The sequence below is a fragment of the Frateuria sp. GZRe12 genome, assembly GCF_051900535.1.
GTDB lineage: Bacteria > Pseudomonadota > Gammaproteobacteria > Xanthomonadales > Rhodanobacteraceae > Frateuria_A.
Window position 1 is genome coordinate 1 of sequence record NZ_JBHZGI010000007.1, and the last position, 57,671, is coordinate 57,671.

The following is a 57,671-nucleotide window of genomic DNA, read 5'->3' on the forward strand; positions in this document are numbered from 1 at the left end:
CGCGCCGCATCTTGTAGCAGCGGTAGGCCGTAGAAGTACGTAGCGATGCATGCACCAAGAAGAACCGTCACCACCAGGATCGTAAAGATGATGGGATTCTTCAGAGGCATGCCTGCGGCCTAACGCTTGAGTTAAGCGGCGCGCGCTTTCGCGCGTCCGCTTGAATGAGTAGTTAGGCGACAGGCTCAAGGTCATCTGGGAAGGCGCCAGCCTGTTGCCACTCTTGGCTAGTGAAGTCTTCCGGGACGTCCCGCCGGCGCCACGCCCGGTTGAGGTGAGCATAGATGTGGCCCAGGTTGAGGCGAAACTCTACTTCTGAGTACTCGGGGTTAGCCTGGATCTCTGCGAGCAAGTTGCCCAAGTGTTCGTGCGCGTCCGCTAAGTCGTCTAGCAGGAAAGACCATCCGAGCGGGTTGGAATCGCGGTTGATCATGCTCTCTGCCTAACGCTGGATTTAAGCGGCGGCGAAGCCGTCCGCCTTGAATGAATTGTTAGGCAACGATTCACGTCATTGTGGGCCAAAAAACGCTCTTTCGAATCTCCGTTTCGATTAGCTGGAGCTCCCGCTGGTACTTGGGCTCTTGTTCTTGCCCCGAGAGCAAGGTGTACGAAAAATTAGCGACGCGTACATTGTCAGGAGGTATTACTTGCGCCAAGGACCAGTAAGTAAGGTGCAACTTTTGTCCGCCTTCGAAGGAACGTTGGCTATAACGAGCAAAGGCGTACCCGCTTGCGAGGACCTCAATCGGCCCATCTTCAATGCAGCCTGACAACGTTGATAGCACCTCGGAGGCTTGTGCGGTTGTAATAGGAGAAGGCGCCTGTGCCGAGATTGTAGCCAGCCGAAGTGTCCCTGACCCGTTGGCCTCTTCGTAGAAACAGGCCCCACCGTCTTGCCCATACTCTTCGACCCAAGCGGCCGGTACACGAAAGGTGATCAAGCCACCTCGGTAAGAAATCCTTTTCAGTGTGGGTCCATCAATTTGCATGAGATCGCCTAACGCTGGAATTAAGCGGCGGCGAAGCCGTCCGCTTGAATGAGTGGTTAGAGCTGCGCCCGCTCAACCTTACGCTTGTTGAAGCGACGCACCGCTCTTGTGGTGGTGTATGCGATGAAACTTGGAGTTATTGTCACGCCCCCAAAGAACCACGCAAGGAACTGTTGGGACGAATCCGAGTGCGCAAAGTGCAAGCAAGCTCCCCCGAAAGCCACGAGCCAGGCGACGGCTACCGCCGTAGCCCACCACAACATTTTTTTGAAAAATGCTCGACCATTTGGGGCGCTGAGTTTGGTAGCTAGACTGGTCTTGTGAGTGACGTCATGAACGGCGTAAGACAAGCGAGTGAGGAACGACCAGCCCAACAACCCGATGGAGGCTCCGAGGAACAACGCGAAGAAGTTCATAGGCTCTAACGCTTGAGTTAAGCGGCGGCGAAGCCGTCCGCCTTGAACGAGTTGTTAGACGCCAACATGGTGGCATGCCGCTTTCGCTGCTTGCCAAGCCATAGACGCCTCCTGAAAAGCGGGATCGCTGAGCCACAAGCTACCCCAAAGCTTTTCATGCTGCTGCAAGCGAGTGGAGAGGCCTTGGCCTGTCTCGCGGCTGAGCGCCACCGCGAGAAGCGGGGCCGCATGCGCCAGTAGCGCTGTGTAGCTGGAGCGGTCTTCGGCGCGTGCAGTGGTGCCGGCCGCATGCTCCAGCGCCAACACATAGTGAGCTATTGCTCTTGCCGCATCCATGACTGCCACCGTCTAACGCTGGAGTTAAGCGGCGCGCGTCAGCGCGTCCGCCTTGAACGAGTTGTTAGGCCGCATTTGGGCCGGAAAGGAAGGACAGCCCAAGAAACAAGATCATGTAGATTGCGAAGAACACAAGCATGGCATCGGACAGCTTGGATAGGTAAGGGTCGTTGAGAGCCCGATGCTCGCGTGCGAACAAGAACTTCATGGTTGCCCAGCCGGTAGCAATGTTGTTGCGCAGAAAGAGCGACGGTTTGCCCATTGCCTCGTATTTTTGAGGATGAGCTGCCTCCAGACGATTGAAGAGCAGCTTTATAAGCACGAACCACACGATGACCATGCCGAAGAGCACGAAGAAAAGGACGGTCGAGGGTGCCTGAGGGTACATAAGATTACCGGCTTGGCCTAACGCTGGAGTTAAGCGGCGGCGTAGCCGTCCGCCTTGAACGAATTGTTAGACGCCGCCGCTACCTTGGCAGAGCTCGTGGAACCACTCCGGCCACGCGTCGTGCTCGGCGTAGTGGAGCACGACTGCAGAGCGTTGAGCGCTATTCATAACAGCGCTCCGCTCGCCAAGGACCTCATCTTTGATGAGGTGAACTTCTAGAAAGTACTCGTAGCCAGCTGCCTTGACATGGCTTGGAAGGCCGCCATGGTCGTCGAGACGGACGAGCATTGCGTCTGAGCTCTCGCGCCATGGACGGCGCGCAACGATGCAAAGGTCGTCTGCTGCCGAATCTAGGTGAGCGAAAATTTGGCCGAGGGTCATAGACGTCTAACGCTAGAATTGAGCGGCGGCGCAGCCGTCCGCCTCGAATGCTTGGTTAGCTGCTTTGTTCGAAGGCTAGCAGCATAGAGGAGAGCGTCGCTTGCTCGTCTTGGCCGAGTGACTCAGCGCATGAGTCACGGATGCCTTTGACGAGATAGAACTCGGTGTCGTTGCGGATAATGCCGCGCTTCACGACTGCTTTGTACTGCCTTGAATACCGTCGGCGCATCTCGGCGAGCGTGACCGAACCTGCCTGATGCAACTTTGCATCTAGGGCCGCGAGCTGCTGCTGCGTATAGCTTTGAAGTGACTCAATTGCATCATTGGCAGCTTGCCGCGCACCAATGAGCGCTTGGGCCTTTCCCCGTGTGGTAGCAATGTGCCTGGCGACGTTTGAGGGGTGGACAGGATTGGCCGGATCGATGTTCCAAGCGTGAGTGGCAAAGATGCTCACGAACGAAAGAAGCTCCGAGTATTCACGTTCTTTGTCCGCCGACATTTGCAGCCTCGTGGAAGCTAACGCTGGAGTTAAGCGGCGGCGAAGCCGTCCGCCTTGAACGAAATGTTAGGGTGCGCTCCGCGCCTGTGCCACACATTTTTCTCTGACACTCGGCACGGTGTCATATGCCTTTTTTGTGTCGGGGGTAAGTTTGGCATAACCGTTAGCTTCCTTGCTCTTCGTAACTATGGCGATGTAATCAGCGAAGGAAAATGCGACAGGCAGGTTGCTTGAAAGACAGCCACAAAAGGCACTGTTGCCGAAAGCCTTGAGGCACTCATATTTCATGGCATGAGCCTGCTCATCGACTTGAGCCTGCAACTGATTCAGTAGGTCGATGGCTTTGTCTGCGTGCGCGCGCTGATCAAGTTGTTCTAGGGACTGAGGGTGGCTGCCAAAAGTAAGGCACGACAGGAACAAGCCGATCGCGAGCTGCATTTTCACGTAAACCTCCTTGTGCGGCCTAACGCTGGAGTTAAGCGGCGGCGAAGCCGTCCGCCTTGAACGAGTTGTTAGGCATGGGCGCCGAGAGTGTTGTTGTAGACGGCAATAAGCGACCAAGCCAAGACGAGTACAAGGAGACCAGCGAGCGAAATTTGGTTGGTGTGGCGCTGAACGTCAAGGCCACGCGGATACTGCCCAAGGGTTACTAGAAGCAATGACGCGCGACCGAGGTTGAACAGAATGAGCGACCAGATGACGTAGTACGCGATGAACTTGGCGACGGCAACGAAGCCCCTGGCGATTTCTTCTTGCATGGGATGCGATGCCTAACGCTGGAGTTAAGCGGCGGCGTAGCCGTCCGCCTTGAACGAGTTGTTAGCGGCCACCCGAAAGCAACGCCACTTTGACCCAAGGATGATCTTGATCTTGCCTCTCGGCAACGTAGCCATCTTGCATGTCTGCACAGGCATTGATTGAAGGATCGCGACTGGTCAAATGCCCAACACCGACATTATGGAAATCCTCGGCTCCAACGTGGTCGTGCTGCCCACAGGAAAAATTCCAGTAACCCTCTTCGTGCGCCACGAGCAAGATTGGCCTCGACTTGTCAAAGACGTGGCAGCAGACGATGACCCCTAGGTTCGATGGTGAAAAGTTCATGACCGCTAACGCTTAGTAGACCCCGAATCGGGGCATATGCACCGGATGGTGGGTCGCGGTCTGGGCCAGGTCAAGCGGCGGAAATTCCTTGCAGTTCAGTGCGGCTAGTTCGCACACGCGAGCTTCCGCACCCGCCTGCGGCGAGGTGCATATCGCGCGAAACGGGGTGCTAACGGTTATTGGTGCGGAAGCGGGGGAATAAGCCGTATGGTCCGCGCGCCGATCTTGCGACGCGCGGGTTCGCGCCTGGGTTCAGAGCAAGCGCAGCAGTTCCTTCATCAGCGGCAGGCGCCGCACGCGGACGGCGGTGGCGCGGAAGACCGCGTTGGCGAGGGCGGGGGCGGCGGTGGGCATGGCCAGGAAGCTGGCGCCGGTGGGGGCGCGGTCGTTGGGGACCAGGATGACTTCGACGTCGTTGGGCAACTGGGCCATGCTGGCCAGTGGGTAGTCCTTGAAGTTCTGCTGCTGGACCTGGCCATTCCTGAAGGTGATGGCCGGGTTGAGCGCGTTGGACAAGGCGTCGAGAGTCGCGCCGGCGATCTGGCCTTGCAGGCCCAGCGGATTGATCACGCGGCCGACGTCCGCGGCGCAGATCGCACGCACGATCTCGAGCTTCTCGCCGTGCATCGCCACTTCGATGGCGTGGGCGACGTATGCCCCTTCGACGTGCCAGCAGGCCACGCCCATGCCGTTGACGTTGTGCAGCCAGTTCTTCCAGTCGATGCGGTCGGTCACCAGCTTGAGCACGTTGAGCAGGCGGCCAACGTCGAGCATGCCGCCGCCGGCCAGCGGCACCTGCCGCGCGTCGCCGAGCAGGCGCAGGCGGGTATCGAGCGGGTTCTCGCGCAAGGTGTGGGCGATCTCGTCGATGAAGCTCTCGACCGCGAAGGCATTGGTGACGTGCGGCTCGCCGCGGAACGGGCCGCGCGGCATCGCCGAGGCGAGGCTGTACCAGTCGTTGCGGTAGGCGGGCACCAGGCCGGCGGGCAGTTGGTCGGCGGCGACCTCGGACGTCCACAGCCGGTCGGCGGCGACGCCGCGGCCTGCGAGCGCGGACGCGCTGGCCATGCGCTGGTCCCAGGCGATGAGCTTGCGCTTGCGGCCGATGATCGCCTTGATCTTGTGCACGGTGCCGGAGCGGTAGTAGTCGTGCGTCAGGCCCTGCTCGCGGGTCCACATCAGGCGCACGGGCTTGTCGACGGCCTTGGCGAGCATCACCGCCTCGGCGACGTAGTCGTGGTCGAGCCGGCGACCGTAGCCGCCACCCACGCGCGGAACTTCGATGGCGATCTTGTCCGGCGCAAGGCCGGTGAGGCGCTGCACCACGGACCAGGCCTGCTTCGGCGACTGGGTGGGCACGACCAGCGTGGCCTGGTCCTTGTCCAGGCGCACCAGGCAGTTCATCGGTTCGGGCGTGGCGTGGGCCAGCCACGGTTGCATGTAGGTGGCCTCGACGCGGCGCGCGGCCTTGCGGCTGGCGGCCTTGAGGTCGCCCTCGTCGCGCAGGCGGGTGGTCGGTGCGCTATCGGTGTCGAGCAGGGCGAGGGCCTGCGCTTCGAGCTTGCTGCTGTCCTGCTCGGCGCTGTGGGCGCCGGGCTTCCATTCGATCTTGAGCTCGGCCAGGCCACGCAGCGCCGCCCAGGTGTTTTCGGCCAGCACGGCGACGGCCGGGGCGATCGCGGTCTCACCCGGCGCCACGCCGGACTCGGGGTTGATCGGCATCACCTTGACCACGCCCTTGATCGCCAGCGCCGGGGCGGTCTCGATGCTGGCCAGGCTGCCGTCGGGCCAGGGGCACTGGGCGAGCACCGCGACCAATGCGTCGGCGTAATGCGTGTCGAGCGCGTAGCGGGTCTGGCCGGTGACGATGCGCCGTGCGTCGACGTCGCCGGCGGGCTGGCCGACCAGCGTGTAGCGCTGCGGCGGTTTCAGCGGGAGCGGTGCGTTGGGCGGATCGATCTTGCTCGCCGCCTCGACCAGGGTGCCGTAGGGGAAGCGCCGACCGTCCGGCGTGACCACCATTCCGGCTTCGCAGCGCAGCCGATCGGCGGCGATCCCCAGGCGTCGCGCCCCGGCCTGGGTGATCAGCCAGCGCGCCAGCGCGCCGGCCTGGCGCAGATCGGCCCATGCGGCGGGAATCGAGTCGCCGGTGCCGCTGCGCTGGTGGCCGTAGGTCCACACCGGCTTGCCGTCCTTTGCCTCGACGCCCAGGCCCAGCGGCACCACGGTGACGCGGGTCCAGTCGGCATCCAGTTCCTCGGCGAGGATGCGCGGTAGCGCGGTGGCGGTGCCGGTGCCGGTATCCGGGTCGCGCGCGCCGATCAGCACGTTGCCGTCGCGATCGATGCGCACATAGGCGCCTAGCTGGCCGAGGTCGTCGCCGAGCATGGCGGGCGGGATCGGCACCTCGGTCTTGGCATAGCCCACGCCCACCACCAGCGCGCCGGCGGTGCCGGCGAGCACCTGGAGGAAGCGACGACGCGAAAACTGCGGGCCGCCGCTCATGCCTTTACTCCCGCGGCGCGCTTGATCGCGCGGCGCACGCGCGTCTGCACGCCGCAGCGGCAGCGGTTGGGCAGCTTGTCGATGTCCTCGTCGGAGGGTTTGGGCTTGCGCGTGAGCAGGTCGATGCCGGCGATCAGCCAGCCGGGCGTGCAGTAGCCGCAGCCGATCGCGTCCTCGTCGATGAAGGCCTGCTGCAGCGGATGCAGGCTGCCGTCGCCGCCGGCCAGGCCCTCGACGGTGGTGACGCGGGCGCCGGCGAGCTTGGCCATCGGGCGCTTGATCGCCGAGACCGCCTTGCCGTTGACCAGCACCAGGTCGTAGCCGTCCTCGCCGTGCGCGTCGCCCAGCTTGGTGCCGGTCAGGCGCAGCACGTCGCGCAGGTACCACAGCAGCGGCATCAGCGGATCGCCGGTGTGCCGGAAGCGCTCGCCGTTGACGATCAGGTCGATGCCCTCGCGCACCGGCTCCGGCGTGATGTCGCCGGTGGTGGCGGGCGGCAGGCCCTGGGCTTGCGCTTGCTGCATCGTCAGGATCTCCACGCGAGGGTCGCCTATTGTGGCATCGCGCGGGTGACGAGGCAGCCGGGGGAGCGAGTGGCGTTCAGGCGCCGCCGGCCGCAGCATTGCCTGTGATAGCCAACTCGTGGGCGATGCTCGTTGACGTCGTAGTGGCGCAAGCACCGCCCACGGGTGGGCTCCTGCAACAGCGTAGCTGGTTGCGGCTACGGCTGTGCCCTGCGCCGCCACACGTAATACACCGGCACGCCGGCCAGCATGATCAGCACGCCAATGCCGGCGTTGCGCGGGTTATCGCGCATGGTCGCGACCACCACCGCGCCGATCGCGGCGACGAACAGCAGCGGCAGCAGCGGGTAGCCGGGGACACGGAACGGCACCTCGCCGCGGTCGTGGCGGCGGTACCAGAACAGCGTCGCCACGCCCACCGCGCAGGCCAGCCAGTCGCCGAAGGTGGCGTAGTCCAGCAAGGCCCCATAGCTTCCCGACAGCGCCAGCACGATCGCCCAGCCCGAGAGCGCGGCCAGCGCGACGTTCGGTGTGCGGTGGCGCGGATGCAGCCTGGCCACGGCGCCGAAAAAAAGTCCGTCCGCACCCATCACCTGCAGCACGCGCGCGCCGGCGACCAGCGTGATGTTGCAGAAGCCCAGCGTGGAGATCGCGATACCCACCGCCATCAGCCTCGCGCCGACGGGGCCGAACATGCGGTCCATCACCTGCGCGGCCGGTGCGGTGCTGGCGGCAAGTCCCTCGTGCCCGAGTACGGCAAGGTAGGCAAGGTTGACCAGCGCGTAGGCGCCGATCACCACCAGCATGCCGATCAGCAGCGCGCGCGGCAGGTTGCGCTGCGGCGCGTCGATCTCACCGGCCAGGTTGTTGAGGTAGGTGAAGCCCGAATAGGCGAACAGCACCGGCAGCGCCGCGCCCATGAAGCCCACGCCGCTGCGCTCGGGATCGACCGCCAGCGCCGCCGGCGCATGCGCGCCGGCCAGGTACAGGCCGCACGCCACCAGCACCGCCACCGCCAGCAGCTTGAGCAGTGCGAACAGGTTTTGCACCTGCGCACCCAGCCTGAGCCCGAACAGGTTGACCAGCGCCACGAACACCAGTGCGCCCACGGTCAGCGGCAGCGCGGCCGACGCCGGCAGGGCGAAGGCGGCGACCGTGTAGCTGGCGAAGATCGTGGCGACCGCCGCGGTCGAGCCGGAATAGATCACCAGCAGCATGGTCCAGCCGAACAGGAAGCCCGCCAGCGGCCCGAACGCCTCGCGCAGATAGACGTAAGTACCACCCGCCTGCGGCCGCCGCGCGCCGAGCTCGGCGTAGCACAGCGCGCCCACCAGCGTGAGCAGCCCCGCGCCGATCCAGGCCAGCAGCAGCGCCAGGCCCGATTCGGTGCGCTGTGCGGCGATGCCCGGGTTGAGGAAGATGCCACCACCGATGATGCCGCCGACCACGATGAGGGCGGCATCCCAGGGGCCCAGGCTGCGCCGGTAGCCCTGCGGTGCGTGGTTGCCTGTGTCCATGCGATACCCCTTGAGAGAGCGGGGAGCATCGCCGGTGCGGTGTACCCCGGGCAAGCGCTGGACCGCCAAAGGCCTCGCAGGGGCTTGGTCCGGCCGCCGTCGCGGGCTCCGGGCGACCGGGCAGTGGGCCGAAGCCACCCCATGTGGGTTTTCGGGTGCGACGATGGCGCCGACCGCGCCGGATCAATCGAGCGAGAACGTCCCACGCACGCCGATCACGCACTGGCCGCCGACGGTGACGGCACCGGAGGCCGCGTCGATGACTACCGCCACGCGCCCGTCCCGGCCCACTTCGCGGCCCTGGCTGGCGACGTAGCGGCCGCCATAGCGCGCTACGTCGCCCGTGTGGTGCAGCAATGCGCCGATGGCCGCATTGGCGCTTCCGGTGACCGGATCTTCCGGAATGCCATCGGCCGGGCAGAACGCGCGCACCGCCATCGCCGCATCGCCGCCGTCCTCGGCGCCGAACACGCTCACGCCCACGGCGCCGTGCGCCAGGCACAACGCTGCGATGGCAGACAGATTGGGCGCCAGCGCGCGCACGGTGCGTGCCTGGCCGAGGTCGCAGACCAGCCACAATGGGCCGTTGTCGACCGGATGCACTGCCGTGGAGGCAAGTTCGATCCCCAGGGCACCGGCAAGCGACGCGGCAAGCGATGCATCGGCGTGGCCGATGCGCGCTTGCGGCGCCTGCACATGGATCATGCGCGTGGCGCCGCTGCCCTGCACGGCCACCGGCAACAGCCCGGCGGCGCACTCCTGCACCAGTTCCGACTGCACCGGCACGCAGCCGGTCTCGATCGCGGCATAGGCGCTGCCCACGCTGGGATGACCGGCGAAGGGCAGCTCCTGGCGCGGGGTGAAGATACGCACGCGGTAGTCCGCGCCCGGTTGGGTGGGACGCAGCAGGAACGTGGTTTCGGAAAGATTGGTCCAGCGTGCGATGCGCTGCATCGTCAGCCCGTCCAGCGCGTCCGCGCCGATCACCACCGCCAGCGGGTTGCCCTCGAGCAGGCGCGAGGCGAACACGTCCAGTTGCAGAAAGTCGAAGGTGGCCATCAGCGTTGTTCCGGCAATACGAAGGAAGTCGGAGTGTAGGTGATCCCCTACAGCGCAAATTTTTACGCAACCATAAAATGCGCGCCGCCCGGCACACCCCACCGGGCTTTACCCAACAAGACAAAAACAGGGATTTCCAAGCATGAACAAGATTCTGACCGTCGCCCTCGGCGCGGCGCTCGTTGCCGCCTCCGCCTCGGCTTCCGCCGCGGATGCCAATGGCTCCTTCTTCATCAACGCCGGCGTGGGCCAGGCGCAGTACCACGTCGGCCACACCGACGGCCTGGGCTACAAGCTCGACGACAAGGACACCGCCGGCGCACTGCGCTTCGGTTACGCGTGGAAGGTCGGCAACGGCTTCGACCTGGGCGTGGAGGGTGGCTACGCCAACCTGGGCAAGCTCGTTGCCAAGTACCACGGTGAGAACGAAGACGCTTCCCTCATCGTGAACGAGAAGGCCGACATCGAAGCCAGCGGCTGGATGCTCGGCGCCAACGGCAAGTACGACTTCGGCAACAAGTGGTTCGTCTCGGCGCGCGCCGGCTGGTTCCGCTCCACCGCGGACGCTTCCTACCGCTACGAGGAAATCTACGCCGACGCGCCGGACTACCGCGAATACGCCAGCGGCGACGCCGACGGCAACGGCTGGTACGGCGGCGTGGGCGTGGGCTACAACTTCGCGCCGAACTTCAGCCTCGGCCTGAACTACGACAACTACCACGGCAAGGCCAAGACCGACCTCGGCAGCATCGATGGCAACATCGGCGTGTACACGGTCACCGCGGAATTCCGCTTCTGATCGACCGGCGGCGGGCCTGCGAAGGTCCGCCGCTTCCGCTTTCCCTCAAGGACGAATCCATGAACAAGTACGTGATCTCCCTTTCCGCCCTGATCCTGGCCGGTGCCTGCAGCTCCGCTGTCGCACAGGACAATGGCGCGTTCTTCGTCAACGCCGGCGCGGGCCAGTCGACGTATCACCTCGACGCCGCCGACGGTGGCAACTATGCCGGCGACAAGACCGGTACCGCGACCGCCCTGCGCCTCGGCTACCTGTGGCACGGCCCGGTGGGTATCGGCGTCGAAGGGGGCTACATCGACCTGGGCGAGCTGCATGCCTCGCTGATCAGCGGCGCCGTCCTCGAGGAGGCCTCGGTCCGCGCGAAAGGCTGGCTGCTCGGCGCGACGGGCAAATACCATTTCGCCGACCAGTGGTTCGTGTCGGCACGCGGCGGCTGGCTGCATGCGTCCAGCGACGTCGACTACCGGATCAGCACCCCGGTCGACTCCATGAGCGCCAGCAGCAGCGCCAACGGCGACGGCTGGTACGGCGGCGTGGGCGTGGGCTACGACTTCTCCGACAATGTTGGCCTGTGCGTCAACTACGACAACTACCACGTCAAGGCCAGGACCGACGACCTGTCGGCCGATGCCAACGTCGGTACCTGGATGGTGACGGCCGAATACCGCTTCTGAGCGGATGGCCGAGGGTCCCCGCGACGGCCGCCTCGAGCGGCCGTTGTTTTGTCCGGCCCGGCCGGCTGCGGCACAATACCGCTCTTGTGCGCCGCGCAAGGCGGTGCGTCGAAGCCGAAAAAAGCCGCCCATGACCATCATCAAGCAAGACGACCTGATCCAGTCCGTCGCCGACGCGCTGCAGTACATCAGCTACTACCACCCGGTCGACTACATCACCAGCCTCGCCGCCGCCTACGAGCGCGAGGAATCGCCTGCCGCGCGCGACGCGATGGCGCAGATCCTGATCAACTCGCGCATGGCCGCCGAGGGCCACCGGCCGCTGTGCCAGGACACCGGCATTGTCACCGTGTTCCTGAAGGTCGGCATGGATGTGCGCTGGGACGCGACCATGAGCCTGGAGGACATGGTCAACGAGGGCGTGCGGCGCGCCTACAACCATCCGGAAAACAAGCTTCGCGCTTCCGTGCTGGCCGATCCGGCCGGCAAGCGCCTGAACACGCGCGACAACACGCCTGCGGTGATCAACATGTCGATCGTGCCGGGCAATACCGTGGACGTGATCGTGGCGGCCAAGGGCGGCGGCTCGGAGGCCAAATCCAAGTTCGTGATGCTCAACCCGTCCGACTCCATCGTCGACTGGGTGCTCAAGACCGTGCCGACCATGGGTGCCGGCTGGTGCCCGCCGGGCATGCTCGGTATCGGCATCGGCGGTACCGCCGAGAAGGCGATGCTGCTGGCGAAGGAATCGCTGATGGAGCACATCGACATCCAGGAACTGATCGCGCGCGGGCCGACCAACCGCATCGAGGAACTGCGCATCGAGCTGTACGACAAGGTCAATGCGCTGGGCATTGGCGCGCAGGGCCTGGGCGGCCTGACCACCGTGCTCGACGTGAAGATCAAGGACTACCCGACCCACGCGGCCAACCTGCCGGTGGCGATGATCCCCAACTGCGCGGCCACCCGGCATGCCCACTTCACGCTGGACGGCTCGGGGCCGGTGATGCTCGACCCGCCCTCGCTGGAGCACTGGCCCAAACTCACCTACGACGCCTCCAAGGGCCGCCGCGTGAACCTCGACACCGTCACCCGCGAGGCAGTGGCGACCTGGAAGCCGGGCGAGGTGCTGCTGCTCAACGGCAAGCTGCTGACCGGGCGCGATGCGGCCCACAAGCGCATGGTCGACATGCTCAACAAGGGCGAGCCGCTGCCGGTCGATTTCAACGGTCGCTTCATCTACTACGTCGGGCCGGTCGACCCGGTGCGCGACGAGGTGGTCGGCCCCGCAGGCCCCACCACTGCGACGCGCATGGACAAGTTCACGGGACAAGTGCTGGCGCAGACCGGCCTGCTGGGCATGGTCGGCAAGGCCGAGCGCGGCCCGGCGGCGATCGAGGCGATCAAGGAGCACCGGTCGGTCTACCTGATGGCGGTGGGCGGCGCGGCTTATCTGGTGTCGAAGGCGATCAAGGCCTCGCGCGTGGTGGGTTTCGCGGACCTCGGCATGGAGGCGATCTACGAGTTCGAGGTCAAGGACATGCCGGTGACCGTGGCGGTCGATTCCGCGGGCACGTCGGTGCACCAGACCGGACCGAAGGAGTGGCAGGCGCGGATCGGCAAGATCCCCGTCGTTGTGCAATAACACCGTGCGCGCAGCGCACACGTTCGCATCCTCTCCCTCCGGGGAGAGGATTGAGGTTAGGGGCGGGGGCTCGCGGGAAGCGGCTCTGCTTCGTTCCCCTTTCGGGGAGAGGGCCAGGATGGGAGCCTGCGCCCGCCGTGAGTGGCCTCCTCCCCCAGGCAGGGGTTGAGGCAAGGGTCGACCTCTCTCACCCCAGCCTCTCTCCCCGGAGGGAGAGGGCTGATCGGGAGGCTCGCCGCATTTGGATGTCTAAACGTCCATATTTTGCCCGCAAAAATCCATTGCATTCCTCTTGCCGCAGCGCAACACTGGCGCGATTGTTTCCCGCCACCACTGCAATGGAGCCCTCGTGACCCCGCAAAACCCCGCGCCGCTTCCGGCGGACGCGCCCGTACCAGGCCAACCCTGGATCGTGATGAAGTTCGGCGGCACGTCCGTCGCGACGCTGCCGCGCTGGCAGAACATCCGTGAGCTGATCGCCAGCCGCCGCGCCGAAGGCGCCCGCGTGCTGGTGGTCGTGTCCGCGCTCACCGGCATCACCGACGCACTGAAACAGCTGTGCGCCGAGGGCAACGGGGACAAACGCAAGGCGGCGGCCGGTGCGATCGCGCAACGCCACCACGACCTGCTGGGCCATATGCAGCTGCCGTTGCCGGACGCCGTCGCCGCGCGGCTGGCCGACCTGGCGGCGCTGGCCGCCGAGGGTCCGGCGTTGCTGGGCGAACTGGCCTGGGCGGCGCAGATACAGGCGCACGGCGAGTTGATGTCCAGCGCACTGGGCGCGGCCTACCTCAGCGCCAGCGGCCTGCCCACCCAATGGGTGGATGCGCGCGAATGCCTGGCCGCCATCGCGCTGCCCAACCAGAACGAGCGCACGCGGCTGCTTTCGGCCACGGTCGAGGCGCATCCCGATGCGGCCCTTGCCGCGCGGCTGGCCGGGCAGGGCGAGGTATTCATCACCCAGGGCTTCATTGCGCGTGAAAGCCAGGGCCGTACCGTGTTGCTCGGTCGCGGCGGATCGGACACCTCGGCGGCGTACTTCGGCGCGTTGCTCAAGGCCTCGCGGGTGGAGATCTGGACCGACGTGGCAGGCATGTTCACCGCCAACCCGCGCCAGGTGCCCGGCGCGCGCCTGCTCCAGCGCCTGGACTACGAAGAAGCCCAGGAAATCGCCACCACCGGCGCCAAGGTATTGCACCCGCGCTGCCTGTCGCCGTTGCGCGAGCCGCGCGTGCCGCTGCTGATCAAGGACACCAACCGGCCCGAGCTCGAAGGCACGGTGATCGGCCCGGAGGTGCGCGAGCACGCGCCGAGCGTCAAGGCGATCAGCGCGCGCAAGGGCCTCACCCTGGTGTCGATGGAGTCGGTCGGCATGTGGCAGCAGGTCGGCTTCCTGGCCGACGTGTTCGCGCAGTTCAAGAAGCACGGGCTGTCGGTGGATCTCATCGGCTCGGCCGAAACCAACGTCACGGTGTCGCTGGACCCGACCGAGAACCTGCTCGATTCGGACGCGGTCGCCGCGCTGGCGGCGGACCTGGCGAAGGTGTGCCGGGTCAAGGTGATTGCGCCTTGCGCGGCGATCACCCTGGTCGGCCGCGGCATGCGTTCGATGCTCCACACGCTCTCGACCGTGCTGGCCGAGTTCGGCCAGCTGCGCGTGCATCTGATCTCGCAGTCGTCCAACAATCTCAACCTCACCTTCGTGGTGGACGAGACGGTCGTCGACGAGCTGCTGCCGCACCTGCACGAGCTGCTGATCTCGGCCGGCGCGTTGCGCACCGACGACAGCGCACTGTTCGGCCCGAGCTGGCAGGCGCTGTACGGCAGCGGCGAAGCCGCGGCGCAGGTGGCCGCCTGGTGGCGCGATCCGGCCGCGCGCGAGCGCCTGCTGGCGCTGGCCGCGGAAGCCACCCCGCGTTACGTCTACCACCTGCCCACGGTGCGCGCGCAGGCGCGGGCGATGCAGTCGCTGGGCGTGGTCGACCGCGTGCACTACGCGGTGAAGGCCAACACCCATCCGGCGATCCTGCGTGCGCTGGCCGCGGAAGGCTTCGCCTTCGAATGCGTGTCGCCGGGCGAGCTGAATGCCGTGCTGGCGACTGTGCCGGATACCACGCCGCTGCTGTTCACGCCCAACTTCGCCCGCCGCGCCGACTACGCCGAGGCACTGGCCACACGCGCCACGGTCACCCTCGACGCGCTGCATCCGCTGGAGCATTGGGGCGAACTGTTCCGTGGTCGCGAGATCGTGCTGCGGGTGGATCTCGGTCGCGGGCTGGGCCATCACGAAAAGGTGCGCACCGGCGGCAACGGCAGCAAGTTCGGGCTGCCCGTGGAGCAAATCGATGCCTTCCTGCGCCTTGCCGACACGCACCAGGTCAGCGTGCGCGGGCTGCATGCGCACCTGGGCTCGGGTGTGCTCGATCCGAAGCACTGGGGCGAGGTGTACGCGCAGCTGGCGAGCCTGGCCGAACGCATCGGCAGCGTGGCCTTCCTCAACATCGGCGGCGGCCTGGGCGTTCCTTCGCACCCGGGCGAGGCGCCGCTGGACATGGTGGCGCTGGAGCGCGTGCTGCGCGAGGTCAAGGCGGCCTATCCGCATTACCAGCTCTGGATGGAGCCGGGACGTTATCTCGTCGCCGATGCCGGCGTGCTGTTGGCTCGCGTTACCCAGATCAAGGGCAAGGGCAGCCTGCGCTACCTCGGCGTGGACACCGGCATGGACAGCCTGATTCGCCCGACCCTGTACGACGCCTGGCACGAGATCGTGAACCTCACGCGGCTGGATGCGCCGGCCGAGGCGCTCTACCAGGTGGTCGGACCGATCTGCGAGTCGGGTGACGTGCTGGGTACGGACCGGCGTTTGCCCGAAGCGCAGGAGGGGGACGTGATGTTGATTGCGCAGGCGGGGGCGTACGGCAAGGTGATGTCGTCGCGGTACAACCTGCGGGAAGAGGCGGACGAGGTGATCTTGGGCGACTGAGGCGAGCCCCGGCCCCTCACCCATCCCTCCTCCCCGGAAGGGAGAGGGAGCCGGTTCCGCGAAGGAGGTTCATGAGCGACGCCGATGCTCTTGCTCCCTCTCCCCTCCGGGGAGAGGGCTGGGGTGAGGGGTCGCTCTAGCGAAAGACCCTAAGAGAGCGAGGCTTCAAGGATGAAACGCATGAACCGGGGTCGGGCGCGCGGACTGCGCATTGGCATGACCGACGCCGAACAGGCGCTTTGGTACCGCCTGCGGAATCGGCAGCTGGATGGCTGCAAGTTCCGCAGGCAGCACGAGGTGGACCGCTACGTGGTCGACTTCGTCTGCGCGGAGCGGATGCTGGTGGTGGAACTCGACGGTGGCCAGCACCTGGAACAGCAGGATTACGACCCGGCACGTACGCGTTACCTCCAGGCCAAGGGCTACCGCGTGCTGCGTTTCTGGAACAATGACGTATTGACGAATATCGAGAGCGTGCTCGAGGTGGTGACGGAGGGCCTGGCGAGCCCCGGCCCCTCACCCCAGCCCTCTCCCCAGAGGGGAGAGGGATCCAAGCACGTTCCATCGGAGTGAACGAGTGACGACAATCAACCCGCGCCTGACCCAGAGCTTCCGCTTCGTGCGAGCCACCTACGCCGGCGGCGTGGCCGAACTCGTCTACGCCTTCGATCAGGGCGAGGAAATGGTCGAGCGTGTCCGCTTCCCGGACGCCCCCACGGTGCCGGCGCAACGCCAGCAGGCCTTCGACGCGGCGCTGAAGTTGCTGCACCTGATCGCCGGCGTGAGCTACTACAAGGCGGGCGTGCCGCCGAAGATCGACATCGAACCGCTGGATGAGGCGACGGCCGACCTGGCCGACGCGTTGTATCTGCACGGACTGGCCGAATTCGCCTATCGCAATGGTTTGGACCTGCGCGGGCGTATCGCCTTCCCGCGCGGCGCCGCCACGCTGTCCACGGCGCCTTCCCTCGACCTCCCCCAACGCACGCTCGTCCCCATCGGCGGCGGCAAGGACTCGCTCGTTGCGGTGGAGGCGATCAAGTCGATCGGCGGCGAGGCCACCGCGGTATGGGTCGGCAATTCCCCGCTGATCGCCGCCTGCGCCGAGCGCACCGGGCTGCCGACGCTCAACATCCAGCGCGAACTCTCGCCGGTGCTGTTCGAACTCAACCGCCTGGGTGCCTGGAACGGCCACATCCCGGTGACTGCGGTGAACTCGGCGATCCTGGTGCTGGCGGCGATCCTCTACGGTTACGACTCGATCGCCTTCGCCAACGAGCGCTCCGCTTCGGCCGCGACGCTCGAGTACGAGGGCCAGCAGGTGAACCACCAGTGGAGCAAGGGTTTGGCCTTCGAGGTATTGCTCTCGGACTGGCTGCACACCCACGTGGCCGCGGACCTGGACTACTGCTCGCTGCTGCGGCCCTGGTCGGAACTGGCGATCACGCGCGCCTTCGCGCGACTCACGCCGTACTTCGACGCCTTCTCCAGCTGCAACCGCAACTTCCGCATCCTCGGGCCCAAGCCGGCCGACCGCTGGTGCGGGCAGTGCCCAAAGTGCCATTTCGTGTTTCTGGCGCTCGCGCCGTTCCTGCCCAAGCCTCGGCTGCTTTCGATCTTCGGACGCAACCTGCTGGATGACGAAAGTCAGGCGGCCGGTTTCGATGCCCTTCTGGAGTACCAGGACCACAAGCCGTTCGAGTGCGTCGGCGAGGGAGCCGAGGCGCGCGCGGCGATGTACGCATTGAGCCAGCGTTCGGAATGGCAGGAGGACGCGCTGGTCGCCCGTTTCATCCGCGAGATCCTGCCGCAGCTCGACCGTTCCCGGCTGGCGCTAGAGCCCTGGCTCACGCCGTCGGACGAACACCGCGTGCCGGCCCGGCTGCGGTGCGCGCTGGAGGCGATCGGCTGATGCGTATCGCCGATTTGGCCGGCCAGCGCGTGGCCATCTGGGGTTTCGGCCGCGAGGGCAGGGCGGCGATTGCGGCGTTGCATGCACGCCTGCCGCAGTTGCCGTTGACGCTGTTCTGCAGCGCCGCCGAGGTGGCCGCGGCGCAGGCGTTCGATCCTGCGTTGCTGGTGCATGCCGAGGAGCCCGACGCGGTCGCGCTGGGCGGCTTCGACGTGGTGGTGAAATCGCCGGGCATTTCCGCCTACAAGCCAGCGCTGCTCGGTGCACAGGCCAGCGGCACGCGCTTCACCTCCGGTACCGCGCTGTGGTTTGCCGAGCAGCCGCAGGCGCCGGTGGTGGCGGTGACCGGCACCAAGGGCAAGAGCACGACCACGGCGTTGATCGCGCACCTGGCCCGATCGCTGGGTGTGCGTACGGCGCTGGCCGGCAATATCGGCCTGCCGCTGCTGGAACTGCTCGACGTAGAGGCGCAGCTGTGGGCGGTGGAGCTGTCCAGCTTCCAGACCGGCGAGGCAGGGCCGCTGCCGTTGGGCGTGATCACCAGCCTCTACGAGGAGCACCTGGACTGGCACGGATCGCGCGAGCGTTACGTCGCCGACAAGCTCAAGCTCGCGCAGGCGGCGCGCACGCTGCTGGTCAACGGCATGCAGGAGACGCTGCTCGAGCACACCGCGGCGCATCCGCGGCGCGTGCTGTTCGGGACGCCTGAAGGTTGGCACGTGCGCGATGGGTCCATCCGGCGCGCCGGCGAGCGCGTCTTCGCCGTGTCCGCATTGCCGGTGCCTGGCCAGCACAACGCGCTCAACGCGTGCGCTGCACTGGCCGCGCTGGAGGCGATGGGGCACGACGCGCGCGCGGCGGCGCCGGCGCTGGCGCGTTTCCACGCTCTGCCGCACCGCCTGCAGCCGCTGGGCGAGCACGACGGTCGTGCGTGGATCAACGACTCGATCAGCACCACGCCGCAGGCGACGCTGGCGGCCCTGGCGAGCCTGCAGGGGCGCGCGGTCACCGTCATCGTGGGTGGCCATGATCGCGGTCTGGACTGGTCGGAGTTCGTCCAGGCCGTGAGCGACCAGCCCGATCTGGCGATCGTGGCCCAAGGGTCTAACGGACCGCGCATCGCGGCGGCGTTGGGCGAGGCGCAAGCGGTGGGTGAGGTCGTGCTGGTGGCTACGCTTGCCGAGGCGGTGGAGCGGGCCCGGGCGTTGACGCCCGCGGGCGGCGTGGTGCTGCTGTCGCCCGGCGCGCCGAGTTTCGACCAGTTCCACGACTACGCCGAGCGTGGCCGGCGCTTTGCCGAGCTGGCGGGGTTCGATGGGTTGGCGATCAGCGGCATCGAAGGACTTGGCGTCGCCTGACCGGGTGCGGCAGCACATCGACTTCGGCCTTCGCCTAAGCCCGGGGCGGGCGAAGCCTCTCGTATCGCCTGTCTTGACCGCAGACGGCCCTCAGCTTCTGGTGACGAGCGCTCGAATGGTCATGCGCCACGCCCGTTCGCGCCGAGCGCACGCGCGCATCGTCGAAGTCGTCCTATCCCGGCGAGGAGGATGCTCACGGGCGGGGAAGGTCCGGGTGGAGCGGCGTGCGAGGCATCGCCGCCATCCGGATCGCGAAGGCGTGCTAGCCCTCCGACTCCCTGCCCTTGTTGACCAGGTCGCGAACGCGATGGCCGCCCTTGGTGCCCAGTTCCGAGTAACCCTGGGAGCCGAGTTCCTCCCTGCGTGCTTCGCCGCCCTTCTTGCCGAGCGCCGAATACCCTTCCGGGCCCAACTGACTCTTGCGCGTCTCTCCGCCTTTCTTGCCCATCTGCGAGTAGCCCTCGGGGCCGAGCTGTTCCTTGCGGATCTCGCCGCCCCTCTGGCCGGCTTCGCGCACGGTCATGTTGCCGGTGTTCTTGTTGCTTGCCATGGTTTGCACCTCTCGGTTGGCAGTGGTCGGCGAAGCCCACGCGGGCTCCAAAGGTCTTGCCGGGCTGTGGCGTTCGCCTGCATGGCGAACGGCCACGCCATGGGGCTACTCGACGTCGCCGTAGCCCTTCATCACGTCCTGCGGGCCGCCATAGTTGTCCTCGGGCAGCTCGCGGATGGTCCGCATCACCTCCTCGGGCGCGTCGTTGCGGCGCGCGGCGTCGATCAGGTCCCGCTTCCCGGCCGGGTACTCCACGCCAGACAGATACTTCTGCACGTTGGCGGGTGAATTGCCGCCTAAACCTCGTGTCATGGTGAACCTCCTCGTTACTCGTCGTGCTCGGACTCCTTGCCCTTGTTGATCAGGTCGCGCACGCGCTGCCCACCCTTGGCGCCCAGTTCGGAATAGCCTTCCCGACCCAGCTGCTCCTTGCGGGTTTCGCCGCCTTCACGGCCGATTTCGCTCATCGCGTTCGGGCCGCGCTGCTCGCGCAAGGCCTCCACGCCCTGGTGCCCGAGGTTTGAATAACCTGAGGGACCGAGCTGTCCCTTGCGGATCTCGCCGCCCCGCTGGCCGGCTTCGCGCACGGTCATGTCTCCGCTGCCTCTGGGGCTGGACGGGGTGTGATTGTTGCGTTCGGTGTTTGCCATGGTCTGTCTCCGGGTGGATGGGAGGAGCCCGCCAGGGGCGAGGCATGCGCTGCAACCCGTATGCCAGCGCGCAAGGCGCCAAGCCACGCCGGTTGCGAGCCGGGAGGCGGATGGCTGGGCGTGTAATTTGCGCCTGCCGGTGGAAAGAACTGCCAGCCCTGCGCGCGTGCGTGGAGCGCCTGCCTGGTTTCAGTTGCCCTCGCTCTGCTTGCCCTTGTTGATCAAGTCGCGCACGCGATGTCCGCCTTTCGTACCCAGTGCCGAATAACCCTCCGATCCCAGCGCTTGCCTGCGTGCTTCGCCGCCTTTCCTGCCGATCTCCGAATAGCCTTCGGGACCGAGTTGTTCCTTGCGGATCTCTCCGCCTTTCTGGCCGGCCTCGCGGACGGTCATGCCGCCCCTGTCGTTGTTCTGGTGCTTCATGGCTGTCTCCTGGCTTCGATGCGAAGGACGTACGGTGGTGGTCGCCATGCACGCCGCCGATCAGTGGCGGCGGCCGTCGCGGTCCTCGGCCTCGCGGCCCCGCTCGACCAGTTCGCGCTCGCGCTGCCCGCCCTTGTGGCCGCCCATCTGACCGGCCTCGCGGACAGTCATGTCGCCCTTGCCGCTGCCATGGGCCTGTTTCGAGTGTTGCTGGTCGCGGTCGTTTTGCTGTTTGTTTCTCATCGGTCGGCTCCCGTGCTGGATCGTGGTGACTGTTGCCTGCGCCTGATCGCCGTGCTGTCCGGCGCGATGAGCGGCTCGAACACCAGCGCTCCGGTGCAAGGCAGGCAGGGGACTGCATCAGCGATGCCAGAACCGCGCGCGCCGCGGGTTCCGGGGCCTCGCTGCTAAGCGCTGGGCGGGTGCCTGAAAATTTGTGTCGCCCGGGAAAGAACTACAGGCGCGACCAGGCGGGTGGCTGCGTGGCTGGCGGACAGGGTGCCTCGCCATGTCGGACAGCATCATCGCGTGGCGGCGCACGTCGGTGAGGGAAGGCGGGCGCCATCGACCGCCATGGAGCGCGCCCGTGCGAAACGGCATGCACGCGGGCGACCCACGGATGCTGCCGGGGAATCACCGCGGACCAGAGGCGGTGTTTTTCGGGAACGCTCAACGCTCCAGCCGGTAATTGAGGCTCGCACGGCTGAATTCGGTGGCGTTCTGCACCTCGAGGTTCCAGCGCTGGCTGAGCCGGTAGCGCAGGGTGATCACCTGGCCCGGCTCGAACAGTCCCACGCCATAGCTCAGGTACAACCGCGGCGAGAGGTACTTGCCCACCGTGAAGGCCGACTCGCCGCCGAGCGCCTCGTTGCTCGACACGCCGATCTCGTCGATGCCCAGCCGGCTGCCGATGCTCTTGGCCAGCAGGTCGCCGGCGGCCGAGCCGAGCGCCTGCGCCGCGGCGCCGACCATGTTGCCCTCGCCGCCGCTGACCTGCGACAGCGGCTTGCCGGTGATCAGGTAGGAGAGCGCGTCGGACTGCTCCATCGGCGGGTTGGAAAACACGGTGAGGACCGGACGCTGCGCCGTGCCGGTGATCAGCAACCCGACCTCCTGGCCCTCGTCGATGGTGGCGTTGGGGTTGAGGCTGCGCACGGCGCGCAGGTCCAGGCCAGGGTTGTCGATCGGCGTGCCGGCGAACAGCAGCTTGCCCGCCTCGATGTGCAGGTCCTGGCCGTAGGCCTTGTAGGTGCCACTCACCGCGATCTGGCCCTGGCCGCGGGTGGCGCGGCCGGGCTCCTCGATCACCGTGAGCGTGCCGGCGAGCTTGCCGTCCAGGCCTTTGCCGGTCAGGTGCGCGCGGCGGCCGAGGTCGACCTTCACGCGTGCGAAGAGCGGCAGCTGCGCGGCGGCGGCTTCCTGTTCGCGCTCGTCGACCACGACCACATCGGACGATGCCTTGGTGGCGCCGCCGCCGGGCAGGCGATCGAGGTTCACGTCGGCACTGTCCAGCGCGACGTCGCCGGTGACGTGCACGCCCTGGACATCGCGTTGCACGCGCAGGTCGGGCGTGAGTGCCACCTGGGCCGCGGGGATGTCGGCCACGGTTACGTTCTGGCCGGTGAGCGTGATCGCGCTGGGCGTCTGGCCGGTGAATCCGTAGCTGCCCCCGATCACCAGCGTGCCCTTGCCTGAGCGCACGTGGCCGTCCAGTTCCAGGTGCTGCGCGTCGGGGGCGCGCAGCACCACCGCGCCATCGACGAGCTTGAGGCCCAGCGCGGGCACTTCGGCGGCGAAGCCATCGACGGTGGCCTGGCCGGTCACCACCGGTTGCGCCAGCGTGCCGGCGAAACCGAAGCGACCGTCGAGGCGGCCTCGCACGTTGGCCAGCTCACTGGTGAGCAGTTCCAGCGGGGCGAGGCTGTCGAGGTTCAGGGTGAGCTCGCCGCCAAGGGCCCGCGCATCGCCATCGATGGTCACGCGGCCGTCCAGCCGTCCATCGGCATTGAGCGCGGCATGGGCCTCCAGCTGCTGGTGGCCGGGAGCGAGCCTGGCGTCGACGGCAAGCCCGCGCCACGCCAGCAGCGGGCGTTGCGCCTGCTGGATGTAGGTGACCGAGCCCTGGTCGGAGGCGAGCGTGGCCTGGCCGCTGAGCGCGCCGGCGGCACTGCGCTTGAGCGTGCCTTCGCCATGCAGTTCGCCGTCGGCGCGCATGGGCAGGTCCGCGTAGCCGGCGGCGTTGAGCAGCAATGCCAGCGGCAGCGCGCGCAGGCGATAGCTGGCGGCAAGATTGCCGGTCTTGTCCTGCTTGCCCTGGACGCACAGCAGCGGGTCGCCGGCGGTGAGGCACAGCTGGGACAGTGCCAGCGCGCCATCCTGGTAGTCCAGCGTGGCCGGGTCCTGCAGCCGCCAGCGCGGCAGACCCTGGGGCTCCAGGTCCAGCCTGTCGAGGATGCCCTTCCAGTGATGCTGGTTCAGGCCGCCATGCAGGGCGAGTTGGGCGGAGAGCTGCCGGCCGTTCGCGTCGAGCGTGAGCGTGTGGGCCGCCTCGGTGCCATCGGCGTGCAGCGCCAGCGCGTCGAAGGCGAGGCCGCCGAGCCAGGCGTCGCGCGCGTCGATGTCGACATTGCCGCCGGGGCGGCTGATGTCCGGCACGTGCGCCTGCACATCGAGCCGGCCGATGCGCTGGGTGCCGTAGGCTATCGTGCTGCCGTGCACTTCGGCGTCGATCCCCAAGGCGGGCTGCATACCGGTCACGTGCACGTGCGCGTCGAGCCGACCGCTTGCATCGGGCAGCCAGTCGGCCAGCGTCGCAATGGTCGCTTGCACCTGCACGTCGTTGCGCACCCCGGGCTTGCCTTCGACCGACAGCGTGCTGCGGCCGGAGGCGAGCGACAGCGTGCCATCCACCACTTCGTTGGGCGAGAGGTGCAGCTTGCCCTGGCCTCGCACGGCGCGGCCGCGCAGCCGACCGTCGAGGCGGGCGAGATCCAGCGTGGCATCGGGATGGCCCGAGGGCAGGGTGCCGCGGGTCGTCAGTTGCGCGTCCAGCGCGCCGGCCCAGCCGGCGAAAAGCTGGCCCGGATCGAAATCCGCCGCCTCGGCCGCCAACTCCCAGCCGAACACCGGTTGCAGCGTGAGCGTGCCTTGCGCGTGCAGGTGGCCCTTGGGCTGGCGGACGTCCAGCGTGTGCAGGACCAGCTGTCGCGGCGTGCCGTCGGCGTTCACCGCCAATTGCGCGAGTTTGCCGGGCGGGCCGATCGCGATGTCCCCCTGCGCGTGGAACTGCGCCGTGCTGCCACGTACGTCCAGCTGGCCATGGCTGGCCAGCGGCTGGCCAGCCAGCTCGGCGGGCAGCTCCAGGTCCTGCCAGGACAGTTGCAGCGTGCCGGCGGGCGGTACGGCGTCGAGCTGGATCTGCCCGTGCGCCTGCAGTTGGCCCTTGATCTGCGGCGAGGTGAGGGTGAGCGTGTCCAGCGTGAGGCGGCTGCGGTCGTCGCTCAGCCGTGCCTTCAGTGGCGCCAGTTGCAGGCGCCACTGGTTGAGGTCGACGGTGCCGTTGAGCGCGCCATCACGACGGTCGCCCTTGCCGGTCAGGTCGAGCGCGAGGCTTTGCAGCGTGCTTTGGCCGAGCAGTGGCGCGGGGTCGAAGCGTGGCGCCTTGAGCGAGGCTGTCCAGGGCCAGGCGCCGCCTTGTTCGAGCTGGATCTGCCCATGCGCTGCCATCGGCTGGCTGAGCGCCAGGGCGAGCCGAGCGCGGGCGCCGTCGCTGTGCGCCTGCAACTGGCCGGCGTAGGTGGTGTCGCCCAGCGTCCAGGCGAAGCTGGCCTGGCCGCTGCCCTGCCAGGTGTCGCCGATGGCCAGCGTGCCATTCACGTCCGCGCGGCCCTGGGGCGATCGCAGGCGCAGCGCGCGGATGGCAATGCCCTGCGCGCTCCACTGCCCGGCAAGATCTAGCGTGTTGGCGGTGAACAGCGACTGCTTGCCCTGGTGGATGGCGACGTCGGCCACGTGCGCCCGGTCGACCTGGATCGCCAGCGGCGGATTGAGCGAGAGCGGTCCGCGGCTTTGTTCGTTCGGCGCGGGCGGTGGCAACGCGACGTCGACGCCCTGCACGTCGAGCATGCCGACGTGCAGTCGCTTGCCGAGCAGCGGCCAGAGACGCACGTCCAGCCTGGCGCTGGCCACGCGTACCTCCAGGCCCTTGCCGTCGGCGTAGCGCAGGCCCTTGAGCTGCAGCGGGCCGGCGAGGCTGCCGCTCGATTGCTGCACGCTGAGCGCGCCATCGGTGAAGCCGCTGGCGCGGGCGAGCGCGAAGTGCAGGCCCGCGCCGGTGTCCAGCAGCCACCACAGGCCCAGCGCCAGTAGCAGGAGCAGGACCAGTACGGCGATGCCGATGCGCTTGAGCCATTTCATGCGCGTTGCCCGCCGTCGCTACAGCCCGGCACTCGAGCCGCGCCCGCGGGGTTTCCCCCTCCGACCTGCAGGCCCCGTCCCCCGCGTGCGGGGAAGGGACCGATGGCGTGCATCGCGTGGAGGAGGCCGGTGCGCATCACAGGTCCGGTCCTATCACCACGTGCAGCTGGATTCCGTGGGCATGGTCGTCGCGGATCGGCGTACCCACGTCCACGCGGATCATTCCCACCGGCGACAGCCAGCGCACGCCCAGGCCCGCACCCAGGCGCGGCCGGTAATCGGTGCCGTTGAACGCGTTGCCGGCGTCGACGAAGGCGGCCATGCCCCAGTTGCGCGTGAAGTAGTGTTCGACCTCGGTGCTCGCCACCAGCAGGTTGCGGCCGCCGATGACGCGGTCGAAGCTGTTGCGCGGGCCGATCGCCTGGTAGCCGTAGCCGCGCACGGAACGGTCGCCGCCGGCGAAGAAGCGCAGCTGCGGTGGCAGGTCAGAGAAGTCCCCGGTGGAGGTGATGCCGGCGCTGGCGCGCAGGATCAGCCGGTCGTTCCGGGTGAAGGCATCGATCCATTTCGCGTCGGCGGCCAACTGGCTGAACCGGGTGTCCGACAGCAGCGAACCGGCGGTGCTGCGTGCATACACGTTGAGCGACCAGCCATGCCGCACGAACGTGGGATTGTCGCCGTGCTTCTTCGACAGCGACGCTTCGGCGAACACCAGCTTGCTTCGGCCGCGTTCGATGCCCGGGGTATTGTCCGGCTCGTTACCGCGCTTGCCGACGGTGAACGTGCCGATCAATGCGTGCGCGCCCACGGTGCGCGTCCAGCCGTGCCACAGGTCGGCCTGGTTGCCGACCAGTTCGAGCGTGCGCGATTGCGAGGTGACCGTGTCGGCGTCGCGGAAGTTGACGCCGAAGTTCAGGCTGCGCTGCTCGCCGCCCGGGAGCGGGATCATGTACAGCGAGGACAGCGTCTTCAGCCGCTGCGCCAGCACCAGCTCGTTCGTCCATTTGTGCCCGCGGCTGTTGATCCAGCGTCGCTCCAGCCCCGCCCGCACGCCGAAGCCGGTGTCGGTGCCGAAGAACGGGCCGCCGGTGTACACGCTGCGCTTGGCCGGTTGCAGCTCGACCTGCACGTCGACGGTGCGGCCTGTGTCGTCCACGTCCGGCCGCACGTTCACCACCGAGAAGTAGTCGGCGCCGTTGAGCGCCTGTTGCAGGCGCAGCAGATCCGTCTGGTCGAAGTAGTCGCCCCGCTTGAAGGGCACGTAGCGTTCGAGGAAGCCCGGTTCGAACTGCGAGCCCGTGAACTGCACAGCGCCGAAGCGGTAGCGCGGCCCGGCCTGCCATGCCAGGTCGACTACGGCGCTGTGGTCGGCGCGCGTCACCTGCACGGTGTGCGTGACGAGCTTCGCGCCGAGGAATCCGTTGGCGGTCAGCGCGCCGCCGACGTCGTCGCGTGCCTTCGCGTAGGCGCCATGGTCGAGCACCTTGCCCTTGAGGCGTTCCACGGCGCGTTCGGCCCGGCGGATCGCCGGGATCGCAAGCGCCGCGTCGTCGAGCTTCACGCGCACCCCGGTGATGCGCACCGGCTCGCCCGGCTTGACCGTCAGCGTGACCTGCCAGTCGTCCGTGCCGGTGCGGGTCAGCGCGCCCTGCACGCTGGCCTCGTAGTAGCCGTAGGGTTCCAGGGCTTCGCGCGCCTCGTCGGGCGCGTCGTCGTACAGGCGGCGGATCTGCGCCTCGCTGACCGGCCTGTTCGCATACTGCGACAGCGTCAGGCTGGCCTGCACCGCGGACTTCAGCGGATCGTCGACGCCCTTGATGGTCAAGCGCACGCCTGCATGCGCCGCCAGCGGCAGCAGCAGGAGCAAGGCGATCAGGCGTCGGAGGCGGCGCATGTGGTGGGGGACGTCCCTGTGCGGAGGCCTGCGGGGCGCTCCAGCTTAGCGACGGCGATGTTGCCGTCGCATAAACGTTCCACCGGGTCTCAGCCGACCTTGTCGCCGGCCTTGTGCGCAATCCAGGCGCCGACGACGGCCGAGAAATACGGGATCGACTGCGCCGCCAGGATGAACATCCACAACGTGCCTTCGATATAGCGAGTGCCGAAGGAGAGTCCCATTCCGACGATGCACAACACCAGTGCGCACGCCATGAGCAACTCCTCGCGCACCGGCGCGAAGGCGGCGAAACCCGATTCACCCAGGCGCCGGCTCTTGGCCGTCACCACGAACGCGGTCTTCTCGCGGGTGAGGCCATGCAGGATGCCGCGCGCGATCGCATGCGAAAGTCCCATGCTGGCGACCGAGGCCATCAGCGTGTCGTACCAACCGCACGGCACGCGCGCGCGGTAGAGCACGATGCCGAAGATGGCCTTGGCGAAGAAGAATCCGATCACCGGGATCAGGAACAGCTGCATCGGCAGGCTGAAGTACTGCGGGTAGGCGACCATGCCGGCGGTCCAGAACAGCGCCATCAAGGTAAAGATCAGGTGCAGCGCGTCGGCGAACCAGCTGAACCAGCCGGTGAGGAAGTGGAAGCGCTGGCCAAGGGACAGCGGCCCCCGTTGGGTCATCCAGTCCCAGCGTCCTTTCAGGATCTGCATGGCGCCGAACGCCCAGCGGTAGCGCTGACTCTTGTAGGCCTTGAAGTCGGCCGGGGTGAGGCCCTTGCCCATCAGTTCGTCGACGTAGACCAGCTCGTAGCCGGCGTGCATCAGGCGCAGGCCGAGTTCGGCGTCCTCGCAGATGGTCCACTCCGACCAGCCGCCGGTGCCTTCCAGCGCGCTGCGGCGGACCATGGTCATGGTGCCGTGCTGGATGATCGCGTTGCGCTCGTTGCGATGGTGCATGCCGATGCGGAAGAAGCCGTCGAACTCCCACGCGGTCATGCGGCGGAAACGGTTGTGCTCGAAGTCGCGGTGCGCCTGCGGGCACTGCACCACTGCCACCTTCGGGTCGTGGAAGTAGCCGGTCAGGGTGGACAGCCAGTCCTCGCGCACCACGTAGTCGGCATCGATCACCGCCACCACTTCGGCGCGCGGGTCGGTTTCCTTCAGGCCGAAGTTGAGCGCGCCGGCCTTGAAGCCCGGCCACGGCTCCAGGTGGAAGAAGCGGAAGCGCTTGCCCAGCTGCTCGCAATAGGCCTGCACCGGCTTCCACACGTCCGGGTTCTTGGTGTTGTTGTCGATCACCAGGACTTCGAAGTTCTCGTAGTCCAGCACCGCCAGCGAGTCGAGCGTGGCGATCACCATCTCCGGCGGCTCGTTGTAGCAGGCCAGGTGGATCGACACGAACGGCTGCTTTTCCGGCCGGTCGGGCTTGAGCATGGCCGCGTGGCGCTGCCAGCCCCGGCGCCAAAGCACCTCGGTGAACTCGAAGCCGTTGATGAGCAGGATCGCAAGGATCGCCACCTGCGCCGGGAACAGCAGGACCAGCATGGTCCAGTCGATCCAGCTCAGGTAGAAATTGAACGGCAGGGTGGCCGACCACACGATCAGGCCGCAGGCGAGCTGGATCAGCAGGCAGAAGAACAGTCGGCCCATCAGCCTGAAGCGCGCGAACTTGCGCGCGAACCAGATCATCGGGATCAGCGCGAGCAGGCTGGCCGCCAGTGCCTTCCACGGCCAGGCGGTGTCCTCGGTCACCGGGCCGGTGAACGGGAACTTCTGCTGGCGGTCGGCGTTGAAGGTGCCCCAGTAGGCGCCGGTGCGACCTTCGCCCAGGTTTTCCTTCCACGGCTGGTCGAAGGCTTCGAGCAGGTAATAGTCGATGTTCCGCGCCTTGGCCGCATTGAGCCAGTCGCGGATGAAGATCGCCTCGTTGGAGATCGACGGATCGGCATACTCGTGGCGGTCGCCGTTGGACGGCCAGCCGATCTCGCCCACCACCACGGGCTTGTCAGGGTAGTGCTGGACGATGTTGTCGTAGGCGCCCAGCGCCGCGTCCACTGCGTCCTTGCGCGCGATGCCGTTCCAGAACGGGAACAGGTGGATGGTGACGAAGTCGACGTGATCCCCCAGTTCCGGATACTTCAGCCAGATGTAGTCCGGCTCGGCGATCGACACCGGCTGGCGGATTGCCGCGCGGGCGCGATCGAGGTAGTCCTCCATCTGCTCGATGGTCAGGTCGCCGCGGAACAGCACCTCGTTGCCGATGATCACCCGGTGGATCGTCTCCGGGTAGCGCCGCGCCAGCGCGATCACCGTCTCCAGTTCCTTCTCGTTGTTGATCAGGCGCGTGTCGATGTTGGCGCCGGCCATCACCTTCAGCCCTTCCTTCTCGGCCAGGCGATAGACCTGCGGGTTTTCGAGCGTCGAGTAGGTGCGGACGCGCGGGGTGTAGCGGCGCAGCAGCTTCAGGTCCGCGTCGATTTCCTCGTCGGACGGAAAGTCCTGCTTGAGCGGGTTCTGGTAGCGCTGGAACACCGACACCGAGAAGCCGCTGATCGGCCCGTGGAAGTCCTCCGGGCCATGCGGCCGGTTGCCCCACCACCACAGCGCGATATTGAGCGCGGCCACGATCAGCGCGAGCAGGACGGCCGCAAGCAGCGGGTGCCGGCCGTCGTGGGTGGGTGCTGTGGCGCTCAAAAACGTTCCCCGTCGGACGCCTCCATTTGAGGCCAAGTTAGCCCGCGGAGCTTAACGACCCGGGGGAGATGGCTCAATAAAGGCCTTGCGGGGTGGTCAGCGCGAGGTCAGCCGATCGGGACCACGGGTTGGCCCACAGGTGTCTGCGCGTATCTCGGTGCTCGCGGCGTCCAGGTCCCGGATAGCGGAATCCAGGACATCAGAACAGGGGCCAATCTCCGAGCAACGTCAGCAACACCCGGCCTGCGGCCTCGCCATCGACCCAGTCCGCGGCGCCGGCCAGCCCGGAACGCAGGCCCGGCAGGCCCGCGATCGAGGCGAGGCCGGCAATCTTGCAGCCGAAGTGCTGTGCCACGCGACGCCAGACCTGTTTGTTGGAGGTGTCCGGCGCCTGCTCGAACTGCACGCGCAACAACCATGGCGCCGTGGTCTCGCCCACCGCCGCACACATCTTCTCGATCAGCCACGGCTCGGCCTGGCTGCCGCGGGTGCGCCAGTTGCTCACCGTCTGGTTCTTCACCCCCAGCGCGTGCGCGGCCGCACTGTCCGCGTGCACGGCCAGGGCCTGCTTGTACTTCGCCAGTAGCTCGAGCGTCGCGCTCATATCCCCATCCTGTTGACTTTTATCCTCACCATGAGGAAACCTGAAAAAAGGGAACGGTCCTCGGGGGAGGATCGTAAGGGGCAGGGACGTGTCAGGGGAATCGCTGTTTCGGCGCGAAGTGCTGGAAGCACGGCAAGGCAGCTGGCTGGGCGGCATCGCCGTGGCCGCTCCACTGTCGCGCTGGCTCGTGGCCGCGCTAGCGCTCGCGCTGGGTGCCAGCATCGTCCTGCTCCTGGTTTTCGGGCATTACACGCGGCGCGAGAGTGTCGTAGGCCAGCTCGTCCCCAGCGCCGGCCTGCTGAACGTGGCTGCACCGACCGCGGGCACGATCAGCCGTGTCGTGGTCAGTGACGGACAGAGCGTCAAGGCGGGCGATGTCCTGCTCGAACTGACCAGCGCGCAGGACAGCAGCGTGCTCGGCGACACACATGCGCTGGTCGGTCGCCAGCTCGACCAGCAGCGCGCGGGCCTGGAGGCCGATCTCCGGACGCAGGAGAAACTTGCTGTCCAACAGGCCGATGCCATGCGCGACAAGGCTCGGCTGCTGCAGGCGCAACTGGACCAGGTCAGTGGCCAGATCGGCCTGCAACAACAACAGGCGTCCAGCGCCGAGCAATTGCTGGAGCGCATCCGTCCGCTTGGCGGCAAGGGCTACGTCTCCGCGCTGCAGATCCAGCAGCAGGAGGCTTCGGTCATCGAGGCCAAAACGCAATACAAGGCCCTGGTCCGCCAGCAGCTGGATGTTCGCCAGCAACTGCAGGCGGTCCGGGAGCAGCTGGAGCAGCTCCCGCTGGACACCGCCACGCGACGCAACGAGACCGAACGCCAGCTGGCAACGATCAGCCAGTCGATCGCCCAGAACGAGGTGCAACGAGCCGTCGTATTGCGCGCTCCGCGCGACGGCGTCGTGTCGGCGGTGCTGTTCAAGCCTGGGCAGATGGTCAATGCGGCGCAGCCGCTGCTGTCGATCCTGCCGCACGGCTCCCGTCTGCAGGCGCAGCTGCTGGTGCCCAGCCGCGCGATCGGCTTCATCGAGCCGGGCAGCCGCGTGGTGCTGCGGTACCAGGCATTTCCCTACCAGAAATTCGGCCAGCAGTACGGACACGTGACGGATGTGTCGCGCAGCGCGCTGTCGCCGGCGGACGTAGGTGCGCTGGTCGGCCAGCAGGCGCACGAACCCCTTTACAGGGTGCAGGTCGACCTGGATCGGCAGACGGTGTCGGCCTACGGAAAGGCCGAGTCACTCAAGCCCGGCATGGCGCTCGAGGCGGACATCCTGATGGAGCGGCGCCGGTTGATCGAGTGGGTGTTCGAACCGTTGTACGGCATCGGGCACCGTTTGTCCGCGGAGGCAGCGCATGGCTGACGGAACGCAGCCGGACGAGCGTCCGACGGGCACGCCAGGCCACCGCTCGCAACTGCAGTTCGGCTGGCGCCGCGCGCTGCCGCTGATGTTGCAGACCGAGGCGGCCGAATGTGGCCTGGCCTGCCTGGCGATGGTTGCGGCCTACCACGGGCACGACGTCGACCTGGCCGGGCTGCGCCGCCGATTCTCCACATCCCTGAAGGGAACGAACCTGCCGCAGATCATGGGCATCGCGGGCCAGCTGGGTTTCTCCATGCGGCCGTTGAAGCTCGAACTGGCGGAGCTTGCCCAGCTCAAGCCGGCCAGCGTGTTGCACTGGGATCTCAATCACTTCGTGGTACTGAAGAGCGTCACCGCGCGGCGCGTGGTCATCCACGACCCTGCGCGGGGCGTGCGGTCGTTGAGCTTCAATGAGGCCTCGCACCACTTCACGGGCGTCGCGCTGGAGCTTTCCCCAAGCCCGGAATTCAAGCCGGTCAGCGCTCGCCGGCACGTCACGCTGCGTGCGCTCACGGGCAAGTTCCATGGAATCGTGCCAGCCCTTCTGCAGGTGCTCGCGCTGGCCGTCGTGCTGGAGCTGTTCTCGCTGGTCAGCCCGTTCTTCATGCAGTGGGTCATCGATCAGGTTCTGGTTTCGGCCGATCGCGACCTGCTGACGCTGCTGGGGATCGGCTTCCTCGGCGTCACCGTCCTGCAGGCCGCTTTTACCGCGGCGCGCTCCTGGACTTTGACATGGCTGGGCGCCACGGTCAGCGTCCAGTGGCAGGCGAACCTGGTGCGGCATCTGCTGAAGCTGCCGCTGGACTGGTTCCAGAAGCGGCACGTGGGCGACGTGGTGTCGCGCCTGGGTTCGGCGCAGACCATCCAGAAGACGCTCACTACCCAGTTCATCGGTTCCCTGCTCGACGGGGTCATGGCCATCACGACGTTGGTGGTGATGGGTTTCTACAGCGTGCCGCTTACCCTCTGGGTAGCAGGCGTGTTCACGCTCTATGGGCTGTTGCGCTGGGTCTTCTTCCGACCCTTCAGGCGCGCAACCGAAGACCAGATCGTTTATGCCGCCCGCCAGCAGAGCGAACTGCTGGAATCGATCCGGGGCGTGCTGCCGGTCAAGCTGGCCAACCAGCAGGGCGAGCGTTCGGCACGCTATGCCAATGCCACGGTCGAGACCACCAACCGGGATGTCGGCGTGCAGCGGCTGACGATCGCGTTCAGCGCGGGCAACCAGCTCATCTTCGGCGTAGGACGGGTTGCCCTGGTGTGGATCGCCGCCCTGCAGGCCCTGGATGGCAACCTTTCGGCCGGCATGATGATCGCCTTCGTCAGCTTCGCCGATCAGTTCACCAGCCGCTCCGGCGGGCTGATCGACAAATGGGTCGATTTCAAGATGCTGGGGCTGCATGCCGAGCGTCTCGCCGACGTGGCCCTGGCGGGTCCGGAGCCCGAAGACGCCTCTACCTGGGCCGGCTCTATTCCGGATTCGAGCATCGAGTTGCGCAACGTCAGCTTCCGTTACGCCGACGGCGAGCCCTGGGTGCTCAAGGACTGCAACCTGCGGATCGAGTCCGGCGAGTGCGTCGCGATCACGGGGCCTTCCGGCTGCGGCAAGACGACCCTGGTGAAGATCGTCCTGGGGCTGCTGGAACCGACCGAAGGCGAGGTCCTGTTCGGCGGCGTGCCGTTGCAGAAGATCGGGGTGAGGCGATTTCGAAGCATGGTCGGTGCCGTCATGCAGGAGGACCAGCTGTTCGCCGGTTCCCTGGCGGACAACATCGCCTTTTTCCAGGCCGGCCAGTCGGACGAACGGATCGAGGCAGCAGCCCGCATGGCGGCCATCCACGATGAGGTTTCGCGCATGCCGATGGGCTACCAGACGTTGGTGGGCGACATGGGTTCGAGCCTTTCCGGCGGCCAGAAGCAGCGGGTGATCCTCGCTCGAGCCCTGTATCGCGAGCCCAGGCTTCTGCTGCTCGACGAGGCGACCAGCCACCTGGATGTGGAACGGGAGCGACTCATCACCCAGGCCGTCCGGGGCCTGGATATCACCAGGGTGATCATCGCCCACCGGCAGGAAAGCGTCTCGAGCGCGGATCGCGAAATCAGCCTGGCGGCCCATAGCCAGGCAAGTCGACCCAGGATGGGGCGATGAATGGGGGAAGGGAAGCGATCGAAAGTGCAGTAACGGATCTGTCAATCAACTCAACAGAAAGGAAACGATCATGCAGAAGTTGACCTTCGATCAGGTGAAGAACGTCAATGGTGGGCTTATCTCGGCCGGCCTCGAGTGCGTCGGTGGCGCGATTCTCACCGCCGCTTCGGATGGGCTGTGGCTGCTCGTGGGCGGTGCCATGGTGGAAGCCGGTGCCTGCTACGACTTCGGCTATGAGCTCGGCGAGGCGATGAACTGACCATTTCGATGGCAACCTGGATCCCGCATGGGATCCAGGTTCTTCTTTTCGGGGGAGGACATGTATGAGGCTCGCCAAGACAAAGTTGCGCTCGGCATTCACCGGCCTGGGCATTGCGCTGATCGTGATCGGTGTCGTCCTCAAGTATTTCGGCTGGTGAATCGACAGCCACCGGCTTCGATTTCCGATCACGCGGATGCTCCCATGATCGATTTGTCCCGATGTGCAGGCACGGTGCTTCTCGCCAGCGTCCTGCTGCTGTCAATCCTGCTCAAGTTACGGGATCGACGCGCCGTCGATAAATGGTTGCGTGATCGTTTCCCACGTGTGCGCGGGCCCGTGCTTTTCCCGGCCGTCCTCGGAGCCGAGGCGGCCCTGCTCGCGGCAACGCTGACCATCGGGCCCGGCAGCGCGGGCTTCCTGATCGTCACCTGTGGTGTGTTGGTGCTTTCGGCTTGGCTGTTCCGCGTTTTCGGACACGGCAGGGGAGGCTGCCCCTGTTTTGGCTCCGCCTCGCTGAGCGCGGGGTTACGGGCCGAGATGGTGTTCCTGATCGTCCTGGTGGCCGAGCTCGTGTGCGCTTGCCTGTCGATGCGCTGGCGCATGCCGGTCTGGCTGTTCTGCGCATTCGCCGCCGCAGTGGCCGTCGGTTTCTATCTGCTTTCCGCAGGACTCGCCATGCAGAACTTCCTCGGGGCGCCAATGGCCGATGGGGGTAAGCAGGGAGCCGCGCTACTGGGCGAGGCAGGTCGGGGAAGCAAGCCGCTCGCACTGATTTTTCTGTCCACCCGGTGTCAGGTATGCATGACTTTCCTGAAATACCTGGAGCAGTCCTCCGAGCTTTTCGCCCACTGGATCGATTTGCGCCTGGTCATCGATGGCCTGGACGTGACAGAGGAAACGATGTTCGGTGCCAGCACGATCGTTCCGGTGCCTTACCGGCTGTTGGCCGATGCGCTACAGGTCGTCGAAAGTCCCACGCTGGTCCTCTGGAACGGGAGCATGGCGACGCGCCACAGGGGGATTCAGGCCTGCAATCTGGCGTTGTCGGAGATCGCCCGCGTGAGGCTTGCGGCGGCCTGACGATTCGCAGCTACAAAAGGAGAGGGAAGAATGCGTGCGATGGGATCAGCCGAAGTAATGAATGTGTCGGGTGGCGTGGTCAACGTTCCCGAACTCGCCTGGCGAGGCGATATCGCCGGTTTCGCGTTGTCGTTCGGACTGGATGCCGCCGGTATCGGCCTGGCAGGCGCCGGAATCATTGGAATCGCCTTCGCGGAGGCGGTCGAACACAATCCCGGGTACTTCCATTCGATGCCGAGACAGTAAATTTGCACAGGCGGGCGCCGGCTTCGGCGGGGCCCGCTTCTTGTTCACGGGGCGCGGAGAGAGTTCGTGAAAAAAGGGACGTGGGTGCCGCTGGTTTCAATCCTGATCTGGAGCGTGGTGTTTTTCGTCTTTCTGGCTCCGTTGATTAGCGCCAATGCGCAAATCGTCGTCGTAGTTGTGGGAACGCTTGGCGTGCTTGCGGTTTCGAGAAGACTCGTTTCGAAGCGGCCCTGAGGGCTGCCCTGCACGCGCCACTGATGCGCCGGCCGCTTTTCGCACCAGTTGGGGTGCGAGCCCGTCGTGCCCTGCCTGACGGCCGCCACTGCGACCGCCCGCGGGGAGGCGATACGAAGCATGTCGATGGCCGCCGGCCCGGCTGCCGCCGTAACTCCCTGCTACCTCAACAATGAACGCAGCATCCAGGCGGTCTTCTCGTGTTGCTTCAGGCGGCCGGTGAGCATGTCGGCGGTGCCCTCGTCGCCGCCGTCCTGGGCGACCTTGATCGCACCGCGGGCCGTGTGGGCAGCAATCTCGTGGCCTTCGACGAGCTGGCTGACCATGTCCTTCCAGTCGGGCACGCCAGCTTCTTCCTTGATCGAAGTAAGCCTGCCGAACTGGCTGTAGGAGCCGGGGGCGAACACGTCCAGGGTGCGGATGCGCTCGGCGATCTCGTCGGCAGCCAGCCACAGCTCGTTGTACTGGGTCTCGAACATGGCGTGCAGGCTGTTGAACTGCGGGCCGGTGACGTTCCAGTGGAAGCTGTGGGTTTTCAGGTATAGCGAATAAGTGTCCGCCAGCAGCTTGGACAGCTGTTCGGCGATGGTCTGGCGATCCTGCGGGGCGATGCCGATGTTGGTCATGGAAATCCCTCCTCGTGAGCGGGTACGGGATCCACGGTACCGACTGGCGCCCGCGCCGTGAAATGAATCGTTCCGATGAGGCCCATAGCCTGCGGCTATCATGTGCGGTCCCATGAACGACACTCCGCCCCCGAAGCCCGACGACGCCCGCCTGCGCGCCTTGCGCGAGGCGCTCGCGGGCGTGTCCAGCCGTGACTTCGGCCGGCTGCTGGGACGGTGGCGCGGGCTTTCGCGCCAGCCCGATTCCCGCAAGCTCGATGCATTGGCGGCCGACGTCGCCGCCTCGGCGGCGCGACGCCAGGTGCGCGCCGCGGCCAAGCCGGCGATCCGGCTGGACAAATCGTTGCCGATCAGCGCACGCGCCGACGAGATCGTCGAACTGATCCGCAAGCACCAGGTCGTGGTGATCGCCGGCGAAACCGGCTCGGGCAAGACCACCCAGTTGCCCAAGCTGTGCCTGGCCGCCGGCCGCGGCGAGGCGGGCATGATCGGCTGCACCCAGCCGCGCCGCCTGGCTGCGCGCTCGGTCGCCCGCCGCGTGGCGGAGGAACTGGGCACGGCGCTGGGCGAGCAGGTCGGTTTCCAGGTGCGGTTCAACGACCAGGTGTCCGAGCGCACGCTGGTCAAGTTCATGACCGACGGCATCCTGCTGGCCGAGACTCAGGGCGATCCGTGGTTGTCGTCCTACGACACGGTGATCATCGACGAAGCGCACGAGCGCAGCCTCAACATCGACTTCCTGCTCGGCTACCTCAAGCGCCTGGCCCAGAAGCGGCCGGAGCTGAAGATCATCGTCACCTCGGCGACGATCGACACCGCACGCTTCGCCCAACATTTCAACGACGCGCCGGTGGTGTCGGTCGAAGGGCGCGCTTACCCGGTCGAAGTCCGCTGGCGCGCCGCCGACGCTCCGGGAGCGCCGGCCCCGGCGCGTGATCGCGGCGCCCACGCGCGCGACACCTCCGACCGCATCCAGCAAGGCAGCGCCGAACACATCGGCCTGGTGCTCGACGAAATCATGGCCGACCGCAGCCTCGGCGGCGGTCCTGCCGATGTGCTGGTGTTCCTCCCCGGGGAACGCGAGATCCGCGACGCGCACCTGCTGCTCTCGCGCCGCCAGTACCGTGAGACCGAAGTGCTGCCGCTGTACGCGCGCCTGTCGGCGGCCGACCAGGATCGCGTGTTCAAGCCCGGACCGAAGCGGCGCATCGTGCTGGCGACCAACGTGGCCGAAACCTCGTTGACCGTGCCGCGCATCCGCTACGTCGTCGACACGGGCAGCGCGCGGGTGATGCGCTACAGCCAGCGCAGCCAGCTCGAGCGGCTGCATGTCGAGCCGGTCTCGCAGGCGGCGGCCGACCAGCGCAAGGGTCGTTGCGGGCGCATCGGCCCGGGGATCTGCTATCGGCTGTACGGCGAGTCGGATTTCGAAAGCCGGCCGCGTTACACCGATCCGGAACTGCTGCGCTCGTCGCTCGCCAACGTCATTTTGCGCATGCTCTCGCTGAAACTGGGCGAGGTGGAGGACTTTCCGTTCCTGGAGGCGCCCGATCCGCGCATGGTGGGCGACGGTTACCGGCGCCTGGCGGAGATCTCCGCCATCGACGAGCGCCGGCACCTGACCGCCATCGGTCGCCAGCTGGCGCGACTGCCGATCGACGTGCAGCTGGCGCGCATGCTGGTCGAGGCGCAGGAACGCCATGCCCTGCGCGAGTTGCTGGTGGTCGTGGCGTTCCTTTCCATCCAGGACCCGCGCGAGCGGCCCTCCGATGCGAGGCAACAGGCCGATACGGCGCATGCGGCGTTTGCCGATCCCAGATCCGATTTCGTCGGCGTGCTCAATCTCTGGCGCGAGTACACCAAGGCGCACGAGGAGCTGACCCAATCGAAACTGCGTGACTGGTGCGGGCGGCATTTCCTGTCGTTCCTGCGCATGCGCGAATGGCGCGAGCTGCACCGGCAGTTGTTGCTCGTGGTAGCCGAGTTGGGATGGAAGCTGGACGCCAGCGCCAAACCTGCTCCCTCTCCCCTCGGGGGGGAGGGTCGGGGTGAGGGGACACCCTCGCGAAAGAGCCAGGCTCCAGCCCGAGGTGCCTCAGCTCGTGCTTCGCGCAGCGAGGCGCAAGGTTCCCGCCCCACCAGGAAAGCTCCGGGCGATCCCCGGCCCCTCACCCCAACCTTCTCTCCAGAAGGGAGAGTGGGCCAGAGTCCGGTGCTCGGCGAAGATGCAGCGAGCCCGGAACAATACGAAGCCATCCACCGCTCGCTGCTCGCCGGCCTGCCCACCCAGGTCGGCCACAAGGACGAGAAGGGCGTCTACCGCTCCACCCGCGAGCGCCGCTTCCAGGTTTTCCCTGGCTCGGCGCTTGCGAAGACGCCGCCCGCCTGGCTGTTCGCCGCGCAGATCCTCGACGTCGGCGGCCGCGTTTGGGGCATGAGCTGCGCGCGCGTGGAACCGGCCTGGATCGAGCAACAGGCCGCGCACCTGGTCAAGGGCAGCTGTCGCGACGCGCACTGGTCGCGCAAGCGCGGCACGGTGGTCGCCTACGAGCAGGTCAGCCTGTTCGGGCTGACCCTGGTCGAGCGCCGCCCGGTCACCTTCCAGAAGCAGGACCCGGCACTCGCCCATGCGATCTTCCTTCGCGAGGCGCTGGCACGCGGCGACCTCGACGCGCGCGCGGATTTCGTCCGCGCCAACCAGCGCGTGATGGCGCAGGCGCGGGAGATCGAGGCGAAGCAGCGCCGCGAAGGCCTGGTGCGCGGCGAGGATGAACTGGCGGCGTTCTTCGAAAACAAATTGCCGCAGGACATCGCCAGCACGCGCGCCCTGGACGCCTGGTACAGCCGCGCGCGTCCGGCCGAGCAGGCGGCGCTGCGCTGGTCGCTCGACGACGTGATGGCCGGCGGTGCCGGGCTCGACCCGAAGGCGTTCCCGGCCACGCTCGACCTTCCGCCACAACACTACAAGCTCGAATACCGCTTCGTCCCCGGCGACGAGGCCGACGGCGTCACCCTGCAACTGCCCCTGGCGATGCTCAACGCACTGCCGGCCGCCCGTTGTGAATGGCTGGTGCCGGGCCTGCTGGTCGACAAGGTGGCCGAACTGATCCGCGGGCTGCCCAAGGCACTGCGGCGCAATTTCGTGCCCGCGCCGGACTTCGCGCGCGCCTTCGTGGAGGCCGAGGCGCCGCGCGAGCAGCCGCTGCTCCAGGCACTCGCCGCCTTCCTCAAGCGCGCCACGGGCGTGGACGCGCCGCCGTCCGAATTCGCGGCGGTGGAATTGCCGGCCCACTTGAAGATGCGCTACCGCCTGCACGACGAGCGCGGCAAGACGCTGGCCACCGGCCGCGACCTCGCCGCATTGCGCGCGCAATGGGAAACGCAAGCCCGCGAAGCCTTCTCGCGCAAGACCGACGTCGAGCTGACGCGCGAGGACGTCATCCGCTGGGACTTCGAGGAAATTCCCCCGCAGGTGCGCTCCGAGGGCGGCCTCACCGCCTTCCCGGCGCTGGTCGACCTGGGCGAGGCGGTGGCGCTGCGCGTGTTCGAACGTCGCGACGAAGCCCGTGCGGCGCATCTGAAAGGCGTGGAGCGGCTGCTGCGCAACGCGCTGGCCAGCGACATGAAGCAGGCCCGTCGGCGCCTGCCGATCGCCAATCCGCTGTCGCTGAAATACGCGCCGCTGGGCAGCGTCGACTCGCTGCGCGAGGACCTGGTCGAGGGTGGCTTCGGAAACCTGTTGGCAACGCACGACCTCGACGCGCGCACGGCCGGTGATTTCGAGGCGCTGCGCACCGCGCTTGCGCGCGAGCTGTTCGCCGCGGCGGTCGAGCGACTGAAACTGGTCGAGCCGGTCATCGAGGCCCAGGCCGATCTCAAGCCCTGGCTGGACCCCCCGCTGATCGGCTTTGCCCGCGCCAGCTACGACGACCTGCGCGAGCAGCTCGACGCGTTGCTCGCGCCCGGCTTCGCCCGCGAACTGCCGAACGCGCGCCTGGCGCACTACCCGCGCTACCTCAAGGCCATGCGACTGCGTGCCGAACGGCTGCGCCAGGACCCGGCCAGGGACCAGCAGCGCATGCTGCAGGTGCTGCCGTACTGGCGCGAGTACCTCAGGCACCAGGCCGGGGGCGGGGCAGAGCTCGACGAACTGCGCTGGCTGATCGAGGAATGGCGCGTCTCGTTGTTCGCGCAGGAACTGAGGACCGCCGAACCGGTGTCGGCCAAGCGCCTGGCGCGGGCGTTGGAAGCCTTGGGGTGATCCGCCTGCCGCCGGGTTGAACGCTGCGCTCCGCGCTTCCCCTTCGGCTCCGCTACGGCCTCCGACAAGGACCTTCTTCTAGAATGTCCCTTCCCATGTCCCAGCCCACCCATCCCGCATCGACCCGCCTGGCTCAATGGCAAGTCCGCGCGGCCGCGTTGCCGCTGCTAGCGGATGCCCTGGCGACCTGCACGCCGGCGAACGGGGCCGAATGCGCGGACGTGCTGGACCTGCTCGCCATGCTCGGCTGCGACGCGCAGACACAGGCGGCCGCGGTGTGGTTCGAGCTGGCGCAGGGCGACCCGGAAGCCTGGCAGGCACGCGCGCCCTGGCTGCCGCTGGAAGTGCAGCGGCTGGTCGAAGGCCAGCTCGCCGCGCAGAAGGTCTGGGCCCTGCACGCGCAGCGCGAGACCGGCACGCACGAGGGCCTGCGCCGGCTGCTGCTGGCGATCATTCGCGACCTGCGCGTGGTGTTCGTGCTGCTGGCCCGGCAACTGGCGAAAATGCGCGGCGCGATGGCATTGCCCGAAGCCGAGCGCATGGCGCTGGCCAGGCTCACCCGTGACATCCACGCGCCTCTCGCCAACCGGCTGGGCATCTGGCAGCTGAAGTGGGAGCTGGAGGACCTGGCCTTCCGCTATCTGCAGCCGGACACCTACAAGCGCATCGCGCGCCTGCTGGACGAGCGCCGCGCCGACCGCGAGGCGTTCATCGCGCAAGTGCTGGCCGAGCTCGGTGCGGCGCTGAAGGACGCCGGCATCAAGGCCGACCTCGCCGGCCGCCCGAAGCACATCTATTCCATCTGGAAAAAGATGCATCGCAAGGGCCTGGATTTCTCCGACCTGTATGACATCCGCGCGGTGCGCATCCTGGTCGACAATGTGGCCGACTGCTACGGCGCTCTGGGCGTGGTGCACGCGCAATGGCAGCACCTGCCGCGCGAGTTCGACGACTACCTCGCCCGCCCCAAGGGCAACGGCTACCGCTCGCTGCACACCGCGGTGATCGGTCCGCAGGGCAAGACGCTGGAGGTGCAGATCCGCACCCACGCCATGCACCGCGACAACGAGCTGGGCGTCGCGGCGCACTGGCGCTACAAGGAGGGCGGCGGCGCCGATGCCGAGTTCGAGGCGAAGATCGCCTGGATGCGCAAGCTTCTCGAGCCGCGCGCCGACGAGGAGGTGGCGGCCGAGCTGCGCACCGAACTGCTGGAAGACCGCGTCTACCTGCTTACGCCCAAGGGCGAGGTCTTCGACCTGCCGCACGGCGCCACCGTGCTCGACTTCGCCTATTACGTGCACACCGAGGTCGGCCATCGCTGCCGTGGCGCCAAGGTCAACGGCCGCATCGTGCCGCTCACCCACCAGCCGCGCAGTGGCGACCGCGTGGAAATCGTCACCGCGAAAAACGCCGAACCCAGCCGCGACTGGCTCTCGCCGCACCACGGCTACCTCAACACCAGCCGTGCGCGCGAGAAGGCGCGCTCGTGGTTCCACCGCATCGCGTTCGACGCCAACCTCGCCGCCGGTCGCGCACTGCTCGAACGGGAGCTCCGGCGCCTCGCGCTGCCCAATGCCGATCTGTCGAAACTGCCGGCCCATTTTCACCTGAAGACGCACGAGGAACTGCTGGTCGCCCTCGCGCTGGGCGAGGTCAGCGGCGGCCAGATCGCACGCGTGCTGCAGGAGGCGGCACACCCGGTCGAACCTGCGCCGCTTCCGGCGCAGCCGGTCGCGCGCCACGTCACGCCCGACCATGGCGCGCTGCGCATCGAGGGCGTGGGCAACCTGCTGACCGTGCTGGCGCGCTGCTGCCAGCCGCTGCCGGGCGATCCGGTGCGCGGCTTCATCACCAAGGGCCGCGGCGTGTCGGTGCACCGCGCCGATTGCGCCAGCCTGGCGCGGCTGGCGCGACGCGATCCGGACCGGGTGATCGACGTCGAGTGGGGCCGGGCCACGGCGCAGTCCTATCAGGTCGACGTCGAGCTGCACGGCTTCGACCGCAAGGGCCTGCAGAAGGACGTGATGAACCTGATCAGCAACGTCGGCACGCCGATCGTGGCGTCCTCCAGCCGGCTGCAAAGCCGCACCGGCGAGGTGGAGATGCGCTTCACCCTGCGCGTGCGCGACTTCGAGCAGCTCTCGTCCCTGCTCGGCAAGCTGGTGGCGCTGCCCAACGTGGTCGAGGCAAGGCGGGTCAGCGCAAGCTGAATGCGCGAGCTTCACCGCCGGGCGCGTGAAGTGGGCGATGCTAAGCTGGATCCGTTGCCAGGACAGCTATGGACCATGAGCGGACGCAGAGACAAAAACGGCCGGGACGGGCGCGCCGAACCCACGTTGGGTGACCTGGGCGACCTGCATGCCCCGCGCCCGCGCGCGGACGACCCGGACGATCGCCTGCCGCCGATCTCCTTCCATTCGCCGCGGACGACGCCACCGCCGCGTCGCCGGCGCATCCGCCTGCGCAGCTGGCACCTGGTCTTGCTGGTGGTCGTGTTGCTGCTCGGCGCCGGCGTGTGGATGCTGCGCGAATACCAGAACAGCTTGCGCGACATGGTCCCGCGCACGGAGCTCAACGACGTCCTGAGCCGCGCCGACAAGGCGCTGCAGGACGGCCATCTGGACGGCACGGACGGCACCAGCGCACGCGAGCTCTACCAGGGCGCGCGCGCGCTCGAACCGGACAACGACCGAGCCCGTGACGGCCTGCACCAGGTCGGCATGGCCGAACTCTCGCGCGCCGACGCCGCTTTCCGCGCTGGCCGCCTCGACGAGGCGCAGCAGGAACTCACCGTCGCCCGCGAGCTGCTCGGCGGCGGCAGTGACGTCGACCGGCTCGACGGGATGATCCGGCAAGCGCGTGGCGCCGCGCAGCCGGCCGACGACCTGGTCGAACGCGCGCAGAAAGCGCTCAACGCGGGCAAGCTCACCGGCCCGGACGGCGCCGGCGCGCTGTACCAGCAGATGCTTGCCGCCGATCGCGACAACGCGGTGGCCCAGCACGGCCTGGATCAGGTCGGCAGCGGCCTTGCCGAGCAGGCGCGCGCCGCGCTCGCCCATGGCGACGCGGCCACCGCCGCCACCCTCATCGACCAGCTGACCGCGCTGCTGCCCAGCTACGGCGACCTGCCCGCATTGCGCGCCGCGCTCGCGCAGGCGCAGCACCAGGACGACGGCGCCCTGCTCGAAGCCATTTCACAGGGCCAGCAGGCCTTGCGCGAAGGCCGTATCGCGGGCGAGGGCGACAATACCGCGCTGGCGAAATTCCAGGCCGCGCTCACGCTCGATCCCGGCAACGTGCAGGCCCGCGCAGGCCTCGGCCAGGTCGCCCAGGCGCTAGTGGTGCAGGCCAACGCGGCGCTCGATGCCGACGACACCGACCAGGCCTCCCGCCTGCTCGACCAGGCCGAGGCGCTGGCGCCCAAGTCCGCCGATCTCGCCGCCGCGCGGGCGCGGCTCAACACCAAGACCGCGCGAGCCACGCCGCCTGCCACGCAGCCGGCACCGACCGCCGCCAAGCCGGCGCAACCTGCGCCCGAAGCCGAACCGCCGCCGCCCCCGCCGCCGGAACTGACCGCCGACCAGATCGAACAGGTTGCCGAACTGGTGCGCCGGGCCCGCACCGCCGCCACGCAGGGCCTGATCATGCTGCCTCCGGGCGAGAGCGCGTACGACCTCTACCGCAACGCGCTGGCCATCGACGGCAACAACCAGGCCGCGCTGCAGGGGCTGGAAGACCTGCCCAATCTGGTCGTGCAGTTGTTCAACCAGGCTCTCGCCAGCAGCAACCTGGACAAGGCCGGCGAATTGCTCGGCGCGCTTGGCGATCTGTCACCCGGCGATTCCAACGAAAGCGTGTTGCGCGAGCGGCTGGTCGACGCCTGGCTGGACCAGGCCGAGCAGCAGCTCGACCGCGGCGACCGCGCCAACGCGGCGCAGTCGATCGAGCAGGCGCGCAGGCTCGCACCCTACCTGCCGCGCGTGAGCGAACTGTCGCGTCGCCTGCAATCCGGCCACTGACCGGAGGTTGCATGACCGTCGTAGTGTTCGGGGCCAGCGGCCAGATCGGCCATTTCCTGTTGCCGCGCCTGCGCGCGCGTGGCGAGTCGGTGATCGCGGTGAGCCGCGAGCCGCATGCCGACAGCGAGGGCGTGCGCTGGGTGCGCGGTGGCCTGCCCGATGCGGTGCCCGCGATGTCGCCAGTGTCCGCCATCGTCAGCTATGGCCCGCTGCAGCCGTTCGCGCGCTGGCTCGCCGCGGCGGCGCCGACGGGTTCACCGCGCGTCGTGGCCACCAGTTCGATGAGCGCGCAGAGCAAGGCCGCTTCCGAGGTGCCGGCCGAGCGCGAGATCGCGCGCCTGCTGCAGCAGGGTGAAGCGGAACTGGTGGACGCCTGCGGGGTGCTGGGCTGCGCCTGGACCGTATTGCGGCCGACACTGATCTACGGCGCTGGCCGCGACAAGAGCCTGACCCCGCTCGCGCGCCGGGCGATGCGCACGCGCGCCTTTCCGCGACCCGCCGGTGGCGGCCTGCGCCAGCCTGTCCACGCGGACGACGTCGCGCTGGCCACGCTGGCCGCGATCGATCGACCCGCCAACCGCGTGCTGATGCTCGGCGGTGGCGAGCGGCTGACGGCGGGCGAAATGTTTGCCCGCGTCCAGCGCAGCCTGCCGATGGCGACCCTGCCGCTGCCGGTCCCGACCTGGCTGCTGCGCCTGGGCCGCCATGCAGTCCCGCGGTTGCGCGGTCCGCTGGCCCGGCTGGACGCCGACCTGGTCGCCGACAACAGCGAGCTGGAACGCCTGCTCGACGTGCACCCGCGGCCGTTCCAGCCGGATGCGCAATGTTGGGGGCCGGACTGACCCGGCGTCTGCGCGGCGCGCCGGAAGCGCACCCCCCGTTTTGCCCGCCTCGCGCCAGTCCGACGCCCGCGCCACGCCACATCCCGCCGCCCACGTTCAGATGCGCGCCGGGTGGGACGCCCTATCATCGGAGCCCACCTTGGATCCAGGTTCGAAAACCTTGGCACTGATCTCTCGCATGGGCGCGTTCGCGCGCCACAGCTGGCGCTGGCTGCGCATTCCGTTCTGGGTTGCGCTGGGCCTGGGGCTGGGTTTCGTGCTGCCGTACACGCTGATCCTCAACAAGCGCGTGCAGGATCGCTTCAACGACCTGGTGTTCGCCGTGCCCACGCGCGTGTATGCGCGTCCGCTGGCGCTGGCCCCCGGCGTACCGATGTCGTCGTCCGCGCTGGAACTGGAATTGACCTTCGCCGGCTACATCCACGATGCCGCCGGCAAGGTGCCGGGCACCTGGACGCGCGACGGCAGCCGCTACGTGATCTCCTCGCGCGGCTACGCCGGTCCGGATGGCGGCGAGCTGCCCAAGCGCATTCGCGTGGCGCTGGGCCGCGGCCAGGTCGAGTCGCTCGCCGAGGCGGCCACGGGTGCGCCGATCAAGCTCGCCCATCTGGATCCGGCGCGCATCGCCACCGTCTACGGCGCGCAGCAGGAAGAGCGCCGCATCGTGCGCCTGGCCGACGTGCCGCCGCTGCTCGTGACCGGCCTGCAGGCGGTCGAGGATCGCGACTTCAAGCATCACATCGGGCTGGATTTCAGCGCGATCCTGCGCGCCGCCTTCGCCAACCTGCGCGCCGGCCACACCGTGCAGGGCGGCTCCACGCTGACCCAGCAGCTGGTGCGCAACCTGTTCCTGGACCGCAGCCAGAACCTGGTGCGCAAGTTCAACGAAGCGCTGCTCTCGCTGCTGATCGAGGCGCACTACTCCAAGGACCGCATCCTGGAGGCCTACATCAACGAGGTCTTCCTGGGCCAGCAGGGCAACCAGGCGGTGCATGGCTTCGCCGCGGGCGCCGAGTTCTACTTCGGCCGCCGGCTGGAGGACCTGCGGCCGCAGGAAATCGCGCTGCTGGTGGGCATGGTCAAGGGCCCGAGCTACTACGACCCGCGCCGCTTCCCCAAGCGCGCACTGGCGCGGCGCAACCTGGTGCTGAAGGAGTTCTACGACACCGGCCTGCTTGGCGCCGGCCCGGTCAACGCCGCGCAGGCCGCGCCGCTGGACATCGCGACGAATGCGCAACTGCCGCACAACCGCTTCCCGGCGTTCATGCAGCTGGTGCGTGCGCAGATCACCAACGATTTCGACGACGAGACGCTGCGCAACGGCAAGTTGTCGATCTTCACCACGCTCGACCCCGCCGCGCAGCTCTACGCCGAACAGGCGATCACCACCGCCATCAAGGACATGGGCAAGCGCGGCGACAAGGTGCAGGCGGCCGGCGTGGTCACCGATACCGACACGGGCAGCGTGCTGGCGGTGGTCGGCAGCAAGACGCCCGGCGACCCCGGCTTCAACCGTGCGCTCGATGCGCGCCGGCCGATCGGCTCGCTGGTCAAGCCCTTCGTCTACCTGGTGGCGCTGACCGATCCGGCGCACTGGAACCTGGGCACGCCGCTGGACGATTCGCCGATCATGCTGCGCCAGCCCAGCGGCAAGACCTGGATGCCGCAGAACGACGACAACCAGTCGCACGGCTTCGTGCCGATGGTCGACGCGCTGGCGCATTCGTGGAACCTGGCCACCATCCACCTGGGCCTCGCCGTCGGCGTGCAACGGGTCAAGGCGTTCCTGGAGTCGTTCGGCTTCACCGACATCAACCCGAGCCCCTCGATGCTGATCGGCGCGGTGGACATGTCGGCGTTCCAGGTCGCCCAGCTCTACGAATACGTGGCCGCGGACGGCCACGCGCTGCCGCTGCTGGCGGTGCGCGGCGTGGTGGACGGCGAGGGGCATACCGTCAAGCGTTACGAGATCGAAGGCGGCAAGGGCGAATACCAGCAAGCGGTGCGGCTGGTCACCTGGGCGATGCAGCAGGTGGCCGAGTACGGCACCGCGCACAGCCTGGGCGACTCGTCGCTGGCCTGGCTCAACGCCGCCGGCAAGACCGGCACCAGCAACGACATGCGCGACAGCTGGTTCGCCGGCTTCACCGCCGACCGGCTCGCGGTGTTCTGGATGGGCCGCGACGACAACAAGCCGACCGGCCTGTTCGGCGCCACCGGCGGCCTGCGCGCCTGGCAGGACCTGTTCCGGCACCTGCCCACGCGCCCGCTTTCGGCGCAGCCGGGCGAGGGCCTGGAAATGGCCTGGATCAATCCGGTCGACGGCAAGCCCACGCAGCCCGAGTGCGAGGGCGCGCGCCAGTTCCCGGTCGTCGCCGGCTCGCTTCCGGCCGACAGCGAGGGTTGCTTCTGGCAGCGCATCGGCAACTTCTTCGGCGGCGACGGCAACACGCCGGCGCCCGCCGCTTCCACGCTTCCCTAGAGACCCTTTCGATGTTTTCCGTTTCGCGTTTTCGTTTTGCCTCCGCCACGCTCGCCACGCTGCTGCTCGCCGGCTGTTTCAGTGTCCCGCCGCAAGAAGAAAAGCCGGTGCTGCCGGCCCACGACATGGTCGGCGCCATTCGCGCAGCTGGCGCTCGCGAGCAATCGGTCATCGACGTGGCGCCCTTGCGCGACCCCGGCGTCAGTGCCTGGCAGGACGCCGCCCAGGCGGACGAACGCGCTGGCCGCTACGCCGATGCGGCCGCCAAGCTCGACCAGGCACTGAAGCTCAATCCCGACTCGCCGGACCTGTTGCAGGACCGCGCCGAAGTCGCCATCCGCCTGCACGACTACGCCAGTGCCGAGCGCCTGGCGCGCCATTCCTGGTCGCTCGGGCCGCAACTCGGGCCGCTGTGCGCGCGCAACTGGCAGACGGTGGTCGAGATGCGCCAGCAGGCTGGCGACCAAACCGGCGCCATCGCAGCGCGCAAGGGCGTGCAGGACTGCCACAAGGAAGGCGTTCCGCGTTACTGAAAACCTGGTTCCCTCTCCCCTTCGGAGAGAGGGAGCAGTGACGCACGCTCAGAGCGCGGCCTTGAGCAACATCACGATCCCCGCGATGCTCACCGCCCACACCAGCGTACGCAGGTACGGGATACCCGCCGCATACACCGGCAGGTAGACCAGCCGTCCCCAGAAATACAGTTGCGCGCCCAGCGCGCTGCTCGCGTCCTGCCTGCCCATCGCGACCACTGCGAGCACGAGCGCGGCGAAGAACGCAAAAGTCTCCAGGAAATTGGCGCGCGCACGGTCCAGTCGTCCGGCGACGCCGGTCAACGGCACCGCGGGCTCGTCCCGCGCGCTGGCTGCCCAGCCCGGCCCGCGCTGAGCCATCGAGCCAGCCGCCGCGATGGCGATCTGTACCAGTCCAAGGATCACGCTCCACACCAGCATCTGCAGTTCGGTCGACATCGTGTGCTCCTGAGGTTGAGGTCCTGTGGGGCTGTATCGGTCGTGCACGTTCAGCGTCCGGCTTCGGGTCGCAGATGCAGTATCAGGCCGCCGCATATGAGCCCGAAGCCTACGCGCGGGGCGACTGTCGCGACGCAGGCCGCGCTCACGAAGATGGCAAGCACCGCCAGCGACCGTCGCCGCGCGATCCGCCGCGGGCGTTCGGCCAGGTGGTCGGCCCTGGCCAGCACCCGGTACTCGAACACGTTGTAGGCGATGTCGATGCACACGAAGAGCCCGGCGTAGAAGACCATCGGCGCCGATGCGAGGCCGGTGCGAGCGATCCACGAAGTCGCGAACGGCAGCAGCGATACCAGGAAGAGATGGATGAAGTTGGTCCAGATGAGCCCCAGCGTGGGCTCGCCGGCGAACCGCATCAGGTGATGGTGGTTGATCCAGATGACGGCGATGAAGAGATAGCTCACCGCATAGCTGATCGCCGTGGGCCACAACGGCACCAGCGCCGAGAACGACGGCCGGTCGGGTGCCTCCAGTTCCAGCACCATGATCGTCACGATCACGGCGAAGACGGCATCGGAGTAGGCGGCCAGCCGTTCCGCCGTGGCCTTCTTTTCCCCACCCATGGCGCGTTCCCCCAAAAGGTTGCCGGCCATGGTGCGCCGGCACCGGGTCGCTCGCCAGTGCGTCCGCGCGGCGCCTCGGCGATACTTGCGTGATGACCGATCCTGAAGACATCGGCGCGCTGCTCGGCGCCGACGGCCCGTTTGCCCGCGAGCTGCCCAACTTCGCCCCGCGCCTCGCGCAGCAGGCGATGGCCCGCTCGGTCGCCGACGCCATCGCCAACCGCGACACGCTCATCGCCGAGGCCGGCACCGGCACCGGCAAGACCTACGCCTACCTGGTGCCCGCGTTGCTCTCGGGCGAGCGTGTGATCGTCTCCACCGGCACCAAGGCGCTGCAGGACCAGCTCTATTTTCGCGACCTGCCAAAGGTGCGCGCGGTGCTCGGCATGCGCGGCAAGGCGGCGCTGTTGAAGGGTCGGGCGAACTACCTGTGCCTGTACCGGCTGGACCAGACCGTGCGCGAGGGCGGCACCTTCGAACGCACCGAGGCTTCGCAGCTGGCCGCCATCCGCGCCTGGTCGGCGCGCACCCGCGCGGGCGACCGCATGGAACTGGCCGAGGTGCCGGAGGAATCGCCGCTGTGGCCGCGGGTCACCTCCACGCCGGAGAACTGCCTGGGCGTCGAGTGCCCGTTCTTCGACGACTGCCACGTGGTCAAGGCGCGCCGCGAGGCGCTGGAGGCGGACCTGGTGGTGGTCAACCATCACCTGCTGTTCGCCGATCTTGCGCTCAAGCAGGAAGGCTTTGGCGAGATCCTGCCAGGCGCCGGCGCATTCATTTTGGACGAAGCACACCAGGTGCCCGAACTGGCCGGCCAGTTCTTCTCGCAGAGTGTCAGCGCACGCCAATTAGGCGACCTGGCCGCCGACGCGCTGCGCGAATGCAGCGGCGTCACCGGCGCCATCGGCCTGCTGCTGGAACCGGCCGAGGCGTTGCAGGGTGCACTGCGCCGGCTGCGCCTTGCGATGGACGCGCTGCCCACGCGCGGCCCGTTCCATCAACTGGACGCCTTGGCTGCCGTGCATGAAGGCCTGCAGGATCTGGGCGAGCTGCTCGCAGCCTTCACCGACCTGCTCGCCTCGCAGGCTGAGCGTTCGCGTGGCCTGGCCAACGTGCACGAGCGCGCCGCCGCGCTCGCCGAACGGCTCGACCGCATCGTCGACGGCGGCGGCGCCGAGGACGTGCGCTGGTACGAACTCTTCCCGCGCGGCTTTTCCCTCCACGCCACGCCGCTGGACCTCGCCGCGCCGCTGCGCGCCATGCGCGAACGCACCGGCGCGGCATGGATCCACACCTCCGCCACGCTTTCGGTCGCCGGCAGCTTCGACCATTTCGCCCGCCAGCTCGGCCTGGACGATCCGCAGGCGCTGCACCTGGACAGCCCGTTCGACTACGCCAGCCAGGCGTTGTGCTACCTGCCTGCGGGCCTGCCCGATCCGAACATGTTCGACAAGAGCGGGCGCGACCACACGGAGTGCGTGATCGAGGCCGCGCTGCCCGTACTTGAAGCTTCCCACGGCCGCGCCTTCCTGCTGTTCACCTCGCACCGCGCGCTGCGCCGCGCGGCCGAACTGCTGGCCGACCGCGTGCCGTGGCCGCTGTTCGTGCAGGGCAGCGCGCCGCGACACCAGTTGCTGGAGGAGTTCCGCGCCAGCGGCCACGGCGTGCTGCTCGGGGCGGCGAGCTTCTGGGAAGGCGTCGATGTCGCCGGCGAGGCATTGAGTGTGGTGGTGATCGACAAGCTGCCGTTCGCCGCGCCCGACGATCCGGTGCTGCAGGCACGGCTGGACGCGCTGGAGCAATCGGGCATCAACCCGTTCATGGGCTGGCAGGTGCCCGCCGCCGCCATCGCGCTCAAACAGGGCGCCGGCCGCCTGATCCGCGATGTGCACGACCGCGGCGTGCTGATGCTGTGCGACCCGCGCCTGACCAGCAAGGGCTACGGCCGCCTGTTCCTTGCCAGCCTGCCGCCGATGCCGCGCACGCGCGAACTGGCCGACGTGCAGGCGTTCTTCCAGCACGCCACCCTGTCCGTCGCCGGTTGAGCCGTCGGCACCCGCAGGCGCGGGTGGCCGATGCCGTCGCCTTGGCGCACTATTGCCCGCGCTTGAGACGGCCGCATCCGCGGTCGTAGACGAACCGGGGAGGGCACATGGCCAAGGTCATCGGACTGGGTGGGATTTTCTTCAAGTCGCGCGATCCGGGCGCGCTGACGGCGTGGTACGCGCGGCACCTCGGGCTCGAACCGGAGGCGTGGGGCGGCGTGCGTTTCCAGGAGGATGCGTCGCGCCCGGGCTACCTGCTGTGGACGCCGTTTCCCGCCGACACCACCTACTTCGAGCCGAGCCAGCAGGCCTACATGATCAACTTCCGCGTCGATGACCTGGCCGGATTGCTGGAGCGATTGCGCGCCGACGGCGTGGAGGTGGACGAACGCGTGGACCAGAGCGAGTACGGCGCGTTCGGCTGGATCATGGATCCCGAAGGCAACCGCATCGAACTCTGGCAGCCGCCGGCCTAGGCCCTGGCCCCGATCGCGACCCGCCGGCCCGTGGCGCGACCGGCCGCGGGCGCCGGGCTTTCCGGCACCAGCATCGTCGGCGCCAGGCCGAACATGCGGCGGCAGGTGCGGCTCAGGTGCGCCGAATCGGCGAAGCCGGCCTGCTGTGCCGCTTCCGTCCACGAGCCGCTAGCCAGCCCCCGCGTCACCGCGAAACCGACGCGCGCCCACAGCAGGTAGGCGCGGAACGAAATGCCGGTCTGCGCCACGAACAGATGGCGAAAGCGGCTCGGCGACAGATGCGCCATCGAAGCCGCCTGCGTGAGCGTGAGCCCGGCGCCGGGCTGGTCGCGCACGCGGTCAAGCACCACGGCAATGCGCCGGTCGACGGCCTGTGGACCCGCGGGCGTGGCGGCCAGGTGTTCGACCACGCGCTGCGCCGCCTCGATGAGTGACCGGTCCGTCCCGCGCGCGTCGAACACGGCATGCAGCGCGGCGGCGAGTGCACCCAGGCCGTCATCGGGAAGCAGGCTCACGTCGTGTTCGCCATAACGCGCGAGCAACGCGCGGCCGGCCAGCGTCTCCGGTTCGACGAACACCATTGCCACCGGTTGCCCGCAACCGTCGAAGACATGCCAGCGATCGGGCATCACGATCGCCGCCGAGGTCTCGAGCCAATTTTCCTCGGCCGCATCGCGGATGCGGATCGGTTGTGCCGCGGCGAGCGTGATCTGGATGGCATGGTGGCTGTGCGGCTGCACCTGTCCGGTGTCGCGGCCGACCCATACGCTCGCGCCCTTCCACAACAACACCCGCCCGACGCCACCCACGCGGCGGCGGGAATCGCTGCCGTTGCCGGCCATGCCTGGGGACATCGCGGGCCTCCGCGTCGAACAGGGACCCCCGCAAGGTTAGCCCTTCGATTCAAGCGTGCGATAGGGGTGGTCCGGACAATGACGTCCACGGATCGAGCATCCGTACCCCTACCCCACGAGGACACGACCATGAACAACACCGACACCTTCGCCTGCCGCTGCGCCAACTGTGCCGGCGCCACCTGCACCTGCGGCTGCCAGGCCGCGCCTGCCAGCCAGCCCGGCTGCGGTTGCGGCTGCGGCATCGGCCAGCCCTGCCGCTGCGGCGAACCGAACGCCTGAAGCCCCGATCGGCGGCGTGCACCGCGCACGCCGCCCACGGCCGCCATGTGAACGGCGCGAGCCGACCCATTGCATTGGCCGCCCATGCAGGAACCACTTGCGGGGCAAGTCCTTCGGCAGCCCGTAGCGACGGCGCATCGCCACCAATGAGCTCCTGCAAAGGCATGCGCGAGCCCCATTTCCCGCCCATGCAACCTGGACGTTTCCGAAACGCACTTACGGTGGGTTCCAGTGGCACGACCGGCGCCAGCGCCGGCGGCCATGCCGCGTGGAACCGCTCAAAACGCTTGCATCCGCTCTTCACGCCATAGGGTCTATTGGCCTGGCGGCGGCGGATGCAGGCGCCGCCGTGTCGGGCTGCCGGCTTGGGGGCAGGGGCCCGCGTTGCAGGTTCTCGCCAGACATCGGGGATGCGAGCCATGCGTGCCATACCGGTTTCGTTCGCGGCCGTGCTGTCCATCGCAGTGGGCCTGGGAGGCGTGGTCTGGTCCGCGGCCCGCGCGCAATCGGCCCCCCAATCCGCACCGGCGCCGGCCGCCAGTCAGCCGTCCAGTACGCTGACCCAGTCCGACATCGCACGCATGCTCCCGGCCACCGACATGGGCGCGGGCGATTTCCGCAAGGACAACCCGCATCTGCGCCAGGTCGAGGACAGCCCCGCCACCTCGTTCGACGCCGCCCCGATCCCGCACAACCCGCTGGCGCCCGAGGCCGACCCTGTGGGCGCGAAAACCTGCGCCGCCTGCCATTCGCTGGAGGACATGCACGCGGCCCACTCCATCCACGTGCAGGCGTTCAATGCCGGTGCGGCCGACAGTGGTCCGCAGGCGGCCTGCGAAAGCTGCCACGGCCCCGGCTCGGAACACGCGAAGAACCCGACCGAGCCCGGTTCGATCATCGCCTTCACCCACGGCGCGAAAACCGACGTGCACACCCAGACCGAGGTTTGCCTGGGCTGCCATGCCGGCGGCGCTCGCCAGCACTGGCTCGGCTCGGTGCACGAGGCGCGCGGGCTGTCCTGCGCCGACTGCCACAACCCGATGGCGCGGCTGTCGCCCGAAGGCGTCCTGGCCAAGCCTTCGATCAACGAGGTCTGCGCCACCTGCCACAAGGACATCATGGCCAAGTTCAACCGGCGCTCGCACATGCCGTTGCCGGAAGGGCAGATGGCCTGCACCGATTGCCACAACCCGCACGGCACGCTGACCCGTCCGCTGCTGAAGACCGATACGGTCAACGAGACCTGCTATTCGTGCCACGCCGAAAAGCGCGGCCCGTTCCTGTTCGAGCACGCGCCGGTGCGCGAGAGCTGCCTCAACTGCCACGACCCGCACGGCTCCAACCAGCAGACCCTGCTGGTGGCGCCGGTGCCGATGCTGTGCCAGCAGTGCCACACCATGACCCGCCACCCGAACGACCTGCAGGTACCGACCAACCTCGGCCGCGGGCCGAACCCGGACGAACGCCTGATGGGCCGCGCCTGCCTGACCTGCCACACCAACATCCACGGCTCGAACAACCCTTCGGGTTCGCGCTTCCACAAATAGGACGACCACGGACGAGGAGCCCACGCCATGCGCACCGTCCATCCGATGTCCCGCGCCATCCTCCTCGCGTTGCTGGCGGGCGCGCCTTTGGCGCACGCCAGCGACAGCAGCGACACCATGCGCGTGGGCGACATGCAGTACGGCAACGCTCTGGACCCGCGCGGCTGGTCGCCGCTGATGACGCCCGGCCCGGAGGGCATGTCGTGGCTGCACCCGGGCATGCTGCGAACGCCCAGCGGCGCGCTCTATCCGTACCCGTACGACCTTGCCGGCAAACCGCTGGGACAGGGCGGCGACTGGACCTGGTGGGGCCTGCTGCAACTGGGCTACATCCACGTCGGCGGCGACAGCAACGCGGAGTTCTTCCGCCAGTACACCGACTGGAAGAACGGCGCCGCGCTGGGCCTGTTCGCGCTGGGCTTCGACAACCCCAAGACCGGCAGCTATGTCGAGTTCCGCGGCAGCCGGATCAGCGGCGACGACCAGTACTACCGCCTGCGCGCCGGCCGCTACGGACACTACAAGTTCCAGGCGTTCTACCGCGACATCCCGCACACGGTGTCGACCAACGCCTTCCCGATCTGGGACGGCATCGGCAGCAGCAACCTCACCCTGCCGGCAACCCTCGTTCCGGGCGGCAGCACCATCGCGGCCGTGCAGGCGGCCTCGGCCGCCGCGCCCCGGCGCACCATCGCACTGACCCGCACGCGCACGGGCCTCAGCCTCGAAGGTGCGCTCTACCGCGACTGGATCGGCTTCGCCTCGATCACCAGCGAGAAGCGCGACGGCACGCGGCTGTGGGGCGGGCCGATGTTCTTCAACTATCCGTTCTTCACCGACACCGGCTCACCGTTCGGCGGCGACGGCGGCATCATGGAAACGGTCCGGCCGATCGACTTCACCACCACCGACGTCAACATCGGCCTGCGCCGCGTCGGCAAGCTGTGGCACTTCAACGCGCTCTACAACGGCTCGTTCTTCCGCGACCACAAGAGTTACCTGGACTACCAGAACCCGTTCCTGATCCACAACGTGGTCGGCGTTCCCAACGTCGCGCCGGTGGTGAACGGCGAGTATTCGCTGGAACCGGACAACGACTACCACAACCTGCGAATGGAACTGTCGCGCGAACTCAAGTGGCGCGGCGAGCTCTCGCTGGCGGCCGCCTACGGGACCATGCGCCAGAACGACGCGCTGCTGCCGCCGGTCAATTGCACGGGCACGCTGGGCTTCGCCGTGGGACCGCTTCAGCAACTGATCCCGTGCGACCTGTGGAACACGCCCGCGGCGCTCTCGCGCACGCATGCCAACGCGCGCATCGACACCAGGTTGTTCGACGCCAAGCTCAGCTTCCACCCGGGCCGCAGCTTCGGCTGGCACGCGGAACTGCGCTACTACGACGAGGACAACAAGACCCGCTACCTCGCCTACAACCCGCTCACCGGGCAATACGGCTACATCTCCGAGAACGGCGCGCAGGGCAGCGTGGTGCCGGGCGAGACGGGCATCTTCGACAACGGCTACTACGCCACTTCCAACGTGCAGATCGCCAGCGTGCCGTTCGGCTACCGCGACACGCTGCTGGAACTGGGCGCGGACTGGAACGTCGGCGAATCCGATTCGCTCAGCCTGGTCTACACCTTCGACCACAACCAGCCGCGCCACCGCGAACGCACGCGGCTGGACGAGCAGCGCATCAAGCTTTCCTGGGTCAGCCGCTCGCTGGGAGACGCGACCTTGCGCGCCAGCTTCGAGTACGGCGACCGCAGTGGCGGCGCGTACGACTACGACCCCTACGAGGCGTACTACTCCAAGTCGCTGCCGGGCTTCGTCAACGCCGGCGGCATCCCGCCGCCCGCGTTCACCGTCGACGCCATGCGCAAGTACGACATGAGCGACCGCAAGGAAACCAAGGCGCGGGTCATCCTGATCTATCCGCTGGGCGACACCAGTACCGTGTCGGCAACCTTCTACGGCAGCCGCGACCAGTACGACGCGCTGGTCGGCCGGCAGAATACGCACAGCACCGGCTTCACCGGCGAGTGGGACTGGCAGCCCGGACCACAGACCAATGCCAGCGTCTACATCGGCGCCGAAACGACGAAGCTCAAGCTCGCCAACGTCGCCGACAATGAATCGGCCTTCGGCGGCCCCGGCCGCGTCGACCCGAGCTTCGGCGGCCCGCTCTACCCGCTGGAGAACTACTGGCACGACCTGGACCGCGAGCGCGACTACAACGCCGGCATCACCTTCGCGCACGACTTCGGGCGGGTGAAGCTCGACCTGGCGTGGAACTACACCCAGTCGCTCTCCCAACTCAACTACGACTTCGCCTCGCCGGGCGCGCTGACTTTCCCGCAGGTCGCGCCGCTGCTCGATGGCAGCTTCCCCGACAACCACTACCGTTCCAGCACCTTCGACGCGGGCCTGAGCTTCCCGGTCACCGACAGCATCGGCGTGCGGCTGTTCGGTCGCTACCAGAGCGGCAGTTTCCTGGACTGGCACTACCTGGGCTTCGACGACACGCTGGTCTACGACCACCGCATCTACACCGACCGCGGCCCGCAACTGCATTACCGCGCCACGCTGGTCGGCGCCATGCTCAGCATCAAGCTGTGAGGGCAATCGCATGAATCGCCTGCTGCTCCCGCTGCTGTCCGTACTGGGACTTGCCTGCGTACCCCTGTCGACACGAGCCCAGGCCGATACGCCGCCAGCGGCGGCACCCGCTCCCGCGTCGTCGGCCGCCTTCCTCGATCTGCGTGCACAGGCTCCGATCCGGGGCGATGCTGCTGCCGGATCGGCCAAGGACGGCGTGTGTTCGGCCTGTCACGGGCCGCAGGGCATCGCGATCGCACCCAACTTTCCCAACCTGGCCGGGCAATCGGCCACCTACCTGTACGTCCAGCTCAAGGCGTTCCATCAAGGCCAGCGCAGCGATCCGATCATGAGCGGGCAGGCCGCGCCGCTGACCGACACCGACATGCGCG

At 67.7% G+C, this 57,671-nt stretch carries 46 protein-coding genes (1 of these 46 running past the window's edge); 25 read left to right on the top strand and 21 right to left on the bottom strand.

Translation table 11 applies throughout. The annotated features are described in order from the left end of the window. Positions 1-1,805 precede the first annotated feature (1,805 nt). The 4 genes from ACFWZ4_RS14355 to ACFWZ4_RS14370 all read right to left on the bottom strand — a co-directional run bounded on the left by ACFWZ4_RS14355 (position 1,806) and on the right by ACFWZ4_RS14370 (position 3,767). Complete coding sequence (locus ACFWZ4_RS14355) at positions 1,806-2,129, bottom strand: hypothetical protein (RefSeq protein ID WP_439705360.1); 324 nt, start codon at positions 2,127-2,129, stop codon at positions 1,806-1,808. Positions 2,130-2,565: 436 nt separating this feature from the next. Then, positions 2,566-3,009 carry a hypothetical protein gene (locus tag ACFWZ4_RS14360; RefSeq protein WP_439705361.1) on the bottom strand — a complete coding sequence of 148 codons (444 nt, stop codon included), beginning with the start codon at positions 3,007-3,009 and terminating at the stop codon, positions 2,566-2,568. 66 nt (positions 3,010-3,075) lie between these two features. Continuing rightward, positions 3,076-3,453, bottom strand: coding sequence for a hypothetical protein (locus tag ACFWZ4_RS14365; protein WP_439705362.1), 378 nt, complete (start codon positions 3,451-3,453; stop codon positions 3,076-3,078). A 68-nt stretch (positions 3,454-3,521) separates the two neighbouring features. After that, the gene (locus ACFWZ4_RS14370; RefSeq protein ID WP_439705363.1) at positions 3,522-3,767 is read right to left on the bottom strand and encodes a hypothetical protein; all 246 of its coding nucleotides are present in this window, start codon (positions 3,765-3,767) and stop codon (positions 3,522-3,524) included. 181 nt (positions 3,768-3,948) lie between these two features. Between ACFWZ4_RS14370 and ACFWZ4_RS14375 the strand changes: the two genes are divergently transcribed. Beyond that, positions 3,949-4,092, top strand: coding sequence for a hypothetical protein (locus ACFWZ4_RS14375; RefSeq protein ID WP_439705170.1), 144 nt, complete (start codon positions 3,949-3,951; stop codon positions 4,090-4,092). Positions 4,093-4,365: 273 nt separating this feature from the next. Here ACFWZ4_RS14375 and ACFWZ4_RS14380 read toward each other — a convergent pair whose 3' ends face one another. The 4 genes from ACFWZ4_RS14380 to ACFWZ4_RS14395 all read right to left on the bottom strand — a co-directional run bounded on the left by ACFWZ4_RS14380 (position 4,366) and on the right by ACFWZ4_RS14395 (position 9,718). Further along, entirely contained in the window at positions 4,366-6,618 is a 2,253-nt protein-coding gene (locus ACFWZ4_RS14380; RefSeq protein WP_439705364.1) for a molybdopterin cofactor-binding domain-containing protein, read from the bottom strand. Beyond that, a complete protein-coding gene (locus tag ACFWZ4_RS14385) occupies positions 6,615-7,142 on the bottom strand; it encodes a (2Fe-2S)-binding protein (protein WP_439705365.1) in 528 nt (175 codons plus the stop codon). Before ACFWZ4_RS14385 ends, ACFWZ4_RS14380 begins: the two co-directional genes overlap by 4 nt. A gap of 197 nt (positions 7,143-7,339) precedes the next feature. After that, positions 7,340-8,659, bottom strand: a complete 1,320-nt coding sequence (locus ACFWZ4_RS14390; RefSeq protein WP_439705366.1) for an APC family permease — start codon at positions 8,657-8,659, stop codon at positions 7,340-7,342. A gap of 183 nt (positions 8,660-8,842) precedes the next feature. Next, positions 8,843-9,718, bottom strand: coding sequence for a PhzF family phenazine biosynthesis protein (locus ACFWZ4_RS14395; protein ID WP_439705367.1), 876 nt, complete (start codon positions 9,716-9,718; stop codon positions 8,843-8,845). 142 nt (positions 9,719-9,860) lie between these two features. On the opposite strand from ACFWZ4_RS14395, the gene ACFWZ4_RS14400 reads away from it, so the two are divergent. From ACFWZ4_RS14400 to murD, 7 genes are all read left to right on the top strand, one after another. After that, positions 9,861-10,517 carry an outer membrane beta-barrel protein gene (locus ACFWZ4_RS14400; protein WP_439705368.1) on the top strand — a complete coding sequence of 219 codons (657 nt, stop codon included), beginning with the start codon at positions 9,861-9,863 and terminating at the stop codon, positions 10,515-10,517. A 59-nt stretch (positions 10,518-10,576) separates the two neighbouring features. After that, positions 10,577-11,191: an outer membrane beta-barrel protein gene (locus ACFWZ4_RS14405; protein WP_439705369.1), complete on the top strand. Its 615-nt coding sequence runs from the start codon at positions 10,577-10,579 to the stop codon at positions 11,189-11,191. A gap of 130 nt (positions 11,192-11,321) precedes the next feature. Then, positions 11,322-12,836 (top strand): fumarate hydratase, encoded by a 1,515-nt coding sequence (locus tag ACFWZ4_RS14410; RefSeq protein ID WP_439705370.1) that lies wholly within the window; start codon positions 11,322-11,324, stop codon positions 12,834-12,836. A 409-nt stretch (positions 12,837-13,245) separates the two neighbouring features. Then, the gene (locus ACFWZ4_RS14415) at positions 13,246-15,819 is read left to right on the top strand and encodes a bifunctional aspartate kinase/diaminopimelate decarboxylase (protein WP_439705519.1); all 2,574 of its coding nucleotides are present in this window, start codon (positions 13,246-13,248) and stop codon (positions 15,817-15,819) included. 180 nt (positions 15,820-15,999) lie between these two features. After that, the gene (locus tag ACFWZ4_RS14420) at positions 16,000-16,392 is read left to right on the top strand and encodes an endonuclease domain-containing protein (protein ID WP_439705371.1); all 393 of its coding nucleotides are present in this window, start codon (positions 16,000-16,002) and stop codon (positions 16,390-16,392) included. Between the two features lie 13 nt (positions 16,393-16,405). Further along, the gene (gene murL / locus ACFWZ4_RS14425) at positions 16,406-17,731 is read left to right on the top strand and encodes a UDP-N-acetyl-alpha-D-muramoyl-L-alanyl-L-glutamate epimerase (protein WP_439705520.1); all 1,326 of its coding nucleotides are present in this window, start codon (positions 16,406-16,408) and stop codon (positions 17,729-17,731) included. Then, positions 17,731-19,089: a UDP-N-acetylmuramoyl-L-alanine--D-glutamate ligase gene (murD, locus tag ACFWZ4_RS14430; protein WP_439705372.1), complete on the top strand. Its 1,359-nt coding sequence runs from the start codon at positions 17,731-17,733 to the stop codon at positions 19,087-19,089. Before murL ends, murD begins: the two co-directional genes overlap by 1 nt. 262 nt (positions 19,090-19,351) lie before the next feature. On the opposite strand, the gene ACFWZ4_RS14435 is transcribed toward murD, so the two are convergent. The 9 genes from ACFWZ4_RS14435 to ACFWZ4_RS14475 all read right to left on the bottom strand — a co-directional run bounded on the left by ACFWZ4_RS14435 (position 19,352) and on the right by ACFWZ4_RS14475 (position 30,316). Continuing rightward, positions 19,352-19,639, bottom strand: a complete 288-nt coding sequence (locus tag ACFWZ4_RS14435) for a KGG domain-containing protein (protein WP_439705373.1) — start codon at positions 19,637-19,639, stop codon at positions 19,352-19,354. Between the two features lie 105 nt (positions 19,640-19,744). Next, a complete protein-coding gene (locus ACFWZ4_RS14440; RefSeq protein WP_439705374.1) occupies positions 19,745-19,951 on the bottom strand; it encodes a DUF2795 domain-containing protein in 207 nt (68 codons plus the stop codon). 14 nt (positions 19,952-19,965) lie between these two features. Next, positions 19,966-20,289, bottom strand: a complete 324-nt coding sequence (locus ACFWZ4_RS14445; protein WP_439705375.1) for a hypothetical protein — start codon at positions 20,287-20,289, stop codon at positions 19,966-19,968. A gap of 189 nt (positions 20,290-20,478) precedes the next feature. After that, positions 20,479-20,712: a hypothetical protein gene (locus tag ACFWZ4_RS14450; protein ID WP_439705376.1), complete on the bottom strand. Its 234-nt coding sequence runs from the start codon at positions 20,710-20,712 to the stop codon at positions 20,479-20,481. Between the two features lie 60 nt (positions 20,713-20,772). Next, positions 20,773-20,955 (bottom strand): hypothetical protein, encoded by a 183-nt coding sequence (locus ACFWZ4_RS14455; RefSeq protein WP_439705377.1) that lies wholly within the window; start codon positions 20,953-20,955, stop codon positions 20,773-20,775. A gap of 426 nt (positions 20,956-21,381) precedes the next feature. Beyond that, a complete protein-coding gene (locus ACFWZ4_RS14460) occupies positions 21,382-25,128 on the bottom strand; it encodes a translocation/assembly module TamB domain-containing protein (protein ID WP_439705378.1) in 3,747 nt (1,248 codons plus the stop codon). A 136-nt stretch (positions 25,129-25,264) separates the two neighbouring features. Beyond that, on the bottom strand, positions 25,265-27,022 hold the full coding sequence (locus ACFWZ4_RS14465; protein WP_439705379.1) for an autotransporter assembly complex protein TamA: 1,758 nt from the start codon (positions 27,020-27,022) through the stop codon (positions 25,265-25,267). An 89-nt stretch (positions 27,023-27,111) separates the two neighbouring features. Then, on the bottom strand, positions 27,112-29,712 hold the full coding sequence (locus ACFWZ4_RS14470; RefSeq protein WP_439705380.1) for a glycosyltransferase family 2 protein: 2,601 nt from the start codon (positions 29,710-29,712) through the stop codon (positions 27,112-27,114). Between the two features lie 199 nt (positions 29,713-29,911). Beyond that, positions 29,912-30,316, bottom strand: a complete 405-nt coding sequence (locus tag ACFWZ4_RS14475) for a hypothetical protein (protein ID WP_439705381.1) — start codon at positions 30,314-30,316, stop codon at positions 29,912-29,914. Positions 30,317-30,404: 88 nt separating this feature from the next. Between ACFWZ4_RS14475 and ACFWZ4_RS14480 the strand changes: the two genes are divergently transcribed. The 5 genes from ACFWZ4_RS14480 (at position 30,405) to ACFWZ4_RS14500 (ending at position 35,419) form a co-directional block, all read left to right on the top strand. Then, the gene (locus ACFWZ4_RS14480) at positions 30,405-31,682 is read left to right on the top strand and encodes an HlyD family secretion protein (protein WP_439705382.1); all 1,278 of its coding nucleotides are present in this window, start codon (positions 30,405-30,407) and stop codon (positions 31,680-31,682) included. Positions 31,683-31,767: 85 nt separating this feature from the next. Then, a complete protein-coding gene (locus ACFWZ4_RS14485; protein WP_439705521.1) occupies positions 31,768-33,831 on the top strand; it encodes a peptidase domain-containing ABC transporter in 2,064 nt (687 codons plus the stop codon). A gap of 70 nt (positions 33,832-33,901) precedes the next feature. After that, positions 33,902-34,090: a class IIb bacteriocin, lactobin A/cerein 7B family gene (locus ACFWZ4_RS14490; protein ID WP_231323835.1), complete on the top strand. Its 189-nt coding sequence runs from the start codon at positions 33,902-33,904 to the stop codon at positions 34,088-34,090. Positions 34,091-34,294: 204 nt separating this feature from the next. Further along, positions 34,295-35,173, top strand: a complete 879-nt coding sequence (locus tag ACFWZ4_RS14495) for a hypothetical protein (RefSeq protein ID WP_439705383.1) — start codon at positions 34,295-34,297, stop codon at positions 35,171-35,173. Positions 35,174-35,203: 30 nt separating this feature from the next. After that, positions 35,204-35,419: a hypothetical protein gene (locus tag ACFWZ4_RS14500; protein ID WP_439705384.1), complete on the top strand. Its 216-nt coding sequence runs from the start codon at positions 35,204-35,206 to the stop codon at positions 35,417-35,419. 395 nt (positions 35,420-35,814) lie between these two features. Here the strand turns inward: ACFWZ4_RS14500 and ACFWZ4_RS14505 are convergent, their stop codons facing one another. Then, positions 35,815-36,279 carry a Dps family protein gene (locus ACFWZ4_RS14505; RefSeq protein ID WP_439705385.1) on the bottom strand — a complete coding sequence of 155 codons (465 nt, stop codon included), beginning with the start codon at positions 36,277-36,279 and terminating at the stop codon, positions 35,815-35,817. A gap of 112 nt (positions 36,280-36,391) precedes the next feature. Between ACFWZ4_RS14505 and hrpA the strand changes: the two genes are divergently transcribed. The 6 genes from hrpA to ACFWZ4_RS14535 all read left to right on the top strand — a co-directional run bounded on the left by hrpA (position 36,392) and on the right by ACFWZ4_RS14535 (position 48,416). Then, positions 36,392-40,540, top strand: coding sequence for an ATP-dependent RNA helicase HrpA (hrpA, locus tag ACFWZ4_RS14510; RefSeq protein ID WP_439705386.1), 4,149 nt, complete (start codon positions 36,392-36,394; stop codon positions 40,538-40,540). A 95-nt stretch (positions 40,541-40,635) separates the two neighbouring features. Further along, positions 40,636-42,750, top strand: coding sequence for a RelA/SpoT family protein (locus ACFWZ4_RS14515; RefSeq protein WP_439705387.1), 2,115 nt, complete (start codon positions 40,636-40,638; stop codon positions 42,748-42,750). 75 nt (positions 42,751-42,825) lie between these two features. Beyond that, positions 42,826-44,559: a hypothetical protein gene (locus ACFWZ4_RS14520; protein ID WP_439705388.1), complete on the top strand. Its 1,734-nt coding sequence runs from the start codon at positions 42,826-42,828 to the stop codon at positions 44,557-44,559. A gap of 11 nt (positions 44,560-44,570) precedes the next feature. Next, a complete protein-coding gene (locus tag ACFWZ4_RS14525) occupies positions 44,571-45,401 on the top strand; it encodes an NAD-dependent epimerase/dehydratase family protein (RefSeq protein WP_439705389.1) in 831 nt (276 codons plus the stop codon). A gap of 178 nt (positions 45,402-45,579) precedes the next feature. Further along, entirely contained in the window at positions 45,580-47,883 is a 2,304-nt protein-coding gene (gene mrcB, locus ACFWZ4_RS14530; RefSeq protein WP_439705522.1) for a penicillin-binding protein 1B, read from the top strand. A gap of 11 nt (positions 47,884-47,894) precedes the next feature. Then, positions 47,895-48,416: a tetratricopeptide repeat protein gene (locus tag ACFWZ4_RS14535; RefSeq protein ID WP_439705390.1), complete on the top strand. Its 522-nt coding sequence runs from the start codon at positions 47,895-47,897 to the stop codon at positions 48,414-48,416. 48 nt (positions 48,417-48,464) lie between these two features. Here ACFWZ4_RS14535 and ACFWZ4_RS14540 read toward each other — a convergent pair whose 3' ends face one another. Continuing rightward, positions 48,465-48,854, bottom strand: a complete 390-nt coding sequence (locus ACFWZ4_RS14540) for an MAPEG family protein (RefSeq protein ID WP_439705391.1) — start codon at positions 48,852-48,854, stop codon at positions 48,465-48,467. Positions 48,855-48,904: 50 nt separating this feature from the next. Then, positions 48,905-49,477 (bottom strand): TMEM175 family protein, encoded by a 573-nt coding sequence (locus tag ACFWZ4_RS14545; protein ID WP_439705392.1) that lies wholly within the window; start codon positions 49,475-49,477, stop codon positions 48,905-48,907. A gap of 92 nt (positions 49,478-49,569) precedes the next feature. On the opposite strand from ACFWZ4_RS14545, the gene ACFWZ4_RS14550 reads away from it, so the two are divergent. Continuing rightward, complete coding sequence (locus ACFWZ4_RS14550) at positions 49,570-51,522, top strand: ATP-dependent DNA helicase (protein ID WP_439705393.1); 1,953 nt, start codon at positions 49,570-49,572, stop codon at positions 51,520-51,522. Positions 51,523-51,629: 107 nt separating this feature from the next. After that, entirely contained in the window at positions 51,630-51,998 is a 369-nt protein-coding gene (locus tag ACFWZ4_RS14555; protein ID WP_439705394.1) for a VOC family protein, read from the top strand. On the opposite strand, the gene ACFWZ4_RS14560 is transcribed toward ACFWZ4_RS14555, so the two are convergent. Further along, positions 51,995-52,852 carry a helix-turn-helix domain-containing protein gene (locus ACFWZ4_RS14560; RefSeq protein ID WP_439705395.1) on the bottom strand — a complete coding sequence of 286 codons (858 nt, stop codon included), beginning with the start codon at positions 52,850-52,852 and terminating at the stop codon, positions 51,995-51,997. The two genes, ACFWZ4_RS14555 and ACFWZ4_RS14560, sit on opposite strands and share 4 nt — an antisense overlap. A 129-nt stretch (positions 52,853-52,981) precedes the next feature. Between ACFWZ4_RS14560 and ACFWZ4_RS14565 the strand changes: the two genes are divergently transcribed. From ACFWZ4_RS14565 to ACFWZ4_RS14580, 4 genes are all read left to right on the top strand, one after another. After that, entirely contained in the window at positions 52,982-53,134 is a 153-nt protein-coding gene (locus tag ACFWZ4_RS14565) for a hypothetical protein (RefSeq protein ID WP_439665513.1), read from the top strand. A gap of 419 nt (positions 53,135-53,553) precedes the next feature. Continuing rightward, positions 53,554-54,681 (top strand): DmsE family decaheme c-type cytochrome, encoded by a 1,128-nt coding sequence (locus ACFWZ4_RS14570; RefSeq protein WP_439705396.1) that lies wholly within the window; start codon positions 53,554-53,556, stop codon positions 54,679-54,681. Between the two features lie 27 nt (positions 54,682-54,708). Continuing rightward, a complete protein-coding gene (locus ACFWZ4_RS14575) occupies positions 54,709-57,300 on the top strand; it encodes an MtrB/PioB family outer membrane beta-barrel protein (protein WP_439705397.1) in 2,592 nt (863 codons plus the stop codon). Between the two features lie 10 nt (positions 57,301-57,310). Beyond that, positions 57,311-57,671, top strand: partial view of a c-type cytochrome gene (locus tag ACFWZ4_RS14580; RefSeq protein ID WP_439705398.1) — the 5' portion only. The gene runs 359 nt beyond the window's last position; only the first 361 of its 720 coding nucleotides appear in the window; it begins with the start codon at positions 57,311-57,313; its stop codon lies beyond the right edge, outside the window.

Coding starts and splice junctions, on each gene's coding strand:
- ACFWZ4_RS14355 (WP_439705360.1), bottom strand. CDS start 2,129: ATGTACCCTCAGGCACCCTCGACCGTCCTTTTCTTCGTGCTCTTCGGC.
- ACFWZ4_RS14360 (WP_439705361.1), bottom strand. CDS start 3,009: ATGTCGGCGGACAAAGAACGTGAATACTCGGAGCTTCTTTCGTTCGTG.
- ACFWZ4_RS14370 (WP_439705363.1), bottom strand. CDS start 3,767: ATGCAAGAAGAAATCGCCAGGGGCTTCGTTGCCGTCGCCAAGTTCATC.
- ACFWZ4_RS14375 (WP_439705170.1), top strand. CDS start 3,949: ATGCCCAACACCGACATTATGGAAATCCTCGGCTCCAACGTGGTCGTG.
- ACFWZ4_RS14380 (WP_439705364.1), bottom strand. CDS start 6,618: ATGAGCGGCGGCCCGCAGTTTTCGCGTCGTCGCTTCCTCCAGGTGCTC.
- ACFWZ4_RS14385 (WP_439705365.1), bottom strand. CDS start 7,142: ATGCAGCAAGCGCAAGCCCAGGGCCTGCCGCCCGCCACCACCGGCGAC.
- ACFWZ4_RS14390 (WP_439705366.1), bottom strand. CDS start 8,659: ATGGACACAGGCAACCACGCACCGCAGGGCTACCGGCGCAGCCTGGGC.
- ACFWZ4_RS14395 (WP_439705367.1), bottom strand. CDS start 9,718: ATGGCCACCTTCGACTTTCTGCAACTGGACGTGTTCGCCTCGCGCCTG.
- ACFWZ4_RS14400 (WP_439705368.1), top strand. CDS start 9,861: ATGAACAAGATTCTGACCGTCGCCCTCGGCGCGGCGCTCGTTGCCGCC.
- ACFWZ4_RS14405 (WP_439705369.1), top strand. CDS start 10,577: ATGAACAAGTACGTGATCTCCCTTTCCGCCCTGATCCTGGCCGGTGCC.
- ACFWZ4_RS14410 (WP_439705370.1), top strand. CDS start 11,322: ATGACCATCATCAAGCAAGACGACCTGATCCAGTCCGTCGCCGACGCG.
- ACFWZ4_RS14420 (WP_439705371.1), top strand. CDS start 16,000: ATGAACCGGGGTCGGGCGCGCGGACTGCGCATTGGCATGACCGACGCC.
- murD (WP_439705372.1), top strand. CDS start 17,731: ATGCGTATCGCCGATTTGGCCGGCCAGCGCGTGGCCATCTGGGGTTTC.
- ACFWZ4_RS14435 (WP_439705373.1), bottom strand. CDS start 19,639: ATGGCAAGCAACAAGAACACCGGCAACATGACCGTGCGCGAAGCCGGC.
- ACFWZ4_RS14440 (WP_439705374.1), bottom strand. CDS start 19,951: ATGACACGAGGTTTAGGCGGCAATTCACCCGCCAACGTGCAGAAGTAT.
- ACFWZ4_RS14445 (WP_439705375.1), bottom strand. CDS start 20,289: ATGGCAAACACCGAACGCAACAATCACACCCCGTCCAGCCCCAGAGGC.
- ACFWZ4_RS14450 (WP_439705376.1), bottom strand. CDS start 20,712: ATGAAGCACCAGAACAACGACAGGGGCGGCATGACCGTCCGCGAGGCC.
- ACFWZ4_RS14455 (WP_439705377.1), bottom strand. CDS start 20,955: ATGAGAAACAAACAGCAAAACGACCGCGACCAGCAACACTCGAAACAG.
- ACFWZ4_RS14460 (WP_439705378.1), bottom strand. CDS start 25,128: ATGAAATGGCTCAAGCGCATCGGCATCGCCGTACTGGTCCTGCTCCTG.
- ACFWZ4_RS14465 (WP_439705379.1), bottom strand. CDS start 27,022: ATGCGCCGCCTCCGACGCCTGATCGCCTTGCTCCTGCTGCTGCCGCTG.
- ACFWZ4_RS14475 (WP_439705381.1), bottom strand. CDS start 30,316: ATGAGCGCGACGCTCGAGCTACTGGCGAAGTACAAGCAGGCCCTGGCC.
- ACFWZ4_RS14485 (WP_439705521.1), top strand. CDS start 31,768: ATGTTGCAGACCGAGGCGGCCGAATGTGGCCTGGCCTGCCTGGCGATG.
- ACFWZ4_RS14490 (WP_231323835.1), top strand. CDS start 33,902: ATGCAGAAGTTGACCTTCGATCAGGTGAAGAACGTCAATGGTGGGCTT.
- ACFWZ4_RS14495 (WP_439705383.1), top strand. CDS start 34,295: ATGATCGATTTGTCCCGATGTGCAGGCACGGTGCTTCTCGCCAGCGTC.
- ACFWZ4_RS14500 (WP_439705384.1), top strand. CDS start 35,204: ATGCGTGCGATGGGATCAGCCGAAGTAATGAATGTGTCGGGTGGCGTG.
- ACFWZ4_RS14505 (WP_439705385.1), bottom strand. CDS start 36,279: ATGACCAACATCGGCATCGCCCCGCAGGATCGCCAGACCATCGCCGAA.
- hrpA (WP_439705386.1), top strand. CDS start 36,392: ATGAACGACACTCCGCCCCCGAAGCCCGACGACGCCCGCCTGCGCGCC.
- ACFWZ4_RS14515 (WP_439705387.1), top strand. CDS start 40,636: ATGTCCCAGCCCACCCATCCCGCATCGACCCGCCTGGCTCAATGGCAA.
- ACFWZ4_RS14520 (WP_439705388.1), top strand. CDS start 42,826: ATGAGCGGACGCAGAGACAAAAACGGCCGGGACGGGCGCGCCGAACCC.
- ACFWZ4_RS14525 (WP_439705389.1), top strand. CDS start 44,571: ATGACCGTCGTAGTGTTCGGGGCCAGCGGCCAGATCGGCCATTTCCTG.
- mrcB (WP_439705522.1), top strand. CDS start 45,580: ATGGGCGCGTTCGCGCGCCACAGCTGGCGCTGGCTGCGCATTCCGTTC.
- ACFWZ4_RS14535 (WP_439705390.1), top strand. CDS start 47,895: ATGTTTTCCGTTTCGCGTTTTCGTTTTGCCTCCGCCACGCTCGCCACG.
- ACFWZ4_RS14540 (WP_439705391.1), bottom strand. CDS start 48,854: ATGTCGACCGAACTGCAGATGCTGGTGTGGAGCGTGATCCTTGGACTG.
- ACFWZ4_RS14545 (WP_439705392.1), bottom strand. CDS start 49,477: ATGGGTGGGGAAAAGAAGGCCACGGCGGAACGGCTGGCCGCCTACTCC.
- ACFWZ4_RS14550 (WP_439705393.1), top strand. CDS start 49,570: ATGACCGATCCTGAAGACATCGGCGCGCTGCTCGGCGCCGACGGCCCG.
- ACFWZ4_RS14555 (WP_439705394.1), top strand. CDS start 51,630: ATGGCCAAGGTCATCGGACTGGGTGGGATTTTCTTCAAGTCGCGCGAT.
- ACFWZ4_RS14560 (WP_439705395.1), bottom strand. CDS start 52,852: ATGTCCCCAGGCATGGCCGGCAACGGCAGCGATTCCCGCCGCCGCGTG.
- ACFWZ4_RS14565 (WP_439665513.1), top strand. CDS start 52,982: ATGAACAACACCGACACCTTCGCCTGCCGCTGCGCCAACTGTGCCGGC.
- ACFWZ4_RS14570 (WP_439705396.1), top strand. CDS start 53,554: ATGCGTGCCATACCGGTTTCGTTCGCGGCCGTGCTGTCCATCGCAGTG.
- ACFWZ4_RS14575 (WP_439705397.1), top strand. CDS start 54,709: ATGCGCACCGTCCATCCGATGTCCCGCGCCATCCTCCTCGCGTTGCTG.